The organism is Paraburkholderia sp. MM5477-R1, assembly GCF_050436385.1.
Taxonomy (GTDB): domain Bacteria; phylum Pseudomonadota; class Gammaproteobacteria; order Burkholderiales; family Burkholderiaceae; genus Paraburkholderia; species Paraburkholderia tuberum.
Map to the genome: position 1 here is coordinate 115,344 of NZ_JBNDMC010000005.1, position 57,173 is coordinate 172,516.

Annotated in this window: 51 protein-coding genes and 1 pseudogene (1 of these 52 only partly in view); 37 read left to right on the forward strand and 15 right to left on the reverse strand. The window is 64.4% G+C overall.

Going from position 1 to position 57,173, the window contains the following annotated elements:
• Positions 1-318 precede the first annotated feature (318 nt).
• The 14 genes from OKW35_RS12860 (at position 319) to OKW35_RS12925 (ending at position 18,874) form a co-directional block, all read left to right on the forward strand.
• Positions 319-2,235, forward strand: coding sequence for a potassium transporter Kup (locus OKW35_RS12860; protein WP_187615679.1), 1,917 nt, complete (start codon positions 319-321; stop codon positions 2,233-2,235).
• Positions 2,236-2,511: 276 nt separating this feature from the next.
• A complete protein-coding gene (locus OKW35_RS12865; RefSeq protein ID WP_429487633.1) occupies positions 2,512-4,008 on the forward strand; it encodes an alkaline phosphatase family protein in 1,497 nt (498 codons plus the stop codon).
• Positions 4,009-4,361: 353 nt separating this feature from the next.
• Entirely contained in the window at positions 4,362-6,170 is a 1,809-nt protein-coding gene (gene treA / locus OKW35_RS12870; protein WP_429552213.1) for an alpha,alpha-trehalase TreA, read from the forward strand.
• Between the two features lie 148 nt (positions 6,171-6,318).
• Positions 6,319-7,614, forward strand: coding sequence for an MFS transporter (locus OKW35_RS12875; RefSeq protein ID WP_429552214.1), 1,296 nt, complete (start codon positions 6,319-6,321; stop codon positions 7,612-7,614).
• Positions 7,615-7,875: 261 nt separating this feature from the next.
• Entirely contained in the window at positions 7,876-8,739 is an 864-nt protein-coding gene (locus tag OKW35_RS12880) for an ABC transporter permease (protein WP_429552215.1), read from the forward strand.
• Between the two features lie 2 nt (positions 8,740-8,741).
• On the forward strand, positions 8,742-9,794 hold the full coding sequence (locus tag OKW35_RS12885; protein ID WP_429552216.1) for an ABC transporter ATP-binding protein: 1,053 nt from the start codon (positions 8,742-8,744) through the stop codon (positions 9,792-9,794).
• An 11-nt stretch (positions 9,795-9,805) separates the two neighbouring features.
• Positions 9,806-10,867 carry an extracellular solute-binding protein gene (locus OKW35_RS12890; protein ID WP_429552217.1) on the forward strand — a complete coding sequence of 354 codons (1,062 nt, stop codon included), beginning with the start codon at positions 9,806-9,808 and terminating at the stop codon, positions 10,865-10,867.
• Positions 10,868-10,870: 3 nt separating this feature from the next.
• Complete coding sequence (locus OKW35_RS12895) at positions 10,871-11,758, forward strand: ABC transporter permease (protein WP_090810837.1); 888 nt, start codon at positions 10,871-10,873, stop codon at positions 11,756-11,758.
• Between the two features lie 73 nt (positions 11,759-11,831).
• Positions 11,832-13,022, forward strand: a complete 1,191-nt coding sequence (locus OKW35_RS12900) for a M24 family metallopeptidase (protein WP_429552218.1) — start codon at positions 11,832-11,834, stop codon at positions 13,020-13,022.
• Between the two features lie 66 nt (positions 13,023-13,088).
• Complete coding sequence (locus OKW35_RS12905) at positions 13,089-14,336, forward strand: amidohydrolase family protein (protein WP_429552219.1); 1,248 nt, start codon at positions 13,089-13,091, stop codon at positions 14,334-14,336.
• Positions 14,337-14,410: 74 nt separating this feature from the next.
• Positions 14,411-15,331, forward strand: coding sequence for a LysR substrate-binding domain-containing protein (locus tag OKW35_RS12910; RefSeq protein ID WP_090810843.1), 921 nt, complete (start codon positions 14,411-14,413; stop codon positions 15,329-15,331).
• Positions 15,332-15,457: 126 nt separating this feature from the next.
• A complete protein-coding gene (locus OKW35_RS12915) occupies positions 15,458-16,522 on the forward strand; it encodes an ABC transporter substrate-binding protein (RefSeq protein ID WP_429552220.1) in 1,065 nt (354 codons plus the stop codon).
• A gap of 41 nt (positions 16,523-16,563) precedes the next feature.
• A complete protein-coding gene (locus OKW35_RS12920; protein ID WP_429552221.1) occupies positions 16,564-17,541 on the forward strand; it encodes a N(4)-(beta-N-acetylglucosaminyl)-L-asparaginase in 978 nt (325 codons plus the stop codon).
• Between the two features lie 253 nt (positions 17,542-17,794).
• The gene (locus OKW35_RS12925; RefSeq protein WP_429552222.1) at positions 17,795-18,874 is read left to right on the forward strand and encodes a tartrate dehydrogenase; all 1,080 of its coding nucleotides are present in this window, start codon (positions 17,795-17,797) and stop codon (positions 18,872-18,874) included.
• 139 nt (positions 18,875-19,013) lie between these two features.
• On the opposite strand, the gene OKW35_RS12930 is transcribed toward OKW35_RS12925, so the two are convergent.
• From OKW35_RS12930 to OKW35_RS12945, 4 genes are all read right to left on the reverse strand, one after another.
• Entirely contained in the window at positions 19,014-20,126 is a 1,113-nt protein-coding gene (locus tag OKW35_RS12930) for a PAS domain-containing protein (RefSeq protein WP_429552223.1), read from the reverse strand.
• 231 nt (positions 20,127-20,357) lie between these two features.
• A complete protein-coding gene (locus OKW35_RS12935) occupies positions 20,358-21,320 on the reverse strand; it encodes a PDR/VanB family oxidoreductase (RefSeq protein WP_429354310.1) in 963 nt (320 codons plus the stop codon).
• A gap of 80 nt (positions 21,321-21,400) precedes the next feature.
• A complete protein-coding gene (locus OKW35_RS12940; RefSeq protein ID WP_429552224.1) occupies positions 21,401-22,861 on the reverse strand; it encodes an NAD-dependent succinate-semialdehyde dehydrogenase in 1,461 nt (486 codons plus the stop codon).
• A gap of 10 nt (positions 22,862-22,871) precedes the next feature.
• Entirely contained in the window at positions 22,872-24,020 is a 1,149-nt protein-coding gene (locus OKW35_RS12945) for an aromatic ring-hydroxylating oxygenase subunit alpha (RefSeq protein ID WP_429354311.1), read from the reverse strand.
• 399 nt (positions 24,021-24,419) lie between these two features.
• On the opposite strand from OKW35_RS12945, the gene OKW35_RS12950 reads away from it, so the two are divergent.
• Genes OKW35_RS12950 through OKW35_RS12960 form a run of 3 tightly spaced genes read left to right on the forward strand, consistent with a single transcriptional unit; the run spans position 24,420 to position 28,036 of the window.
• Positions 24,420-25,865 (forward strand): purine-cytosine permease family protein, encoded by a 1,446-nt coding sequence (locus OKW35_RS12950; protein ID WP_429552225.1) that lies wholly within the window; start codon positions 24,420-24,422, stop codon positions 25,863-25,865.
• 24 nt (positions 25,866-25,889) lie between these two features.
• Complete coding sequence (locus tag OKW35_RS12955) at positions 25,890-27,041, forward strand: porin (protein ID WP_429552226.1); 1,152 nt, start codon at positions 25,890-25,892, stop codon at positions 27,039-27,041.
• Complete coding sequence (locus OKW35_RS12960) at positions 27,041-28,036, forward strand: LysR substrate-binding domain-containing protein (protein WP_184067819.1); 996 nt, start codon at positions 27,041-27,043, stop codon at positions 28,034-28,036. The genes OKW35_RS12955 and OKW35_RS12960 overlap by 1 nt, the downstream gene beginning before the upstream one ends.
• Here OKW35_RS12960 and OKW35_RS12965 read toward each other — a convergent pair.
• A complete protein-coding gene (locus OKW35_RS12965; protein ID WP_429552227.1) occupies positions 28,033-28,743 on the reverse strand; it encodes a FadR/GntR family transcriptional regulator in 711 nt (236 codons plus the stop codon). The two genes, OKW35_RS12960 and OKW35_RS12965, sit on opposite strands and share 4 nt — an antisense overlap.
• Before the next feature lie 415 nt (positions 28,744-29,158).
• Between OKW35_RS12965 and OKW35_RS12970 the strand changes: the two genes are divergently transcribed.
• The 3 genes from OKW35_RS12970 (at position 29,159) to OKW35_RS12980 (ending at position 33,602) form a co-directional block, all read left to right on the forward strand.
• Positions 29,159-30,448, forward strand: a complete 1,290-nt coding sequence (locus tag OKW35_RS12970; RefSeq protein ID WP_429552228.1) for an MFS transporter — start codon at positions 29,159-29,161, stop codon at positions 30,446-30,448.
• Between the two features lie 48 nt (positions 30,449-30,496).
• On the forward strand, positions 30,497-32,044 hold the full coding sequence (locus OKW35_RS12975; RefSeq protein ID WP_429552229.1) for a UxaA family hydrolase: 1,548 nt from the start codon (positions 30,497-30,499) through the stop codon (positions 32,042-32,044).
• Between the two features lie 139 nt (positions 32,045-32,183).
• Positions 32,184-33,602 carry an FAD-binding oxidoreductase gene (locus tag OKW35_RS12980; RefSeq protein WP_429552230.1) on the forward strand — a complete coding sequence of 473 codons (1,419 nt, stop codon included), beginning with the start codon at positions 32,184-32,186 and terminating at the stop codon, positions 33,600-33,602.
• Between the two features lie 188 nt (positions 33,603-33,790).
• On the opposite strand, the gene OKW35_RS12985 is transcribed toward OKW35_RS12980, so the two are convergent.
• A complete protein-coding gene (locus tag OKW35_RS12985) occupies positions 33,791-34,165 on the reverse strand; it encodes a DUF3564 domain-containing protein (protein ID WP_429552231.1) in 375 nt (124 codons plus the stop codon).
• A gap of 431 nt (positions 34,166-34,596) precedes the next feature.
• Here OKW35_RS12985 and OKW35_RS12990 point away from each other — a divergent pair, with 431 nt between their 5' ends.
• The 4 genes from OKW35_RS12990 to OKW35_RS13005 all read left to right on the forward strand — a co-directional run bounded on the left by OKW35_RS12990 (position 34,597) and on the right by OKW35_RS13005 (position 37,267).
• Positions 34,597-35,586: a zinc-dependent alcohol dehydrogenase family protein gene (locus tag OKW35_RS12990; protein ID WP_184044913.1), complete on the forward strand. Its 990-nt coding sequence runs from the start codon at positions 34,597-34,599 to the stop codon at positions 35,584-35,586.
• 158 nt (positions 35,587-35,744) lie between these two features.
• On the forward strand, positions 35,745-36,095 hold the full coding sequence (locus OKW35_RS12995; RefSeq protein WP_429552232.1) for a hypothetical protein: 351 nt from the start codon (positions 35,745-35,747) through the stop codon (positions 36,093-36,095).
• Between the two features lie 18 nt (positions 36,096-36,113).
• On the forward strand, positions 36,114-36,746 hold the full coding sequence (locus OKW35_RS13000) for a universal stress protein (RefSeq protein WP_429552233.1): 633 nt from the start codon (positions 36,114-36,116) through the stop codon (positions 36,744-36,746).
• Between the two features lie 50 nt (positions 36,747-36,796).
• On the forward strand, positions 36,797-37,267 hold the full coding sequence (locus OKW35_RS13005; protein ID WP_429552234.1) for a universal stress protein: 471 nt from the start codon (positions 36,797-36,799) through the stop codon (positions 37,265-37,267).
• A 33-nt stretch (positions 37,268-37,300) separates the two neighbouring features.
• Here OKW35_RS13005 and OKW35_RS13010 read toward each other — a convergent pair whose 3' ends face one another.
• From OKW35_RS13010 to OKW35_RS13020, 3 genes are all read right to left on the reverse strand, one after another.
• Positions 37,301-38,401, reverse strand: coding sequence for a PAS domain-containing sensor histidine kinase (locus OKW35_RS13010; protein ID WP_429552235.1), 1,101 nt, complete (start codon positions 38,399-38,401; stop codon positions 37,301-37,303).
• 122 nt (positions 38,402-38,523) lie between these two features.
• On the reverse strand, positions 38,524-39,306 hold the full coding sequence (gene fnr / locus OKW35_RS13015; protein ID WP_429552236.1) for a fumarate/nitrate reduction transcriptional regulator Fnr: 783 nt from the start codon (positions 39,304-39,306) through the stop codon (positions 38,524-38,526).
• A gap of 16 nt (positions 39,307-39,322) precedes the next feature.
• Positions 39,323-39,730, reverse strand: coding sequence for a response regulator (locus tag OKW35_RS13020; RefSeq protein ID WP_184067845.1), 408 nt, complete (start codon positions 39,728-39,730; stop codon positions 39,323-39,325).
• 320 nt (positions 39,731-40,050) lie between these two features.
• Between OKW35_RS13020 and OKW35_RS13025 the strand changes: the two genes are divergently transcribed.
• Complete coding sequence (locus tag OKW35_RS13025) at positions 40,051-40,512, forward strand: universal stress protein (protein ID WP_184044907.1); 462 nt, start codon at positions 40,051-40,053, stop codon at positions 40,510-40,512.
• A 68-nt stretch (positions 40,513-40,580) separates the two neighbouring features.
• Here OKW35_RS13025 and OKW35_RS13030 read toward each other — a convergent pair whose 3' ends face one another.
• Both OKW35_RS13030 and OKW35_RS13035 read right to left on the reverse strand, forming a co-directional pair.
• On the reverse strand, positions 40,581-41,084 hold the full coding sequence (locus OKW35_RS13030; RefSeq protein ID WP_429552237.1) for a universal stress protein: 504 nt from the start codon (positions 41,082-41,084) through the stop codon (positions 40,581-40,583).
• Between the two features lie 23 nt (positions 41,085-41,107).
• Entirely contained in the window at positions 41,108-41,947 is an 840-nt protein-coding gene (locus OKW35_RS13035) for a universal stress protein (protein ID WP_184067848.1), read from the reverse strand.
• Between the two features lie 204 nt (positions 41,948-42,151).
• Here OKW35_RS13035 and OKW35_RS13040 point away from each other — a divergent pair, with 204 nt between their 5' ends.
• From OKW35_RS13040 to OKW35_RS13050, 3 genes are all read left to right on the forward strand, one after another.
• Positions 42,152-42,499: a polyketide synthase gene (locus tag OKW35_RS13040; protein WP_429487590.1), complete on the forward strand. Its 348-nt coding sequence runs from the start codon at positions 42,152-42,154 to the stop codon at positions 42,497-42,499.
• 64 nt (positions 42,500-42,563) lie between these two features.
• A complete protein-coding gene (gene phbB, locus OKW35_RS13045) occupies positions 42,564-43,310 on the forward strand; it encodes an acetoacetyl-CoA reductase (RefSeq protein ID WP_187613367.1) in 747 nt (248 codons plus the stop codon).
• A gap of 137 nt (positions 43,311-43,447) precedes the next feature.
• Positions 43,448-43,762, forward strand: coding sequence for a hypothetical protein (locus OKW35_RS13050; RefSeq protein WP_184067854.1), 315 nt, complete (start codon positions 43,448-43,450; stop codon positions 43,760-43,762).
• 68 nt (positions 43,763-43,830) lie between these two features.
• On the opposite strand, the gene phaZ is transcribed toward OKW35_RS13050, so the two are convergent.
• Positions 43,831-45,129: a polyhydroxyalkanoate depolymerase gene (gene phaZ, locus OKW35_RS13055; RefSeq protein WP_429552238.1), complete on the reverse strand. Its 1,299-nt coding sequence runs from the start codon at positions 45,127-45,129 to the stop codon at positions 43,831-43,833.
• Positions 45,130-45,478: 349 nt separating this feature from the next.
• Between phaZ and OKW35_RS13060 the strand changes: the two genes are divergently transcribed.
• The gene (locus tag OKW35_RS13060) at positions 45,479-45,718 is read left to right on the forward strand and encodes a hypothetical protein (RefSeq protein ID WP_090811852.1); all 240 of its coding nucleotides are present in this window, start codon (positions 45,479-45,481) and stop codon (positions 45,716-45,718) included.
• Positions 45,719-45,798: 80 nt separating this feature from the next.
• On the opposite strand, the gene OKW35_RS13065 is transcribed toward OKW35_RS13060, so the two are convergent.
• Positions 45,799-46,305 carry a PRC-barrel domain-containing protein gene (locus OKW35_RS13065; protein WP_429552239.1) on the reverse strand — a complete coding sequence of 169 codons (507 nt, stop codon included), beginning with the start codon at positions 46,303-46,305 and terminating at the stop codon, positions 45,799-45,801.
• A gap of 129 nt (positions 46,306-46,434) precedes the next feature.
• Between OKW35_RS13065 and OKW35_RS13070 the strand changes: the two genes are divergently transcribed.
• Positions 46,435-46,902, forward strand: coding sequence for a hypothetical protein (locus OKW35_RS13070; RefSeq protein WP_429552240.1), 468 nt, complete (start codon positions 46,435-46,437; stop codon positions 46,900-46,902).
• Between the two features lie 20 nt (positions 46,903-46,922).
• On the opposite strand, the gene OKW35_RS13075 is transcribed toward OKW35_RS13070, so the two are convergent.
• Positions 46,923-47,228, reverse strand: coding sequence for a flavin reductase (locus OKW35_RS13075; RefSeq protein WP_429552241.1), 306 nt, complete (start codon positions 47,226-47,228; stop codon positions 46,923-46,925).
• 558 nt (positions 47,229-47,786) lie between these two features.
• Between OKW35_RS13075 and OKW35_RS13080 the strand changes: the two genes are divergently transcribed.
• The 7 genes and pseudogenes from OKW35_RS13080 (at position 47,787) to OKW35_RS13110 (ending at position 56,785) form a co-directional block, all read left to right on the forward strand.
• Positions 47,787-49,526 (forward strand): methyl-accepting chemotaxis protein, encoded by a 1,740-nt coding sequence (locus tag OKW35_RS13080; protein WP_429552242.1) that lies wholly within the window; start codon positions 47,787-47,789, stop codon positions 49,524-49,526.
• A 441-nt stretch (positions 49,527-49,967) separates the two neighbouring features.
• Positions 49,968-51,683, forward strand: a complete 1,716-nt coding sequence (locus OKW35_RS13085) for a thiamine pyrophosphate-binding protein (protein WP_429355227.1) — start codon at positions 49,968-49,970, stop codon at positions 51,681-51,683.
• Between the two features lie 248 nt (positions 51,684-51,931).
• The gene (gene pstS / locus OKW35_RS13090; protein ID WP_184067872.1) at positions 51,932-52,966 is read left to right on the forward strand and encodes a phosphate ABC transporter substrate-binding protein PstS; all 1,035 of its coding nucleotides are present in this window, start codon (positions 51,932-51,934) and stop codon (positions 52,964-52,966) included.
• A 138-nt stretch (positions 52,967-53,104) separates the two neighbouring features.
• A pseudogene (locus OKW35_RS13095) lies at positions 53,105-53,325 on the forward strand (DUF3562 domain-containing protein).
• 86 nt (positions 53,326-53,411) lie between these two features.
• Entirely contained in the window at positions 53,412-55,838 is a 2,427-nt protein-coding gene (locus OKW35_RS13100) for a filamentous hemagglutinin N-terminal domain-containing protein (RefSeq protein WP_429552243.1), read from the forward strand.
• Positions 55,839-56,094: 256 nt separating this feature from the next.
• The gene (locus OKW35_RS13105) at positions 56,095-56,268 is read left to right on the forward strand and encodes a hypothetical protein (protein WP_013093753.1); all 174 of its coding nucleotides are present in this window, start codon (positions 56,095-56,097) and stop codon (positions 56,266-56,268) included.
• Positions 56,269-56,383: 115 nt separating this feature from the next.
• Positions 56,384-56,785: a hypothetical protein gene (locus tag OKW35_RS13110; protein ID WP_090810890.1), complete on the forward strand. Its 402-nt coding sequence runs from the start codon at positions 56,384-56,386 to the stop codon at positions 56,783-56,785.
• A 91-nt stretch (positions 56,786-56,876) separates the two neighbouring features.
• Here the strand turns inward: OKW35_RS13110 and OKW35_RS13115 are convergent, their stop codons facing one another.
• A protein-coding gene (locus OKW35_RS13115; RefSeq protein WP_429552244.1) for a CHAD domain-containing protein crosses the window boundary here: on the reverse strand, positions 56,877-57,173 show its final stretch. Its footprint extends 1,233 nt past the window's final position; the window shows 297 of its 1,530 coding nt (coding positions 1,234-1,530); the start codon falls outside the window, past its right edge; it ends in the stop codon at positions 56,877-56,879.

The window sequence follows — 57,173 nt, forward strand, 5'->3', positions numbered from 1 at the left end:
TATGGCGAAGGAGGGGAAACCCCTGGCGGCGGGCGGCCTTTATTCTCTCGTTGATCCGCGTCAGGAAACGCGCGACGTCACTGCCTGGGTAGCTTCGCTTTCGCCGTTTCGACTGACGTTAAGCTGACGATGGACGGCAGTTGGCATCCCCGCGCGAAGCGCACTTTCGCCGGAAATTTCTATACTTTCTCTAGCGCACACCCGGCACGATCCAGCCCGTACGACCCAAACGAATTCAAGTCAACGAAACGAAAGAATCGAAGCGAACCCGCGGCGCGGCCATCACGGCTCACGCGCGATTCGTATGAGGAGGCAGACATGGCACATTCCGCATCCGCCGCGCCGGCGAAGGAAGGCCACGGCGAGGCGTCGCCGGCTCTGCCAGCGCTTGCGCTGGCCGCGCTCGGCGTGGTCTATGGCGACATCGGCACGAGCCCGCTCTATACGCTCGCCACCGTGTTCGATCCCAGCAACGGTCTCACGCTCAATGCTTTCAATATCGTCGGCATCGTCTCGCTGATCTTCTGGTCGCTGATGATCGTCGTTTCGCTCAAGTACGTCGTACTGATCCTGCGGGCGAATAATCATGGCGAAGGCGGCATCATGGCGCTGCTCGCGCTCGCGGCGTCGTCGATCGCGTCGCGGCCGCGTTTGCGTCGCGGCCTCCTCGTGGTGGGCGTGATGGGCGCGGCGCTGTTCTTCGGCGATAGCGTGATCACGCCGGCCATTTCCGTGCTGAGCGCCGTGGAAGGGCTCGAAGTCGTCGAGCCCGGGCTCAAGACCTATGTGATTCCAGTGACGCTCGCCGCGCTCATCATCCTGTTCGTCACGCAAAAGCACGGCACGGGCGGCATCGGCGCCGTGTTCGGGCCCGTGATGGTGCTCTGGTTCGTCGTGATCGGCGTGGCGGGCGTCGCGAACATCATGGCCGCGCCGGTCGTGCTGTATGCGCTCAATCCGCTGGAAGGGCTCGGCTTCGTCATGCATCACCGCTGGCTCGCGTTCGTCGCGCTCGGCGCGGTGGTGCTCTCGCTGACGGGCGCCGAGGCGCTCTACGCCGACATGGGCCATTTCGGCAAGCGACCCATCCGCCTTACCTGGTTCGGCGTCGTTTTTCCCGCGCTCGCGCTCAACTATCTGGGCCAGGGCGCGCTGCTGCTGGCGAATCCCGGCGCGGTGCAAAACCCGTTCTACCGCCTGTTCCCGCAGTGGGCCATCGTGCCGATGATCGTGCTGGCGACGATCGCCACCGTGATCGCCTCGCAGGCCGTTATTTCGGGCACCTATTCGATGACGATGCAGGCCATGCAGCTTTCCTTCCTGCCGCGCATGAACGTCGTGCATACGTCGGAGCGCGAGATCGGGCAAATCTACGTGCCCGGCATCAACTGGATCCTGTTGATCGCCGTGGTTGCGGCGGTGTTGGGCTTCCGCTCGTCCACGGCGCTCGGGTCCGCGTATGGCATCGCCGTGACCGGGACGATGCTCATCACCACGTTCCTGACGTTCTTCGTCGTGCATTACGCGTGGCGCTACAACTGGCTGCTGTGCCTGCTGTCCACCGCGTTCTTCTTCGTGATCGACGCGTTGTTCTTCTCGGCTAATCTGCTCAAGATCGTCGATGGCGGCTGGTTCCCGCTCGTGATCGGCGCGATCGTGTTCACGGTGATGGCGACGTGGGGACGCGGCTGGGAAATGATGCTGGCCGAGGCGCGCGTGCGGGCGGGAAAGACGCCGCTCAAGCCGTACCTCGCTGCGCTGCTCGAAAGTTCGCCGACGCGCGTGGGCGGCACGGCGATCTTCCTGACGCCGGACGCCGAAGCGGTGCCGCACGCGCTCGTCAACAACCTGCGGCACAACCGTGTGCTGCATGAGCGCACGGTTTTCCTGAGCGTAATAACGAAGAACGTGCCGTGGGTGGCCGACAGCGAGCGCGTGCAGATCAGGCCGCTGTGCACGGGTTGCTGGCACGCAACGGTGAAGTACGGATTCAAGGACGAAGTGGACTTGCCGCGCACGCTGGCCGCCTACAAATCGCCGGAACTGGCCTTCAACCTGGACGACACATCGTGGTTCCTGAGCCGCGCGGCCGTGGTGCCCAAACGCGGCCATGGCATGGCGCTATGGCGCGAGCGGCTTTTCGCGGTGATGCTGCACAACGTGGGCAATATTGCGGCGTTCTTCAAACTACCGGCCAATCGCGTGATCGAAGTCGGCGCGCGCGTGGAGATCTAGAGCGCGCCGTTCAGCAAGCGCGGAGCAGCGGCCGGGCTGCTTCGATACTCCTCGGCCCCGTAACCGCCGCGCCTACGTAGTCAGCACGCGAGGCGGAGGCGAATCGCCCTTGTCCCACGCTAGCGTTGAGCGCCGCTTCGCAACGGCCCTCGGATACCTCGGGTTCGAAACTTGCTGCCCACGACCAACCCGCCGCTCGAATCGGCGCGCGCGTTTTGCTTCGCGGCAGGCTGGCATGGTCGGACGCCCGCGCCGCATCCAACCAGGAGACGTGTCATGGGCGACGAGACTCACCAGAATCACGGACACGACCGCCGCCGCTTTCTTGCGGGCGTGGCCGCGGTGGCCGGCAGCGTTGCGCTATCGGGTTGCGGAGGCGGCGTTGGATCGGGCGGAGACGAAGAACCGGGCGGAGGGAGCGCCAGCGAACCCGCGTCCTCGATTACCGACATTCCATCGCCCAACGCCGCCGACCGCTACAGCCTGCCGCGCCCGGCGTTGCCCGCGCCGGCCAGTTCGGGCATCGACTTCATCGTGCTGGTCACGATGGAAAATCGTTCCTTCGACCATTTCCTCGGCTGGGTGCCGGGGGCCGAGGGCATGCCCGCGAACCAGCACTTCAAAGACGCGTTCGGCGCGACGCAAACGCCGTTTTCCCTCGCGGCGAATGCCGCGTACGGCTATCAGGCGTGCGCCTACCAGGACCCTAATCACAGCTTCTCGGGGGCGCGCACGCAACTGGCATCGGGTGCGATGAATGGCTGGCTGCTCACGCCGGGCACGAGCCTGATCCCGGGCGACCTGCTGCCTATCGGCTACTACACGTCGGCCGATCTTCAATTTTTCAACGCCGTGGCGAGCAGTTACACGATCGGCGACTTCTACTTCAGCGGCATCCTGACCAGCACCTTTCCCAATCGCCTCTATCTGCATAGCGGCGCAACGGATCGGCTCGACGACAGCACCGACACTTCGTCGCTCGCCACGATCTGGGACAAGCTGAGCGATGGCAATATCGACTGTCGCTACTACTACCACGACGTGCCGTTCACGGCGCTTTATGGCACGCGTTATCTGGGCATTTCGCGCCCGTTTGCGGATTTCCTCGTGAATGCCGCGGCCGGGACGCTGCCGCCATTCTGCATGGTCGATCCGTCCTTCGCGGGCGAGCCGGAAGGCGTTTCCGCCGACGATCATCCGCATGCCGACATCCGCGACGGCGAGGCGTTTCTCGCGCAGGTCTACGAGGCGCTGCGCACGAGCCCGACGTGGAGCCGCACGCTGATGATCGTCGTCTACGACGAATGGGGCGGCTTTCTCGAGCACGTGGTGCCGCCCACCAGGCCGATCAGCAACAACGAGCTCACACTCGGCAACGACGGCAAGCTCGGCTTTCGCGTGCCGCTCGCGCTGCTTGGCCCGCGCGTGCGCGCGAACTCGATCACGCGCTATCCGTTCGACCCCAGCTCGATTCACGCGCTGCTGCAATGGCGCTTCGGCTTACAGCCGCTTGGCGTGCGCGGCAGCGATCCGGCGACGTTCAATCTCGCCTACGCGCTCGATCTCGACGACGCGCCGCGCACCGACGCTCCCGCGTTCACGGTCGCCCAAGGGCCGTTCGGCGGGACGTGTCTGGGGGCGGCGGCACCTTCGCCCTCAAGCTCCGTAGCGGCGATCGATCAGTCGCAAAAGCTGGCGATCAACCCGACGGCGGACCGCTTCGCGGATCTGCGCGCGAAGGCGGCGTCACTAGGATTCCGGACCGGAGGCTAAGCTGGGTTTCCGCTTAAAATGAGCGGGCCGCAAGCCGGCGCCGGACCGGGCCGCGCTGGATTCTGAATGGCAGCGCGCACGGCGGGATGCACGGCCTGATGAAGGCTCATGCCTTGAGCGCAGTTTGGTGAGAAACGCTTGCGCGCGACATCGTTTTGCGAAGCGGGCCCCGCACTTGCTGGCGGGACCGTCTCGAAGCCCCGCGGCAGCGTGCAGCATCTCATCGGCGCGCGCGGCGGGCCGCCTACGTCGACGTCACCGCGTCGTCCTCAACGGGTCCGCCGATGCCATTTCGTTACGATCTTCCCGTTTGGTGTTCCCGCGAGCGGCCATACCGCCGCATTGTGGCCTCCGTGGCCGCCGCGCTGGCGCTCGCCGCAAGCACCAGCGTCATTGCGCAATCCGCGCCGACGGTCGCCCAGACCCCGCCGGCCGCGCCGGCCGTTACGCTGCCCGCATCGGCCGCCGCCGCGAATACCGCCAACAGCGCCGCGGACCGGCACGTCGAAAACACGGATCACGCGCAGCCGTCGCCGGTCGTGCCGACGCCGCCGTCCGAGCTGTACGGCGAGCTGTATCGCGACGTCGAACTCGCGCATCTTTACCCGGACAGCAAGACGTTTGCCGATATGTCGCCAGGCGAGCCGCCGGCCCAGGTCATCGCCGACTACGACAGCCAGCGTGCTCAGCCGCGCTTCGACCTGAAACAATTTGTCGAACAGCGCTTCACGCTGCCCCCGCGCGCGCCGAAGCGCTACGCGTCCGATCCTGACGAGAGCGTCACCGCGCACATCGATACGCTGTGGAACGTGCTGCGTCGCGAACCGGATGCGAGCGCTAGCCCGTACTCGTCGCTGTTGCCGCTGCCGTCGCCGTACATCGTGCCGGGCGACCGCTTCGACGAGATCTACTACTGGGATTCGTACTTCATCCTGCTGGGGCTCGACGCGAGCGGCCAGCACGCGCTCGTCGACGACGAGCTGAACAATTTCTCGACGTTGATCGACCGCTATGGCCACATCCCCAACGGCAATCGCACGTATTACCTGAGCCGTTCGCAGCCGCCGTTCTTCGCGCAGATGGTGCGGCTCGTCGCGCGCAAGGAGGGCGATCAGGTCTACGCCCGCTATCTGCCCGAGCTGCGCCGTGAATACGCGTACTGGATGGCCGGCAGCGACCATCTCGCGCCGGGCAACGCGGCCCACCATCTCGTGCGCCTCGCCGACGGCACGCTGCTCAATCGCTACTGGGACGAGCGCGCGGCGCCGCGCGACGAGTCGTACCGCGAGGATGTGATGACGGCGCAGCGGATGCCGCAACGCGATGCGCGGGATTTGTGGCGCAACCTGCGCGCGGGCGGCGAAACCGGCTGGGACTTCAGCTCGCGCTGGTTCGCCGACGGCAGGACGCTCGCGAGCATCGACGTGACCTCGCTGGTGCCAGTGGACCTGAACTGCCTGATGGTGGACCTCGAACGCACGCTCGCGAAAGCCTACCGTGTGACCGGCGATGCAGGCCACGCCGAGAATCTCGAACTACGTGCCCGGGTGCGCGCCGATGCGATCCGCCGGGTGCTGTGGGACCCGCAACTGCACGCTTTCGGCGACTACGACTTCGTGCACCGCACGCTCACGCACCGGCTTACTGCCGCGACGGTGTACCCGCTTTACGCCGGCGTCGCGACACGCAACGACGCGCGCGAAGTGGCGCAGACGATCCGGCGCGATCTGCTGCGTCCGGGCGGTCTCGCGACGACGCGGACCAACACCGGCCAGCAGTGGGACGAACCGAACGGCTGGGCGCCGCTGCAGTACCTCGCGGTGATCGGGTTGCGCCGCTATAGCGAGCCGGAGCTCGCGCGCGATATCGCGACGCGCTGGATCCGCACCGACGTCGCGTACTACCAGCGCACCGGCAAGCTGGTCGAGAAGTACGACGTCGACGCGAGCGGCAAGTCGGCGGGGGGCGGCGAGTATCCGCTACAGGATGGCTTCGGCTGGACCAATGGCGTGCTGCGCGTGTTGATGCAGCTCTATCCGGATGCGGTGAGTTCGACGCGGCCGGCCGATCTGCCGGGCGGCGCGGTGGGGGTGTCGGATGCGGCGGCATCGGCGGCGGCCGCGCCGCAGACGTCGCACAGCACGTCGCCCGCGGGCCACTAGTTGCAAAGAGGCGCGCAGCCAGGTCCGCGCGTTCCGAAGAGGTAGTAGCGATACCAGGATGATGGGTTGACTGCCTGGCGGCGGCGCAGCCCGTTACGATGCTTTGGATAGCTCGAACAGACCCTCGTCACCCTGGAAAGCCTCGAAGATGAATCGTAAGCTCGACGTACCATCGGCCGAACCGGTGCCGCCGCAGGCGCAGGCCACGGCGACAGCCAAGGCCGCCCCGCCGGCCGGCGATGAAGCCGCCGCGCATTGGCAGCGCAATCTGTGCGTGTGCGTGTTCGGCTCGTTCACGACCATCGTCGCGATGACGCTGCTGCTGCCGTTCCTGCCGCTCTATGTCGAGCAGCTCGGCGTAAAGGATCATGCGGCGATCGTGCAGTGGTCCGGCGCCGCGTTCGGCGCGACCTTCTTCAGCGCCGCGCTCGTCGCGCCCCTGTGGGGCAAGCTCGCGGACCTCTACGGCCGCAAGCTGATGCTGATCCGCTCGAGCCTCGGCATGGCGGTCGCGATGTCGCTGATCGGCATGGCGCACTCGGCGTGGCAGCTGGTCGCGTTGCGGCTGCTCGCCGGGTTGCTCGGCGGCTATGCGTCGGGCTCGATGATCCTCGTCGCGACGCAGACGCCGAAGGCGCGTTCGGGCTGGGCGCTCGGCGTGCTGTCGTCGGGGATCATGGCGGGCAATCTGGTCGGCCCGCTGATCGGCGGCTTCCTGCCGCCGCTGATCGGCATCCGCGCGACCTTTTGGGCCTCGGGCGCGGCGATCTTCGTCGCCTTTCTCGCGACGGCGTTCCTGATTCGCGAAATGCCAGTTCGCAAGCGTGCGGACAGCGCGCCGAAGCAGGGCGCGTGGGCCTCCGTGGACGACAAGCGGCCGGCTATCGCGATGCTTGCCACGGGTCTGCTGCTGATGGTCGCGAATATGTCGATCGAGCCGATCATCACCGTCTACGTCGCCCAGCTCACGAAGCCTCAAAGCGTGACGATGATCGCGGGCTTCGTGATGTCGGGCGCGGCGCTCGGCAGCGTGATCTCGTCGTCGCGTCTGGGCAAGTTCGCCGATCGCGCCGGGCACTGGAATGTGATCGTCGGCTGCCTCGCCGTATCGGCGGTGTTGCTCGTTCCGCAGGCGTTCGTCACCGCGAGCTGGCAACTGATCGTGCTGCGTTTCCTGATGGGCATGGCACTGGGCGGCCTGCTGCCGTGCATCGCGAGCGTGATCCGCCATAGCGTGCCGGCGAGCGTGACGGGCGCGATCCTTGGGTACTCGGTGTCGTCGCAATACGCGGGGCAGGTGGCTGGCCCGTTGCTGGGCGGTTTCGTCGGCGGACACATCGGCATGCGCGCGGTGTTTCTCGGCACCAGCGTGCTGATGGCGCTCGGCGCGCTCGCGAACTGGCGCGTAAAGTCGGGCAGGGCACGGGCAGCGGTGGCGCGCTGATACAAGCCTCCTCGACGGTCAACGCGTTTGCCATTCCGGCGCAAACACCTTTCCCCTGGGCGACCAGCGCCCGCGTAAACCCCAGCGCGCGTCTAGCCAGAACCCGCTTTGCTCCTTTTTTTATTCATGCTACTGTGAATCGCAGTTCGTCAGGCTATGCAAATTTACATTGCGACCAGCCGAGGCGAAGCGGGGGTGGCCTGAGCTCGCCACTCCGCCGGACACACCCCAACGTGTAATCCCGACCAAGGAGAAAGCGCGGTGACGCAGGTTCCGATCGACGGTAGCAGCATCGTTTCCGCGCGCGCTTTGTCCCACCCACGTCTGTCCCCGGCGAAATGGTTCGTCAGGGCGGCCGTCGCGCTCATCTATCTGTTCATGCTGAGCCCGCTGATCTTCGTGATCTGGCTGAGCTTCTTCAAGGACGCGATCATCACGTTCCCGCCGTCCGGCTACACGCTGTCGTGGTACGTCAACGCATGGCGTAACGACGCGTTCGCGAATGGTTTCGTGCTGTCGGTGAAGCTCGCGGCCGGCGCCGCGATCGGCGGCGTGGTGCTCGGTGTCGCCGCCTCGCTCGCGCTTGCGCGCTACCGGTTTGCTGGGCGTCGCCTCGTCAGCAACACGCTGCTGCTGCCACTAGTCGTGCCTGGTATCGTCGCCGGCATTGCGACCTATCTGTTCTATCTGCGCGCCGAGAATGCGCTCGACACCGACATCGTCGGCACGTTCGGCGGCCTGCTGCTCGCGCATATCTGCCTGACGATCCCATGGACGATCCGGCTCGTCACCGCGAGCCTGGGCCAGCTCGACACCACCGTCGAGGAGGCGGCGCGCAATCTCGGCGCCGGTGCGTGGCGCACGCTGTGGCGCGTCACGTTGCCGATGCTGCGGCCGGCGATCGTCGCCTCCACGCTGTTCGGCTTCATCGTCTCGTTCGAGAACCTCGAGATGACCTTGCCGCTCGTCGGCCCCGGCAAGACGACGTTGCCGATCGCAATCATGCAGTACCTCGAATTCAATCTCGACCCAACCATTGCGGCGGTATCGGCCGCGCAGATCGTGCTGCTTGGCATCGTGATGCTGATCACCGATCGTTTCGTGAAGCTCGGCAAGGTGATCTGATCATGGCTCAGGTATCCCTGCGCAATCTGCGCAAGCAGTACGGTGCGACGACCGCGGTCGCCGACGTGTCGTTCGATATCGCCGAGGGCGAGCTGGTCGCGTTCCTCGGCCCGAGCGGCTGCGGCAAGACGACGACGCTGCGCATGGTCGCGGGCTTCGTCGAGCCGAGCGACGGCGAAATCTGGATCGGCAACACCGAGGTCACGCGGCTCGCACCCGACAAGCGCAATACCGGCATGGTGTTTCAGCGCTATGCGTTGTTTCCGCACATGACCGTCGCGCAGAACGTCGCTTTCGGTCTGGAAATGCGGCGTGTACCGAAGGCGGAGCGCGACACGCGCATTCGCGAGGCGCTCGACATGGTGCGGCTGAGCTCGCTCGCCGAACGCTATCCCCGGCAGTTGTCCGGCGGCCAGCAGCAGCGCGTCGCGATTGCGCGCGCGCTCGCGATCCGGCCCGACGTATTTCTGCTCGACGAGCCGTTGTCGAATCTCGACGCGAAGCTGCGCGTCGAGGTCCGCGAAGAAATTCGCGCGCTCCAGCAGCGTCTCGGTCTCACGACGATCTTCGTCACGCACGATCAGGAGGAAGCACTTGCGATGGCGGACCGCGTGGCCGTCATGCACGACGGACGCGTGCAGCAGATCGGCAGCGCGGACGCGTTGTACGAGCGGCCCGCCAACCCGTTCGTCGCGAGCTTCCTGGGCCGCATGAATTTCTTCGCGGGCCACGTCGACAACGGCCAGTTCATCACGGCGAACGGCGAAAAGATCACGGTCAGCGCCGCCGCGCGCAATGCCAACACGCTCGGCATCCGACCCGAGCGCCTGCGTCTCGCCGCGGCGCCGGAGCACAGCGAAGTGTCGATCCCGGTCCGGCTGGCCGACCGGATCTATCTCGGCGCGACCGTCGAATTGCGCCTCACGAGCGAGCGCGGCCAGAGCCTCGTCGCGCTCGTGCCGAACACCGCGCACGCCGGTGCCGGCGCATGGTCGCCGGGCGACACGCTGCACGCGTGCTTCAGAACCGAAGATTGCCTGCTTTTTTCCGCCTGAAGGACCATAAAATGAGTTATCCCATCACGCGCCGCACGTTTCTGAAAGCTGCTTCCGGTCTGCTCGTCGCGCCGTCGCTCGGTTTCGATCCGCGTGCGGCGCTGGCGGCCGACGCTTGCCCCAACGTCGTCGTCGGCACGTGGGGCGGCGATTATCTGAACCTGCTCGAACAGAACATCGGCAAGCCGATCATCGAGGCCGCTGGCGGTCGCGTCACGTACGACTCGGCGGATCAGATCGGCCGCATGACGAAGCTGCGCGCGGAGAAGATGTCGCGTCACGGTTCGCTCGACGTCGCCTGTCTCGCCGACATCGACATGTTCGACGTCAACCGTTCCGGGGTGCTCGAACCGCTCGACACGAAACTGGTGCCGAACTCGGCGCGCACGATCGAAGCGCTGCGCCGCCCGTATTCGATTCCGCACATCTTCAGTGCGATGGTGATCGTCTACAACCCGGAGAAGTTTCAGGCGAAGCCCGATTCGCTCGCGGCCGCGCTCGATCCGAAACTGAAGGGACGGGTGGGTTTTTCCGACATTCTGTACAACTTCAACGTGCTGCAGTCTTCGCTCGCGGCAGGCCAGAACAATGGCGACACGGCGGCCGGCATCCAGTTTCTGCGCGAGGTGCGCAAGCAGCAGCCGAAGGTCTATCCGTCGAACGAAACGGTCGCGGCGGCGCTGAAAAGCGGCGAAATCTGGATGACCTGCATGTGGAAAGCGCGCGCGCTGCAGTGGAAAAAAGGCGGCGTGCCGGTCGACTACGCGTTCCCGAAAGAGGGCGGCGTGCCGGTCACGTTCGAGGCCGCCGTGCCGAAGAACGCGCCGACGCGTGCGTGCGGCTTCAACTATCTGAACGCGATGCTCGATCCGCGCGCGCAGGTCGGCTTCGCCGAGACGATGGGCTATGCGCCGACCGTCACCGATGCGGCCTTGCCGCCGACGCTGCAACAGAGCGTCGGCTTCACGAATGCCGAGCTCGATCGCCTCGTGAAAGTCGACTACGCGCGTTTCACTGCGGAAAAACCGGCGCTGCTCGACTTCTGGAACAAGGAATTCAAGCCGGGACTTTGAACCATGACGACGAGCGCACTGAACGCCGCGCCGCGGCGCCGCGACTTCGCCGGGGGCCTGCTCGCAACGCCTGCCGTGCTGGTCGTGCTATTCGTGATCGTGCTGCCGGGCGTGCAACTGGTGCGCTACAGCTTCAATCATTTCGACTCGGTCCAGATGATGCAGGCGGCGTTCACGCTCGAGAACTACGTCCAGTTTCTGACCGATCCGTACTACCACGCGGTGCTGTGGACCACGATCAAGGTGGCCGCGCTGTGCACGGCGCTGTCGCTCGTACTCGGTTTTCCGGTCGCCTATGTGCTTGCTAAAACGCAGAGCCGCTTCAAGAGCCAGCTGGTGATGCTGCTGGTGTTTCCGCTGCTGGTCGGCAACGTCGTGCGCGCGGCGGGTTGGATGGTCATGCTCGGCAACGCGGGTTTCGTCAATGCGATGCTGATGGCGCTCGGCCTCGTCGATCAACCGGTGCGGCTGCTGTATACGCCGTTCGCGGTGGTGGCCGGCACCACCGCCGTGGTTCTGCCGTACATGATCCTGACCTTGCAGAGCGTGCTCGAAGGCCTCGATTTCTCGATCGAGGAAGCCGCGCGCAATCTCGGCGCGAGCTTCGCTCAGACGCTCGCGCGCGTCGTGCTGCCGATCGCGGCGCCCGGCGTCGCGGCCGGCACGATGCTCGTGTTCATTCTGTGCATGAACGCATACGCGACACCGGTTCTGCTCGGCGGCACCGGCATCACGATGATGACGCCGGCAATCTACGACCAGATCGCCAAGGCGAACAACTGGCCGTTCGGGGCCGTGCTGTCGATCGTATCGATGGTCGTCACGTTTGCGCTGGCGCTGTTGTCGCACTGGATCATCCAGCGGCGCTACGCGAAGACGATGATGACCTGAACTGGCAGGGCGCGCCGCGGGCTGGTGTGTGGGATGCGCCTCTCCTTAATTCTTCTTCCTGAAGGAACAACAGATGCCAATCCTCACCGACAAGACTCGCGCTTACCGTCACGACCTGATGCAAAAACTGATGGAACGTCAGCGAGTCGATGCGCTGATCTTCACGTCCGCCGACTTCTTCCAGTGGGCGACCAATTTCCACGTCGACGTGCAGACCTGGGAGCGGCCGATCGCCGTGTGCGTGCCGCTGTCGGGCGAGCCGTTCGCGATCATGAACGAGCTGTCGACGCATCACGTGATGATGGCGCGCGAGCGCGGACATCTGTGGCTCGACGATATCTCGTTCTACTCCGAGCATCCGCGCGTGGTCGAGCGGCAGCCGCTACTCGCGGAAGTCCCGGAACTGATCGCCGCGCGTTTGCGTGCCGCCGGGCTTGGCGCATCGCGAATCGGCGTCGAAGCCGCCGGCGGTCCGCTCGGCCGCGCGGCGTCACTGCTGCCGGACGCGAAGTTCCTGCCGATGCTCGCCGAGTTGCGCTCGTTGCGCTGGGGCAAGCACCGGGAGGAGATTGCCATCATGCGGGCCGCCGCAAGCCTCGCCGATTGGGTGCAGGACCGCTATCGCGAGAACATTCGCCCCGGACGGCTCGTTCAGGAACTCGACTATCAGATGGCCACCCTGATGGTGACCGAAGGCGCGCGCCGCTTTCCTGGCGAGAACCTCGAAGTGATGCGTTGCTGGACCTTGTCGGGACCGGCATCGGCGTCGCCGCACGGCGACGGTGCGTCGTGCGGCGCCCAGATCAAGGCGGGCGACGGTCTCGTCAATATCGTGATTCCGCGTTTGAACGGTCTCGTGATCGAGAACGAGCGCACCTGGTTCTGCGGCAAACCGAGCGCCGAGCAGGCGCGTTTTCATGAGGTCGCGCGCGCGGCCAACGAGGCGGCCGTCGCGGCGGCCGTCACGGGTCAGCCGGTTTCGGGTATCGACGCGGCCGCGCAGGCGGTGATCGAGCAGGCCGGCTGCGCGAAGTACATCCGTCATCGCACGGGGCATGGCATGGGCATCATCGGTCACGAGTATCCGGACGACATGGCGTTCAATCACCGCGCGCTGCTGGACAACGAGGTGTACTCGGCGGAGCCCGGCATCTATGTGTACGGCCTCGGCGGTTTCCGGCTCGACGATTCGGTCGTGACCGGCCCGACGCCGGAGCTGCTCACGAAGACCCCGCGCACGCTCGCGCACGCGACCATCGATTGAGTCGCGCAGCGCGCTACACCCTTCAACGTTGGAGATGACCCGGATCTTGTACCGGGAGGAGACCTGATGGAGTCGATTCTGTTCTCGCACTGCGCGCTGCTCGATCCGGCTGCCGGCGAATTGCGTGAGGACCACGCGGTGCTGGTGGAAAACGGACGCATCAAGGAGGTCTCGGACCGGCCGATCCGCAGCGGGTCCGCACGCGAAATCGACCTGCGCGGCAAGACGCTGATGCCTGGCCTGATCGATTTGCACGTGCACGTGCATGCGACGCAGCTCAATCTCGCGGCACAGGTGAACTTGCCGAACGTGCTGGTCACGCTGAAGTCGTTGCCGTTGTTGCAAGGCATGCTTCGGCGTGGCTTCACGACAGTGCGCGATGCGGGCGGCGCGGGCTTCGCGCTCAAACAGGCGTTGGAACAGGGGCTCGCCGAAGGTCCGCGCCTGTTCGTCTCGGGCCGCGCGATCAGCCAGACCGGCGGACACGGCGACATGCGCGGCCGTAGCGACTACATCGGCACCGATAGCCCATGCGCCTGTTGCGCGCGGGTCGGCGCGATATCGCGTATCGCCGACGGCGTCGATGCCGTGCGTCGCGCGGTGCGTGAAGAGCTGCAGATGGGTGCCGACCAGATCAAGATCATGGCCTCGGGCGGGGTCGCCTCGCCCACCGATCCGGTCGGCGCATGGGGTTATTCGGAAGACGAGATCAGGGCGATCGTCCACGAGGCGCGGGCGCGCGGCACCTACGTGCTCGCGCATGCGTACACGGCCGAGGCGATCGCGCGCGCGGTACGCTGCGGCGTTCGGACGATCGAGCACGGCAATCTGGTCGACGAAGCGGCTGCGCGGGTGATGGCCGAGCACGGCGCGTTCGCGGTGCCGACGCTCGTCACCTACGACGCGCTCGCGAACGAAGGTGAAGCGCTCGGCCTGCCCGCCGACAGCGTCGCGAAGATCGGGAGCGTGCGCCAGGCGGGCCTGCGTTCGCTCGAAATCTTCCGCGCGGCAGGCGTGCCGATGGGCTTCGGTAGCGATCTGCTCGGCGAATCGCAGCGCCTGCAAAGCGATGAATTCCGCTTGCGCAGCGAAGTGCTGACGCCGCTCGAAATCCTGCGCAGCGCAACGGTGGTCGGCGCGCAGGTGCTCGGCCAGGTCGGGCAGCTCGGGCAGATCACGGCAGGCGCGCACGCCGACATGCTCGTCGTCGACGGCAATCCGCTTGCGTCGCTCGACTGTCTGCTGGGGCAGGGCGAGCGCATTCCGGTCGTGATGAAGGGCGGTAGAATCCATGCCTTTGATTTGCCGGCGTGACATGCGCAGCGCTCCCTTGCGAGCGAGGTTGACAGCGGGGAGCGCCGGCGGCCCATGCAATCCGGAGAGAGCGGATGGACTTTCGGCACATCGACGCATTCAGGGCGCTGATGCTCACGCGCACGACGACCCGCGCCGCGCAGGTCATCGGCACTTCGCAGTCGGGCATCAGCCGCCTGATTACCGATCTGGAGCGCTCGACCAGTCTCACGCTGTTCGATCGCAGCCGCGGCCGGCTCGAACCGACCGTCGAAGCCCTGGCGCTGTTCGAGGAAGTCGAGCGGCGCTATGCCGGCCTGGACAACATCCGCGAGTTCGCGCTGAGCTTGCGCAATCCGTCGACCGCGGTGATTCGCGTGGGCTCGGTCGTATCGTTCGGGCTCGGCTACTTCGCGCGCGTCGTGGCGAACTTTCATCGCCGGCATCCGGCCGTGCAGATTGCGTTGACGACCGGGGCATCGTCGCTGATTCGCGATCAGGTGGTGTCGCGTCAACTCGCGCTCGGTCTCGTCACGAATACGGTCGACGTGACCGGCACCGATTCGACCGCCTTCGCGCAGCTCGACGCGATCTGCGCGTTGCCGGCCGGTCATCCGCTGGGCAAGCGCAAGGTCATCAAGGTGGCGGATCTGCGGAATCAGCCGATCGTGTCGTACGATTTGCCGGACCTCGTGCGCTGGGGCATGGATCAGGTGTTCGCGACCGGTCAGCTGCAATCGCAGGTGGTGGCGACCGCGCCGTATTCGGTCAACATCGCGACGATGGTCAAGGAAGGCCTCGGCATTGGTTTGCTGCATCCGGTGTCGGCGTACGACTTTCTCGACTCGAATCTGATCTTGCGCCGCTTCGAGCACGCAATGCCTTTCTACACGCTGAAGATCACGCCGCATGGCGCCGCGCCGGCTCCGCATCTCGACGAATTGTCGAAGGTGATGGAGGAGACGCTCGAAGAAGTGCTGGCGGCCGTGAATACGCGCTTGACGGCAGCGAGCTGACCGATTGCCGCTTCGCGGCGGCAGCGGCGTTCCCCACCTATCCAATGAAATACCGATCGGGCCACCGAGGCCTGGCGTCGTCTGTTGCGGCTTCTTTTCGAAACGCATTTCTCCTGGAGCGAGTGTATGAACCACATCAACCAGCCACGCCGCCGTTTTCTTCGATCGACGGGGACGCTCGTCGCCGCCTCCGCGCTGGGTCCGTTCGCGTTGAAAGCCAATGCGGCCGGTGCGTGTTCCGGTCAGGTGGTGGTCGGCACGTGGGGAGGCGACTATCAACGCCTGCTGCAACAGAACATCGATTCGCTGGTGACGCCTACCGGTGATGCGATCACCTATGCGGTCGGCAGTGCGCTCGCACGGCAGACCACGATGCGTGCCGAAGCACACGGCCGGCGCAGCACGTTGGATGTCGCGCTGCTGCGCGATAACGACATGTTTCAGATGTACTCCGAAGGCACGACCGCGAAACTCGATGACGCGCTGCTGCCGAACCTTGCCAACGTGATTCCGCAATTTCGTCGCAGCTACGCGGTCCCGCACATCTTCAGCGCGCTCGTGCTCGTCTACGATACCGACAGGGTGCGCACGCGCCCGGACGGTCTCGCCGCGCTGCTGGATCCTCAATTCAAGGGCAAAATCGGCCTGGTCGATGATCAGTATGACTATCTGACGCTCGCGGGCGCGCTTGCCTCGGGTGGGCAAGCGAGCGATCTCGCGCTCGGGCAGAAGTATTTGCGCGCGCTGCGCGAGGCATCGCCGCGAGTGTATCCGTCGGTCGATGCGCTGGCGTCGGCGCTCAAGAGCGGCGAGATCGTCGTGACCGTCACGTGGAAGGCGCGCGCGCTGCAGTGGAAAAAGGCGGGCCTCGCGGTCGATTACGTGTTCCCGAAGGAGGGCGCATTGCCGGCCACGTTCGAGGCCGCGGTCACCGCGGGCAGTAAATCGTCCGCCTGCGCGTTTCCCTATCTGAATGCGATGCTCGATCCGCGTTCCCAGCGCGCGTTCGCCGAATCGATGGGCTACGCGCCGACGATCACGAACGCGAACCTGCCGCCGTCGTTGCAACAGGCGGTGGGCTTCTCGGGCAAGGAGCTGGAGCGGATCGTGCCGGTCGACTTCGCGATGCTGATGAAACACAAGACGGAAATGCTCGACTTCTGGAACAAGGATTTCCGCGCTGGACTTTGACCCTGAGGCCCCGCACATTTCTGCCTGCAAGACCCAAACACATGATTATTCTGACCAACAACGAAGGTAAATCCGGCATCGGCTTGACCGCGGAACTGCTGCGCAATGGCGGTGCCGGGCTCGACGCGGTCGAGGCAGGCATCCGGCTCGTCGAAGATGACGAAGAGGTGCGCACGGTCGGGCGTGGCGGCTGGCCGAATCTGCTCGGCGAAGTCGAGCTCGATGCGTCGGTGATGGATGGCTCGACGCTGCGCACTGGCGCGGTGGGCGGTCTGAAGGGCTTCAGGCATCCGGTCAGCGTCGCGCGTGCCGTGATGGAACGGCTGCCGCACGAGCTGCTGATCGGCGAGGGCGCCGCGCGCTATGCGGCCGAAACGGGTGCGGAGCGCTGCGAGCTGCTCGCCGATCATTCGCGCAAGGCCTACGCGCGCTGGTTCGACGGCGAAGTCAGCGCGACCGACAGGGCCGCGTGGCCGAACGTGCCGCTCGAACGCTATTGCCACGACGCGGTCGATCCGGAGATCGGCAAGGACACGACCGTGTTTCTCGCAATGGACAGCGCCCGCAATGTCGTGAGCGGCACGAGTACATCGGGGTGGGGCTGGAAATATCCGGGCCGTCTCGGCGACAGCCCCGTGATCGGCGCGGGCTCCTATGCCGATAGCCGTTACGGCGCCTGCGCATGCACGGGCGCGGGCGAGATGACGATCCGCGCCGGCACGGCGCGCGCGGTGGTGCTCTACATGAAAATGGGCATGAGCGTCGAGCGCGCGGTCAGCGAAGCGGTCGACGATATGCGTGCGCTCAAGGGCGGCTTGATCAGCCGCGTGACGATCCATGCGATCGATGCCGCGGGCAATCACCGCGTGGTGGCGGTCAATGGCTTGCCGGGCAATCACTACTGGGTGTGGACGCCAGTCATGGCGCAGCCGGAGCGCCGTGCTTGCGAGCTGATCCAGATCTCGGCGGGCGCGCCGCAGAGCAAGCGGATTGCGATGCAGGTTTATACCGACGTTTGAGGGCGACGCGTAGTGGCGATGTGGCCGTCCACGCATTGCGCGGACGGATAAGTTCGATCCGACGGTTCGTGCAGGTCGAATCAGTCGGGCAAAGACCTCGTAGCGATGCAGGCCCGGGCCTCGCGGACGATTATTCATGCATCGTGTTCAATGTTTCAACGCTACAGCGGCTAATTTCCGGCGCCCTTTGAGGCATGCTTGCACTCATCGAGCGCGCACCCATTGAGGCGCGCCGTGCAACGGAGAACGAGACATGAGCAAGACATTCAGAATCGCCGCGATTCCCGGCGACGGCATCGGCCATGAAGTGATGCCGGAGGGCGTGCGTGTGATGGAGGCGGCAGCCGCGAAGTTCGATCTGAACCTGGAATTTACGCATTTCGACTGGGCGAGCTGTGACTACTACCTGGAGCACGGCAAAATGATGCCGGACGACTGGTTCGCCACGCTCAAGGAGTTCGACGCGATCTATTTCGGAGCGGTGGGCTGGCCCGACAAGGTGCCCGATCACATTTCGCTGTGGGGTTCGCTGCTGAAGTTCCGCCGCGAGTTCGATCAGTACGTGAACCTTCGGCCGGTACGTCTGTTGCCCGGCGTGCCGTGCCCGCTCGCGAATCGCAAGCCCGGGGATATCGACTTTTTCGTCGTGCGCGAGAACACCGAAGGCGAGTACAGCGCCGTGGGCGGCAAGATGTTCGAAGGCACGGAGCGCGAGTTCGTGCTCCAGGAGTCGGTGTTCACGCGCCAGGGCGTGGACCGCATCCTTCAGTACGCGTTCGAGCTCGCGAACACGCGCGAACGCAAGAAACTTACGGCGGCCACGAAGTCCAACGGCATCTCGATCAGCATGCCGTACTGGGATGAGCGCGTGGCTGCGATGGCCGAGGCGTATCCCGACGTGAAGTGGGACAAGCAGCACATCGACATCCTGTGTGCGCGTTTCGTACTGCAGCCGGATCGCTTCGACGTGGTCGTGGCGTCGAACCTCTTTGGCGACATTCTTTCGGATCTCGGCCCCGCGTGTACGGGCACGATCGGTCTCGCGGCTTCGGCCAACCTGAACCCCGAGCGCAAGTTCCCGTCGTTGTTCGAGCCGGTGCACGGTTCGGCTCCGGACATCTTTGGGAAGAAGATTGCCAATCCGATCGCGATGATCTGGTCGGGTGCGATGATGCTCGACTTCCTCGGCAACGGCGACGCGCAATACAAAGCGGCGCACGACGCGATCATGCGGGCCATCGAGAACGTGCTGGTGGAAGGGCCGCGTACCCCGGACATGGGCGGCGCGGCGAACACGGCGGACGTCGGCAAGGCTGTCGCCGCCGCGCTTTGAGCGGAAAGCGCGCGGGGTGTTCCTGCGGGACACCCCGTTATCTTTGACGAATGCTCGTCACCCGGATTCAGCGAACGTTCATCGCCCGGATTCAGCGAACGTTCATCGCCCGGATTTAGCGAACGTTCATCGCCCGGATTTAGCGCGCGCCGATGCCGAACGGCGCGCTTCCCGTGGCCGCGGCTTCTTCGGCGGGCGGCTGCGCACCCGTGGTCGCGGCCGCCGTCATGTCGGCGGGCTGCGCCGCGCGGCACAGTGCCGTGAGCCACACATCCTCGCCGTGCGGCGCGACACGCGCGTAGCCTTGCTCCACCACCAGCCGCCACGTATCGTCGGGCAACAACGCACGATACAGCACGCGATAGTCCGCGCGATGCGTGAGCGCGTCATTCACACTCGCTTCGCGCGCCGCGCGGTCGTCGGAATGAATGTGCTGCGAAAGTTCGACGAAATGACGCGGCGCCCCGGCCGGATCGACGCCGAACAGGCGGCACCACTCGTCCGACACGATCAACTCGTCCTGCGCGCGCAGCCAGCGCCATGCACCGAAACCCGCGATGCGCGCAGCGTCGTTGAGCAACTGCAGGCGGCTTTCCAACGCGCGCTCCGCTTGCTTGCGCGCGCTGACGTCGATGGTGGTGCCCACCACACGCACGGGACGCCCGGCATCGTCCAGCAGCATGGCGACGCGTGACTCGATCCAGCGGATCTGCCCGTCGGGAAGAATGATGCGGAAGTCCCACACGCGCGGCGCCGTGCTCGCAACGAGTTCCTTCAAGGACCCTTCGTTCAGCCAGATCGCGTCCTCGGGGTGCAGGATCTCCCAGAATTCGGCGTTGCTGTGGATCTCGCGGCCATAAAGCTTCGCGCAATTGCTCGAATAGATGAGCTCGTCGGTGACCAGATTCCATTCCCACGTCACGATGCCGGCCGACTCCTGCGCCTGCTTCATGCGCGCTTCGTTCGACATGATCTCGGCGGTGTACCGGCGGCGCAGGTCGGTCATGGGCAGTTCCGTATTGCCTGCGATGCCGAGGTCCTTCACGGCTTCGTCGCCGTAGCGCAGCCAGACCCAGTTCACGTCGAGGAACGCCGCGAGGCGGCGCAGGTTCGAATAGTCGATCTCGCCGCCGCGGGTCCACTTGTGCACGGCGGGTCGTGAAATGCCGACGGCGTCGGCCACTTGCTGCAAGCTCAGCTTCTTGTGCTCGAGCAGTACTTTCAGACGGAACGCGAACGTATCCTCGGACATCCATTTCCCTCTATGACGTATCGCGCGGTCGAACGGATCAGGCGAAAAGGGCGGCATAGGCCCTGGGCCCGAAAGAAGGGCTCGGGGCCTATGCCGCCGATGATGAATGGGGCGCGCGGCCGGGACAATGCGTGCGAGCGCCTATCTTTCGGTAGTTTAACGGATCGGCGCGAGGGCCGTTCCGTCAGGCGCTGCAGCGCTCACCCGGGAATCCGTGCCGTGGAGGCCGGCCTACAGGTCGATCACGAGGCGTCGCGTGCGCGAGCGTGACACGCATAGCAGAATGGTCTTCTGCGCGGCTTTTTCGTCGTCGTCGAGATACTGGTCGCGATGATCGGCCTCGCCTTCGAGGATCGCCACTTCGCAGGTGCCGCACACGCCTTCGCGGCACAGCGACTCCACCGTCACGCCCGCGCGCTCGATGGCCTTGAGGATGGTCTCGTCCTCGCCCACTTCGAGCTCGATGCCCGACTTCGCGAGTAGCACGGTGAACGCCTTGCCGCCGGTGTCGGTAGCGGCGAACTGCTCCGAGTGCAGCTGTGACTTCGGCCATCCCAGCAACGCGGCGTTCGCGTAGACGGCGTCGTTCAAGCCCTGCGGGCCGCACACGTAAACATGCGCATCGGTCGGCAGGCTCTTGAAGAGCTTGAGCAGGTCGAGACGCTGGCCCTCGCTTTCCACATAGCAGTGCACGTTGGCCGCGTGCGGGCCAGCCTTCAGTTCGTCGACGAATGCGCCGTGCTCGGGACTGCGGAATGCATAGTGCAGATCGAGCTCGAGATCTTCAGGCCGATGCTCGGCGAGCTGCGCGAGAAAAGGCGTGATGCCGATGCCGCCCGCGATGAACACGTGCCGCTTCGCGCCCCTCGCAAGCTCGAACAGGTTGGCGGGCGAGCCGATAGCGAGGCGCGTGCCCGCTTCGACCTTTTCGTGCATGAAGGCAGACCCGCCGCGCGAGGCCTCTTCGCGGCGCACGGCGATCTGATACCGGCGCGTGTCGTGCGGCGAACTCAGCAGCGAGTACGCGTTGTGGCGCCACGCTTCGCCGTCCTGCATGGAGACCAGCACATGGGCGCCGCCGTTGAAGGCGGGCAGTGGCGCGCCGTCGGGCAGTGCGAGCGTGAAGCGCTTGATGAGTGGAGTGAGTTGCTCGACGGCGACGACGTCGACAGCGATCGATTCGCGGGCGTTCATGTTGACTTCCTTGCCTTCTGAGTCCGGAGAAAAGAGCGGATGCGGCGCGGCCCGCATCCGCTCGAAGGTGAGCGCGTCGATTAACGCGAAACCCCCGCCATACAGAGGTACTTGATCGACAGGTAATCCTCGATGCCGTACTTCGAGCCTTCGCGGCCGATGCCCGACTGCTTGACGCCGCCGAACGGTGCGACTTCGTTGGAGATCAGGCCCGTGTTGATGCCGACGATGCCGTATTCGAGCTGATCGGCCACGCGCCAGACGCGGCCGATGTCGCGGCTGTAGAAGTACGCGGCAAGCCCGTAGATCGAATCGTTCGCGAGCTGCACGACTTCGGCGTCGCTCGAAAAACGCACGATGGGCGCGACCGGTCCGAAGATTTCCTCGGAGAGCACCGCCATGCCGGGCTTCGCGTCGGCGAGCACGGTGGGTGCGTAGAAGTTGCCGCCGCGCTCGTGCGGCGCACCACCCGTGACCGCGCGCGCGCCTTGCGCCACGGCGTCGCGCACGAGGCTGTCGACCTTGTTGCGCGCCGCTTCGGTGATGAGCGGTCCGATGTTCACGCCCTCGGCGAAACCGTCGTCCACCTTGAAGGCGGCCACCCGCGCGGCAAAGCGCCGGCAGAACTCGTCGTACACCGAATCGTGTACATAGAAGCGGTTCGCGCAGACGCAGGTTTGCCCCGCGTTGCGATACTTCGAAAGCAGTGCGCCTTCGATCGCGGCGTCGAGGTCCGCGTCGTCGAACACGATGAACGGTGCGTTGCCGCCGAGTTCGAGCGACACTTTCTTGACGGTATCCGAGCACTGACGCATCAGCAGACGGCCTACTTCGGTCGAGCCTGTGAACGTGAGCTTCTTGACGAGCGGGCTCGAAGTCATCTCGAGGCCGATCTCGCGCGACTTGCCCGTGACGATGTTGATCACGCCGGCGGGAATGCCGGCCTTTTCGGCCAGCGCCGCAAGCGCGAACGCGGAGAGCGGTGTTTCGTTGGCGGGCTTGATGACGATCGTGCAGCCGGCGGCCAGCGCGGGAGCGGCTTTGCGCGTAATCATCGCGGCCGGAAAATTCCACGGGGTGATCGCGGCGCACACACCCACCGGCTCCTTCGTCACGACCAGACGCTGGTCCGGGTTCGGGCTCGGGATCACATCGCCGTCGATGCGCTTGGCCTGCTCGCCGAACCACTCGATGAACGAGGCCGCGTAGCCGATCTCGCCACGTGCCTCCGCGAGCGGCTTGCCTTGCTCGCGGGTCATGATCTCGGCCAGCGCCTGCTGGTTCGCCATGATGAGCTCGAACCAGTTGCGCAGAAGGCGCGCGCGCTCCTTCGCCGTAGTGGCGCGCCACGCAGGGAAGGCGCGGTGCGCGGCCGCGATGGCCGCGCGCGCTTCGGCGGCGCCCATGTTCGGCACGTTCGCGATCAGCTCGCCCGTGGAGGGGTTGTAGACGTCGAGCGTGGCGCCGTCGTCGGCGTTGCGCCACTGGCCGTCGATATAGGCCTGCTCACGCAGCAGGCCGGGATGTTGCAGCGAATTCATGCGTGGCCCCTTAGTCCTGGTACTGCTGGGCAAGCAGGTTGTGGAAGTGCGCAATGCCGTGCTCGCTGACGCCGCTGCGCTGACTGTCGACCATGATGCGTCCCTGGCCGCGATAGCCGCGCGACTTCAGGCCCTTCTGCACGCTCTCCACGAGGCGCAGGTCTTCCGGGCGGAACACGGTGCGATACCACTCGATCAGCTTCTTCTGCTCTTCGGTCGGCTCGTCGTTCAGGAAGTAGATGTCATAGTGCTGCAGCGTGACTTCGGCGCTCATCGGAAATTCGTAGATGACCGTCATGAAGTCGCCGCCCGGCGGCACGTTGAACATCGTGCAGGGCCACGCCCAGTAACCGCTGAAGCTCGGGTCCTTCACGGACGGATCGAGCTTGAACGAACGCTCCGACGATTGCGCGTGACCGAACTGCAGCGTCCAGTTGCCGTGCAGCGTGTGCGTGTACTGGTCGATCTTCACGGAATCCGAGAAGCCGGGGTGCGCCGGGCCGCAGTGGTAGCACTCGAGGTAGTTATCGACGATCGACTTCCAGTTGGCCGGCGTCTCGGTCACGAAGCGAGCGGCGAGCTTGAGGTCGTCGATCACGGGGCAGGCCTTGCGAAGGCTGGCTTCGAGGCCCGGCAGTTGCGCTTCCACGCCCTCGGCGTCCGGGTTCAGGTTGATGAACACGAAGCCCGCGTACTCCTCTACGCGTACCGGCACGAGCGTCGAGTTTTCCTTGTCGAACGACTCCACGTGATCGCAGTTGTTGGCGTGCGCGAGCGCGCCGTCGAGCTTGAACGCCCAGGCGTGGTACGGGCAGGTGATAACGTTCTTCGCCTTGCCGCTGCCTTCGAGCAGCTGGTGGCCACGGTGCGGACAGACGTTATAGAAGGCGCGCAGCACCTTGTCTTTGCCGCGCACGAGCAGGATGCTCTCGCCCACCACTTCACGGGTCACGTAGGCATTCGCTTCGGCCAGTTCGCTGCGGTGCGCGACGCAGATCCAGGTGTTCTCGAAGATCCTTCTTTCTTCGGCCTTGTACACCGATTCAGAGGTGTAGTAGCTCGCCGGGATGGTCCAGGCGAGTTCGGGGTTGGCGCAGAAGTCGGCCGGCAACTTGGGGAGGTCGGGTTTTTTGTGGAATTCGATCGGGAGGTAGGTCATGGGGTCCGCCGTACTGGGAGTTAATTAACTGACGGTTACTATAAAACTATTGGTTAACGGAAATATAGGAGAAAACCGTCCGGCGGAGGATCGGGGTTATCCCGCACTGACCGCCCGGGTGGCGTGCGGGTTCGATGCAAGACGCCCATTCTTTCTGTTAAGAATCAATGGAAATTGACGTTCGACGAACCAAATCGATTTCCGCATAGACGTCAATAGGAGGATGCGATAGTGCGACGAAACACTCCAGGTGGGTACCATCGTTAACTGACGGTTTGTAGTTAACTGAAAGATAACCGTGTCGTGTCAGGAAACTGGAACTCCAGGTATCGGGACCGGCGCGGAAGGCGGGACCGTGCCATTCGCGGCCGCTTTCGCCACCCCACAACTGGAGGAGACATGTCCCACGAGGCAATTGCCGAAACCTTGGCCAACAAACCTTCGCGCGCAAAATCGCGAATCGAATCACGCTCGATCGACTACGTGCCGCTTGCCGAACGCAAAGGCAAGGCCTGGCATCTATGGCCCGTGTGGTTCACGGGCGACGCCAATCTCGCGACCGTCGCGGCCGGTGCGATTGGCATCAGCATGGGCGGCAACCTGCTGTGGAGTGCGATCGCCATCGTGCTCGGCAACGTGCTGGGCACCTTCTTCATGGCGTTCCATTCAAGCCAGGGGCCGCAGCTCGGGCTGCCGCAGATGATCCAGTCGCGCCCGCAGTTCGGCTACATGGGAGCGCTGCTCGTGTGGGTGGTCGCGCTCGTCACCTATATCGGCTACAACTCGTTCAACCAGCTGATGGCGGGACAGACCGCGCATCACCTGCTGGGCACCGAGCCGCATCTGAGCTACATCGTGTTCACGGTGATCGCGGTTGCGCTCGCGGTGTTCGGCTATGACCTGATCCATAAGGCACAACGTTGGCTCGCGCTTGCGCTGCTCGCCGCGCTCACGATCTTCAGCATCGGCATGTGCCTGAAGGTGCCGTTCCCCACAGGCCAGTTGAGCCTCGCGGGCTTCAAGACCACGCCGTTCCTCGTGCAGCTTTTTTCGGCAGCGGCATATCAGCTCTCGTGGTCGATCTACGTTTCCGACTACTCGCGGTATCTGCCGCCCAATACCGGCGTGCGCGCCACCTTCTGGTGGACCTTCCTTGGCGCGCTCATTGGCGGCGTCTGGATGATGCTGGTGGGCACGGCGGCCGCGGCGCTCAACTCGCAGATCGAGATCTCCGACGCGGTCCAGCGCGCGGGCGACATGATCTTCCCGGGATTCGGTACGGTTACGCTGCTGCTCTCGCTGCTCGGATTGCTCGCCATCACGGGCCTGAACTTCTACGGTGCCTCGCTCACGCTGCTGAGCATCACGGACTCGTTCAAGCCGCTCAAGTCGAACGCGACCAAGCGCATCGTGAGCCTCGTCGTGGTGGCACTCGTTGCGACCTCGCTCGCGTTTTCGGCGTCGGATAACTTCATGGGCAAGTTCGGCGACTTCCTCGGCATTCTCGGCTATCTGTTCACGCCGTGGACCGCGATCAACCTCGTCGATTTCTTCATCGTGCGCCACTCGCATTACTCGGTGCGTGAGATCTTCAACCCGCGCGGCATTTACGGACGCTGGAACTGGCGTGGCCTGACCGCATACGGGGTGGGCTTTGCCGCGATGATCCCGTTCTTCAGGACAGAGCTCTATTCCGGACCGGTCGCGAATGCGCTGGGCGGCATCGACATCGCGATGCTCGTGGGCCTGCCCGTCGCGGCACTGGTCTATCTGTGGGCCTGTCGCTCGATCGACATCGAAAAAGAACGCCAGCTCGTGCGCGAAGCCGACCGTGGCCTGAACTGAACCTGACTCAACAACGACTACAACATGAATCAGACGAAGAAATTGCGGCCCGCCGTATTCGTTACGGCGGTGCTCGCACTCGCCTTGCTCCCGGTGGTCGCGCGCGCGCAAAGCAGTGTCACGCTTTACGGCGTGCTCGACGCGGGCATCACCTACGTCTCTAACGCGGGTGGCTCGCATCTGGTCAAGTTCGACGACGGCGTGACTTACGCGAACCGCTGGGGCCTGATGGGTACCGAAGACCTGGGCGGCGGGATGAAGGCCGTGTTCAAGCTGGAGAGCGGCTTTCACCTGGGTAACGGGCAAATCTCGAACGGCGGCTCGCTTTTTGGCCGAGCCGCTTATGTGGGTTTGCAGAACGACTGGGGCACACTCACGTTCGGCAATCAGTTCGACATGACGCGGGAAATGGTCTACCAGTACAACGCGTCCGCGTGGGCAAGCGGCTACGCCATCAACCAGGGTGACTTCGACCGCATGAACGGCGACCATCTGCCGAACGCCGTAAAGTTCATGTCGAGCACGTACGGCGGGTTTCAGTTCGGCGGCATGTACTCGTTCAGCAATGCGCCTGGCGATTTTCACAAGGGCAGCGCGTGGAGCGTCGGCGCGCAGTATCAGCACGGCCAGTTCTCGATGGGCACCGCCTATACGCAGCTGAACAACCCGTCGGGCATTTATGCGTTCGACCCGTACAACATGATCGGCGTGCGCACGTTCTTCGGCAGGCCGACCGTGAGCGTCGATCCTGCCACGGGCGCCGTCGCGTCGCTGTATGCGGATACGCCTTTTCCGGTCGACAGGCAAGGTGCCTTCGGCGTGGGCGCGAGCTATGTCATCAACAAGGTCACGCTGATGGGTGCTTTCACGTACACGCAGATCAAGGCGTTTGGCGAGAGCGAGCACATGCTGGTGGCCGAGGGCGGTGCGAACTGGCAGATCACGCCGGCGGCAAGTTTCGCGGGCGGCTATCAATACACGCACTTCGACGGCCACCACTGGAATCAGCTGTCTGCGGGTCTGCATTACCTGCTTTCGAAGCGCACGGACGTGTACATCTCGGGCGACTGGCTGCAGGCGTCGAACGGTGTGGATGCGGTGATCGGCTACAGCTTCACGCCTTCTTCGACAACGACGCAGGCCGACGTGCGCATCGGCATGCGCCACTCGTTCTGATGAAACTTCCTGCTTCCCCTGAGCTCAACGACCTGCGGGTGTTCTGCATGGTCGCCCGCAAGTCCAGCTTTAGCGCGGCTGCCGATGCGCTCGACGCCTCGGCGGCGTATGTGAGCAAGCGCGTGGGGATACTCGAAGCGAGCCTCGGCACGCGTTTGCTGCACCGCTCGACGCGCCGCGTGGCGATGACGGCCGCGGGCGAGCGCGTGTTCGCGTGGGCCGAGAAAATCCTCGACGACATGGAACAGCTCGTCGAAGACGTCTCCAGCACGCGGCGCGTTGCGCGCGGCACGCTGCGCGTGTCGAGCAGCTTCGGCTTCGGCCGCAAGTTCGTCGCACCGGCGCTGGCAGCCTTGTCGGATCGCTACCCGCAACTGGGTGTGCGGCTCGACCTGTTCGATCGCGTCGTGGACGTGGCGGGCGAAGGCTTCGATCTGGACGTGCGCATCGGCGACGAGATCGCTGGCCACCTGATTGCCAGGCGCCTTGCAACCAACTATCGCGTGCTTTGCGCCTCGCCGGCATACCTCGCGCAGCACGGCGAGCCGCGAACCGTCGCGGATCTGGAGGCGCACGCGTGCCTCGCGATCAAGGAGCGCGATCACCCATTCGGCGTCTGGCGTCTCGATGCGGGCGGCAAGACGGTCGCGGTGAAAGTGACGGGTCCGCTCTCGACGAATCACGGCGAGGCCGCTGTGCAATGGGCGCTGGCAGGGCGCGGCATCGTGCTGCGCTCGATCTGGGACGTGCAGCCCTTGCTCGACGAAGGGAGGCTGCGGCGCGTGCTGCCCGAGCTCACGCAGCCCGCCAGCGTGTGGGCCGTATTTCCCGAACGTCTTGCGCAGTCGGCGAAGGTGAAGGTGTGCGTGGACTTTCTCGCCGAAGCGTTCGCGCAGGCTGGGGTGGGCTGCGCCGCGCAGGCGCCATCACAGGGCACTTCGAAGCCGCGGAGCAGAACAACGCCGACGCTGGTTCACAGTCACACCACCGCCTAAGGCGTCTTCTGCCCCCCCGCAATCACCCGCTCCAACGACAGCTTCAAGTGACGCTGCATCGCCGCTTGCGCCTGAATCGCATCATGCGCCTCCAGCGCTTCGAGAATCACGAGATGTTCGTCGGGCACGGCGCCCCACGTCGTCTCGTTCTCGAAGTGGCCGCGCAGCTTTTCCGACAGCGGACTATGCCGCGCATCGAATAGCGAGCTGACGGTGCGCACCAGCACCTCATTGCCGGACATTTGCGCGATCGCGAGATGGAACGCGCGATCGGCCGCGACCGGAATTCTGCCGGCCTTTACTTCGCGCTCCATCTCGTTGTAGATGGCGCGCAGCATCTTCAGATCTTTCGGTTTGCAGAACGGTGCGACGCTCGCGATGATCGAGCCTTCGATCAGGCAGCGCGCGCCGAGGATGTCGAGCAGGCTATCGCCGAGTTCGGCCTGCGACAGCGACGCATCACACTGCGCGGACGGCGTCGCGCACAGGTAGACGCCCGAGCCCATGCGAATCTCGACGAGCCCTTCCAGTTCCAGCGCGACCAGCGCCTCGCGCACCGACGGCCGCGACACGCCGAGCGTCTCCGCCAGCGCGCGCTCGGGCGGCAGGCGGCCGTTCGGCGCGAACTCCGGCTGAGCGATCAGCGCGCGCAATTTTTCCGCGATCTGAAGATAGAGGCGGCGAGTGTCGGCAGGTCTGGTGGTCACGAAACGATTCCCGGCGATGTAGCTTGTGCAAGCCCCATAAGGCGAGCGCCGATTGTAGATCGAAGCGCCCGGCGCGCAAATCGTGCGCGCTCGGCGGCGCGGCGACAGCGTTCGGGCTTTCCCCAACTCCGTGCGAATTGGCTTGACCAGTATCGCACTCGCCGTTATTTTTGCAAATTGGTAAGGCCAGATTGACGCCGCGGAGACGCCAGCCGTGCAGCCCTGCTGGTCGCTCCGCATCCCGACACCCGATCAATTTCTCCATGACGATGAAGACTGTGCGCGCACGACGGCTAACGACGCGGGCCGCAAATCCGCAGTAGATCTGTAGCACACCCCGGCAGCACACCGGCGGCCACGAGGCCGCATGGTTCATCCAAATAGAGTAGATGCCAGCCCAGGAGGAGACGGTTTCATGAAGAAGAAGATGCGTTGGGTAGTGATTTTTCTGTGCTTTCTCGCGATCGCGGTGAACTACATCGATCGTGCGAATCTCGCGGTCGCCGCGCCGCAAATCGAAAAGGCGCTCGGCATCGGCCCCGCCGAGATGGGCTTCATCCTGAGCGGATTCTTCTGGACCTACGCGTTGATGCAGATGCCGTTCGGCTGGTTCGTCGATCGTGTCGGCGCGCGCATCGCGTTGCCGCTCGCGGTCGGGTGGTGGTCGGTGTTTACCGCGGCCACCGCGGTCACGACCAGCGTCGCGGGCATGTTCGGCTGCCGCCTGTTGCTCGGCGTCGGCGAGGCGGGCGCATATCCGTCCTGCGCGAAGCTCGTCAGCCAATGGTTCGAGCCCAAGGAGCGCGCGATCGCGACCAGCATCTTCGATAGCGGCTCGCGGGTCGGCTCCGCGCTGTCGATTCCCGTGGTCGCGCTGATCATCGGCACGCTCGGCTGGAAGGCGGCTTTTGTCCTCACCGGCTTGCTCGGCGCGGTGTGGATCGTCGGCTGGTTCGTGATTTATCGGAATCCCGTGCAGGACGCGATGGAGAGCGCACGCAACGCTGCGCGGGCGGCTCAAGCGAGAGGCGGCCAGGACAACGTGACCTGGGCATCGCTGTTTCGCCATCGCACGCTGTGGGGCATGATGCTCGGCTTCTTCTGCCTGAACTTCGTGATCTACTTCTTCATTACGTGGTTTCCGAGCTATCTCGTGCAGACGCGCGGCTTCTCGCTGAAATCGCTCGGCACGCTCGGCATGATTCCGGCGCTGATCGCGATTCCGGGCGGCTGGCTCGGCGGCTATGTGTCCGACGCGCTGTTCCGGCGCGGCTGGAGCCTGACGGCTGCGCGCAAGACCTGCATGGTCGGCGGCATGCTGGTGTCGTCCGTGATCACGCTGTCGGCGTTCACGGAGAACACGTATCTGATGCTCGCGTTCTTCGGTATCGCCTATGGCAGCCTCGCGTTCGCCGCGGCGAGCATCTGGTCGCTGCCCTGCGACGTCGCGCCGACACCGCGCCATGTCGCGTCGATCGGCGGCATCCAGAACTTTGCGTCGAATCTGGCGGGGATCGTGATCACGACGTTCACCGGCGTGATGGTCGCAATGACGAAGGGCTCGTTCACGATCCCGCTCGTCGTCGCGGGCGGCTTCTGCTTTCTCGGCGCGTTCAGCTATCTTTTCATCGTGGGACGCATCGAGCCGCTGTCGCTGGAATCGGAAGGCCGCGATCTGCCGAAGGGCGCGGGCTCCACGATCTGACGTATTCTGTGTCAACGCATACGGATAACCCTGTTTTCGAGGCTTCTCATGTCGACTCAAGCTAGCGTCGCGTCCGCGATCATCCGCCTGCATCCGGGCGACGACGTCATCATCGCGACCCGGCAGTTGCTGCCGGGCACGCGCATCGAGGCGGAACAACTGGTCGTCGCCGGACTGATTCCACCGGGGCACAAGATCGCGACGCGCAACATCGCGCAAGGCGAGCCGGTCAAGCGCTACAACCAGATCATCGGCGTCGCGCGTGAGGCGATCGCGCGCGGCCAGCATGTCCACACGCACAATCTCGGCATGTCGGAGTTCGCGCGCGAGCACACGTTCGGCGTCGATGCGCAGCCGACCGTCTACGTCGACGAACCCGCGCATTTCATGGGCATTCGCCGCGACGACGGCCGCATCGCGACGCGCAATTACATCGGCATTCTGACCAGTGTGAACTGCTCGGCGACGGTCGCGCGCGCGATTGCCGATCATTTCCGGCGCGACGTGCGTCCCGACGCGCTCGCCGACTATCCGAACGTCGACGGCGTGATCGCCTTGACGCACGGGCTCGGCTGCGGCATCGACATGCAAGGCGAGGGCATTGCGATCCTGCGTCGCACGCTGGCCGGTTACGCGGTGCATCCGAACTTCGCGTCGGCGCTGTTCGTCGGGCTAGGCTGCGAGACGAATCAGATCGACGGCGTGCTCGCCGCGGGCGGTCTCGACGCCAGCACGACGAAGCTGCGCAGCTTCACGATCCAGGACAGCGGCGGTACGCGCAAGACGATCGAACTCGGTATTGCGATGGTGCGCGAGATGCTCGCCGACGCGAACCGCGTGCAGCGCGTGCCGGTGCCGGCTTCGCATCTATGCGTCGGTCTGCAGTGCGGCGGTTCGGACGGCTACTCTGGCATCTCCGCGAATCCGGCGCTCGGCGCCGCGGTCGATCGGCTCGTGCGGCACGGCGGCACCGCGATCCTGTCGGAGACGCCGGAAATCTACGGCGCCGAGCATCTGCTGACGCGGCGTGCGGTGAGCGCCGCGGTCGGCGACAAGCTGCTCGCGCGCATCGCATGGTGGCAGGACTATTGCGCGCGCAATGGCGGCGCGATGGACAACAACCCATCGGCGGGCAACAAGGCGGGCGGCCTGACGACGATCCTCGAAAAATCGCTCGGCGCGGTCGCGAAGGGCGGCACGACGAATCTGGTCGACGTCTACGAATACGCGCAGCCGATCGCCGCGAAGGGCTTCGTATTCATGGATTCGCCCGGCTACGATCCGGTGTCGGCGACGGGACAGGTCGCCTCGGGCGCGAACCTGATCTGCTTCACGACCGGGCGCGGCTCCGCCTATGGCTGCGCGCCGTCGCCGTCGTTGAAGCTGGCGACCAACACCGCGTTGTGGGAGCGCCAGCAGGACGACATCGATATCAATTGCGGCGGTGTGGTCGACGGCAGCGCGAGCATCGACGAACTCGGCGAAGCGATCTTTCGCATGATGCTCGACTGCGCGTCCGGCACGCGCACGAAGAGCGAGCTGCACGGCTATGGGCAAAGCGAGTTCGTGCCGTGGCAGGTCGGCGTGGTGACCTGAGCGGGTGCATTGCAGCGACACAGCCGAAAAGCCGAATGGATCACGCATTGGAAGATGCAATTGGAACGCCGCCTTTATTCAGGCCGCGACGTGCAGCGCGCGCAGCGGCTCTGCCCGTCTGACGAACTGGAGATATCCGATGCAGCACGAACCGATCTCCGCGACCCGCGGTAACGAAGCCGTCGCCGCGCTGCGCGCGGCGCTCGGCGCTGACATCGTGAGCCTGCCGGCCGAATTTGGCGGGCGGCAGTTCGCGGACTGGAGCGGCACGCCATCGACCGATCCGATCGCGCTGATCCGCCCGCGCACGACCGAAGAGGTCGCCACCGCGCTCAGGATCTGCCATCAATTCCGGCAGCCGGTCGTCACGCAAGGCGGCATGACCGGGCACGCGGGCGGCGCCTGCGTGCTTGGCGGGGAGGTCGCGCTGAGCGTCGAGCGGATGAACGGCGTCATCGACATCGATCCGGTCAGCGCGACGATGACCGTGTTCGCGGGCACACCGCTGCAGGTCGTGCAGGAAGCGGCCGATCACGCCGGCTTCATGTTCGCGCTCGACCTCGGCGCGCGTGGCAGTTGCACGATCGGCGGCAACATCGCGACCAATGCGGGCGGCAATCGCGTGATCCGCTACGGGATGATGCGCGACCAGGTGCTCGACGTCGAAGCGGTGCTCGCCGACGGCAGCGTGATCGGCGGCGAGCGCAAGATGATCAAGAACAATACCGGCTACGACCTGCGCAACCTGCTGACGGGCAGCGAGGGCACGCTCGCGGTCATCACGCGCGCGGTGCTGCGCCTGCGGGCCAAGCCGCGCGCGATCTCGACCGCATGGTGCGGCATGCCGGACTACGCGGCGGTGACCACGCTGCTCGGCCGCACGCAGGAGCGGCTGCCGGCCGGGGTGTCCGCGTTCGAGGTCATGTGGCCGAGCTATTGCGACTTCGTGCGGCAACGCCTGCCCGAACTGCGCGTGCCGCTCGCGAGCGATCACGCCTACTACGTATTGATCGAGACTTGCGGCGCGGACCCGGAACGGCAGTCGGCGGCTTTCGAGGAATTCCTCGCCGACATGTTGAACGTCGGCGTGATCGCCGACGCCGCAATCGCGCAATCGGACGCGGACGCCGCGGCGTTCTGGGCGATTCGCGACGCGCCAGCCGAATATCCGCGCCTGATCCCGGGACGCATCTCGTTCGACATCAGCTTCGCGGTCGCGCAGGCGGGCGACGCGGCGCAGCGCTGCGACGAGCGGTTGCGCGCGCGCTGGCCGCAAGCGACGATCCTCGTCTATGGGCATCTCGGCGACGGCAATCTGCACGTGGTGGTGCAAGAACCTGGCTGGACCGACGAGGCCATCGACGACGTCAAGCGCGTCGTCTATGAACTGACGGGGGAAATGCGCGGCTCGGTATCGGCCGAGCATGGGATCGGCGAGGAGAAGCTGGGCGTGCTCGGCCTGTCACGCTCGCCGGCCGAACTCGCCGCGATGAAGGCGATCAAGCTCGCGCTCGATCCGCACAATCTCCTGAACCCGGGCAAGGTGATCGCGATGTAGTGTGCGCGGCGCGAGTCTGCGTGCGCAGCATGTTCCCGAGTCGCTTGCTCAGGCACTCGATCTCGCCGAGCGCGACGTGTTCGAATTCGGCGGGGCGCAGTGCGATCGCATCGTTGCGAGCGTACTCACGGAAATATCCGGCGGCGCGTCATGGCATCGGCGACGCGGTACGCCGGAGCTGTGCCGATTCAGGCGTCTTCGCCGGTTGCGAATACGCCGTTTTCCGGTGCCGTCCGTTCGACGTCGATGCATTGCACGCGCCAGTGGCCGCTCGCGAGGATGCGGCCGTGCTCGGCGCACCACTGCACGCGGCCGACCTCGCCTTCGAACGGCCCGTCGAGCTGATCCAGATCAAGCCCCTCGAGCACGCAGACCGGCGCGGAGCTATGCGGCGCGCACACGAGCGTATTGCCGCAATCCGTCTGCAACGCGCCCCATTCGGGCAACTCGAGCCCGAAATGACCTTCGCGCGACCATTGCCGCGTGTCCTTGTCGAGCCAGAGAATGGCGAAGGCCATCGGGTTGACACGATCGAACGTGTCGAGATGAACAGTCAAACGCATGACATGTCTCCGCAATGTACACGACTGATTCGCATTGCCGGCGCCATCGCGCGTCGGCAGCGGGCTCGCTGCGTGCGCATCGAGTCCTTATTGGCTAAGTACCCATTGCACGAGCGTGTGCGCGTCCTGCGCCGATAACGGCCCACCGCGCTCGGCTCGGGCTCGCCATAGGCAACGCCGGCCGTCAGCGCGGACGCCGAGCACACGAGCAGACAGTTTCGGATTCGTGCAATCACGGCACGTACTCCCGTATCAGGAATAAGATCAGTGTACGGGCGGCGAAACCGCCCTCATTGACTTCGATCAAACGGTCTACGGCGCGGGCCGATCGCGCGACACAATGGCGCGCCTATGCTGATGAGAACGGCGCGCGCCTCGCTGTCTGCCATGACGGCAGCTTGTCGCCGCCGAAGCATCTGAAGGAGAACCCGATGCGAGCGATGGTGTTCGACGGCAGCTCGGCGACGCTGACCGAGCGGGAAGTGCCTGATCCGCGGCCCGGTGCCGGGGAGATCCTGATCGACGTTCATGCGTGCGGCGTGTGCCGCACGGACCTGCATCTGGTCGACCGCGAGCTCGAGCATCCAAAGCGGCCGGTGATTCCCGGCCACGAAATCGTCGGCGTGGTGGCCGAATTGGGCGCGGGCGTCAGCGGTTTCACGGTGGGCGAGCGGGTCGGCGTGCCGTGGGTCGGGCGCACCTGCGGCCACTGCCGCTACTGTCTGTCCGCCCGCGAAAATCTCTGCGACGACGCTGGCTTCACCGGCTACACGATCGACGGCGGCTACGCCGAGCGCACGGTCGCCGACAGCCGCTACTGCTTCCATCTGCCGCCGCACTACAGCGATATCGAGGCCGCGCCGCTACTGTGCGCGGGTCTGATCGGCTATCGCACGTTGAGCATGGCGGGCGACGCCGAACGGATCGGCATCTACGGTTTCGGCGCGGCCGCGCATCTCGTCGCGCAGGTGGCGCGTCACCAGCAGCGCACCGTCTATGCGTTCACGCGTCCCGGCGACCACGCGGCCCAGCAACTCGCGCTGCGCCTCGGCGCGGCATGGGCCGGCGGCAGCGACGAGGCACCGCCCGGCGAACTCGACGCCGCGCTGCTGTTCGCGCCGGTCGGCGCACTGGTGCCGCTGGCGTTGCAGGCGGTCGCGAAAGGCGGCGTGGTGGTGTGCGGCGGCATTCATATGAGCGACATTCCGTCGTTCCCGTACGCGTTTCTGTGGGGCGAGCGGCGGGTGGTGTCGGTCGCGAATCTGACCCGCGACGATGGGCTTCAATTCATGCGCAGCGCCGCCGAGATGCAGCTCGCGATCGAGACGACGACTTACGCGTTGCGCGACGCGAACCGCGCGCTCGACGATCTGCGCAACGGCAACCTGACCGGCGCGGCCGTGCTCGCGGTCCGCCCGTGATCCGCTAGCGAGCCGTTGGCGCTTGATACAGATCAAGCCGCGCGCCGCGTCGGCGTTCATCATGTAAGCGCGAACCGTTGGCGTCCCCGTCACGGGCCGAGGTGTGAAGCGACGCGCTTGACGCGCCGCCTCGCGGTGCGACGATCCGAGGAGAGCCGATGAACACTGCTGCCGGGCGCAACACCTTCCACCGCGTGATGATCGCGTCCGCGGGCGGCAGTGGACTGCCGCTCGGCACGCGCGTCGCCCGGCAGTTGGTCGCGGCGGATGCGCGCTTTCGTCTCGTCGATATCGTTTGCAATCCAGCCGCGCTTTATCCGACGCTGATGCTCAGCTATCCGGACTGGTGCGAGGCGCATCGCGCGATGCTGCACGGCGCGCAGGCCGCGCTGCGCGACGCGGTGATCGCGTTGCACGGCGTCGTCGCGGCGACCGACGCCGAGATCGTCGATCTCACCGCGCTGCATCAGGGCGCGGCCGAAGCGCTCGCCCACACGGCGACGCAATAGGACGCGGATCTGGTCGCGGTGGCCGCGCATCCGCGTGAACATCGCCGGGACAGCCGTATCGATCCCGAGGAACTGGTCGCGTCGATCGGGCGTCCGGTGCTGTACATGCCGGCGAGGTCGACCGACGCGAGCGATGCCTCGGCGCTGAGCCGCGTGCTGGTCGCGATCGATGGCAGCGACACCGCGCTCGACGCGCTGCGCACCGCGCTCGCGGTAGCGCCGCCCGACGCGCGCATCAAGGTCGTCTACGCGGCCGACGACCGCTTCGCGTGGTGCGAATGGCTGCCGTTCGAAGTCGTGTCGCAGCATCGAATCGATGTCTTGCGGCGCGGCGCGGCGATGCTCGAACAAAGCCGGCGCGCGGCCGAAACCGCGTTGCTCGAGTTCGACGATGATTCCGGCGATGCGTCGAGCGCGATTCTGGACGAAGCGCAACGCTGGCACGCGGACCTGATCGTGATGGGTTCGCACGGCATGCGCGGCGCGCCGCACCCGTTGCCGGGGCACGTGACGTCGCGCACGCTGCGCGACGCGGCGTGTCCCGTGCTCGTGTGTCCGCGCGGCGCGTCGTCACTGCGGGCGGACGACGTGCCGCACGGCGAGTGGCGGGAGCCGTATCCGGGCAGTCCGGGCGGGCCCTTTTATCTGTAGCAGGAGCGCGCCACGCGCGTTGACAAATCCAACCTCAGTGGAGAATTGGCATGTACCAACATATCCTCGTCGCGCTAGACGGCAGTACTTTCTCGAAACGCGCGCTGAAAGAAGCGGTGAATCTCGCCGCGTTGACGAAGGGCGTCGTGCATCCGGTTTATGTGGTCGACAAGACGCCGCTCTTTTCCTATGCCGGCTATTACGACCCGCTCACGCTCGTCGAAGCCTTGCGCCAGGACGGCCAATTGGTGCTGCAGGAGGCCGAACAGGCCTGCGCCGCCGCCGATGTGCCTTGCCGCCCTGAAATGATCGAGTCGGAGAGCCTGTCCGACGACGTCGCCGCGATCGTGCTGCGCCACGGCGAGCAGATCCACGCCGATCTGCTTGTGCTAGGCACGCATGGGCGACGCGGCGTGCGGCGCCTCGTGATCGGCAGCGTGGCGGAGCGGGTGCTGCGTTTCTCGACCTGTCCGGTGCTGCTCATGCGCGAGCCAAGCACCGAGGATGCGCCCGCAGAGTAACCCGCGACAGCGGGGCGCGGCAGCGCGTGAACATTACGCGAGCGCGTCGGCCGGTATCTGGATCGAGATCCCGAAGCCATGGCCCGGCGAGCTGGTGAACGACACGTTGCCGCGCAACTGCCGCACGCGTTCGCGAATGCCGAGCAAACCGAATGAATCTGTTCCCTGCGACCGATCCAGCGCGACACCCACGCCGTCATCCTCGATATCGAGCGATACGATGGGGCCCGCGCAGGTCATGTCGATGCGTACGCGGCTGGCCTTGGCGTGCCGCGCGACGTTCGTCAACGCCTCCTGAACGATGCGAAACAGCGCCGTCGCCGCGAATTCGCCGCACACCGGCTCGGCCGGTTCGAGATGCACGCTCGAGCGCACGTCGTAGCGTTTCGTGAAGTCTTCGGCCAGCCAGTCGAGCGCGGCGGCGAGCCCGAGGTCGTCGAGCAGCGGGGGCCGCAGATCGGCGGCGATACGCCGCAGCGAAGCGGCCATCCAGTCGATCTGCTTTTGCAGTTCATGCGTCTGCGCGGCCAGCGGCTCGGTGTCGGCCTGGCTTTTCAGCTTCGCTTCGAGCAGCGCGACGCTCATTTTCAGCGCGGTCAGCCGTTGGCCGAGATCGTCGTGCAGTTCGCGCGCCATACGTTTCTGCTCGTTTTCGCGGGCGATCTGCACGTGCGTGGATACCTGATCCGCGCGTTCGAGTTCCGCGAGGCGCATACGCTCGGTCAGGTCGCGCGTGATCTTGGCGAAGCCGAGCAGCGCGCCCGACGCGTCGTGCACGGCGGAAACGACCACGTTGGCCCAGAAACGCGAGCCGTCGCGACGTACGCGCCAACCCTCGTCCTCGGTGCGGCCTACGGCTGCGGCGATTTCCAGTTCGCGGGCGGGCTTGCCGGCCGCGATGTCTTCCGGGGTATAGAACTTGGAGAAATGCTGGCCGATGATTTCTTCGGGCGTGTAGCCCTTGATGCGCTGTGCGCCGGGATTCCAGCTGGTCACGCGGCCGGACACGTCGAGCATGAAGATCGCATAGTCCTGAACCGCATCGATCAACATGAAATAGCGATCCTCGACGGGCACATCCGACACGGACGCCGCACCGGTGAAGCAGGAAGACTCGCCGCTCGACAGATCCATCGCTCCTCCGGGTGGTCACGCAAGGTCGCGCACCGCAACGCACCGAGTTATATCAGTTCGGGAGCGCTTGTTCCACCCCGCATGTCCCGCGAACGAACGTGAGGCGAGCGACGCGTCGGCGTTCAAACCCGAGCCAGTCCTTCCGCGTCTTCGATGCGGATCGTTTTGCCGTTCGCCTTGACGAGGCGCTCGCGCTGGAACTTCGAGAACATCCGGCTCACCGTTTCGAGCTTCATGCCCAGAAAGCAGCCGATTTCCTCGCGGGTCATGCGCAAATGAAACTCCGCCGCGGAGAAGCCGCGCGCCTTCAAGCGCTTCGACAGATTCAGCAGAAACGTCGCGACGCGCTGTTCGGCGGTCATCGTGCCGAGCAGCATCATCTGGCTCGATTCGCGCACGATCTCGCTGCTCATCATCTGGTAGATGTGATGCTGCATCGGCTTCATCTCGCGACAGATCGCCTCGAGCTGCGCGAACGGAATGATGCACACGACGCTGTCTTCGAGCGCGAGCGCATCGCAATTCTGCTTGCCCTCGCCGATGCCGTCGAGGCCGAGCGAGTCGCCGGCGATCTGGAAGCCGGTCACGTGCTCGCGGCCGTCGCGATGCATGACCACGGTCTTGAACGATCCGGCGCGGATCGCGTAGATGCTTTGAAACGCATCGCCCGCGCGATACAGCGTATCACCGCGTTTGATCGAGCGCGTCGAGCAGATCAACGTGTCGAGTCGGCTCAGTTCGTCGGATGTCAGCTCGGGCGGCATGCAGATCGCGCGCATCGCGCAGGTGGAGCAGCGCGGCACGGCGTAGCGTGTGGCCGCGGTGCGTGGCACGACGTGGATCGGTACGACGTGCGAAGTGCGGGGCGCGTCGTGGCGGGGTTCACAGACTGTGGCAACTTGCATGCTCGGCTCCTGGCGGTCAGACCGGATGCGCACGACGCGCATAGGCAATCGCTTCGATGGCACGGCAGGCGAGTTCGAACTCCGAGGTCTTGTCGAAGCAGAAGTCGGCGCCCGCCGCTTCGCACGCTCGGCGAAACGCCGTCGTGCAATGATTGGTCAACACGATGCTGACGATGGACGGCCGCACCCGCGACAGCGCCGCGAGCAGCAGCAGATTGGTCTTGCCCGAGAAGCACGGGTCCAGCACCGCGACATCGGCGCGACTCGCGACGATGTCGTCGAACGTGTGCTCGACGCCGGCGGACTCGCCGACGATTTCGATGCCGGGAATCAGCGCGATCAGGCAAGCAAGCCGGCGTCGGACCTCGGTCGCATCGTCGACGAGGAAGACTCTCGATAAGGTGGCTGGCGGAGCGGTGTCCATACTGACCAGTATTGGCGACCTCATCTCAGAAATATATCGGCGGGGATTTAAGCGGCGCTAGGAGTTCGGGTAGTGTTGTAGGAATATTCCTAGTGCATGGCTGGTGATGGGGTATGTAGCCGAGTGCGAGTACATGGCTACTTTCGACGTGACGGCTTCGAAGGTCGCAGGCATGCAGTTGATCAAGTAATCACTGAACAAGCCGATAAAGACCCATTGACCTGCGTCAAGCCGCGCGGCGGCCCGCGCTTCACACTGTCGGCGCGGACACGCGACGGCACCGCTTCGGTTCATGCCAGCGCTTTCACAGGGAGTCCAACATGTATGCACGAATTCTGGTTGCACTCGACGACAGTCCCAGCGCGCAGCGCGCCTTTGCCGAGGCGCTGAAGCTCGCGAAGCTGACGGGCGCCACACTCGAAGCCTGCTGCGTGGTAGGGCACGGCAAGTGGTCGGACAATGCCGATGTGGCTTTCGAGCCGGAACCGGCGGCCGCGGCGCAAGAATTCGCCAGCCGCGCGCTCGATGCGCCGCGCGAGCTGATGCGCGAGGCGCAGGTGCCCGGCGGCGTGCGGGTGATCGACGCGTACGCCGAAAGCGTGTCCGCGGTGCTCGCGCGCGTCGCCGACGAAATCGAAGCCGATCTGATCGTGATGGGAACGCACGGCCGCCACGGCGTGCAGCGCTTTCTGCTCGGCAGCGTCGCCGAGTCGCTCGTGCGTGCGACCGACAAGCCGGTGCTGATCGTGCGGCATGACGAACACGGGCACGCGCGGCCCTGAAGCGCCGCGTCGCGCAGCCGTGGCGCGATCGCGTGGGAGCGGCCGCGCAGCAGCCTGGTTTTCGCGGCTCAGGTGAGTTCGTGTTCGGCGCAGGCCGGGATTGACTGATCGCGCGTCGCGCCGTTCGCGTGCGCGGGAACCATCAGCACCGGGCAGCTGGCGCTGCGCAGCACGCACTCGGCGACGCTGCCGAGCATCAGTCGTTGAACACCACGGCGGCCGTGCGTGCCCATCACGATCGCGTCGGCGTGCCATTCGAGCGCCGCCTCGACGATGCGATGCGCGACGTCTTCGCCGGTGATCGCGGCTTCGACGGTGCGGGCCGTGCCCTTGATCCCGCGCGCGGTCATCCGGCTCTGGGCATCGGCCGCGATCCGCTTGCCTTCCTCGATGAAGGCGTCCTGGATCACGCAAGGGTCGAAGCCGGGCGCGTCGTAGGCGATGACGGGCACGTCGATCACGTACAGCGGCTGCAGCTCGGCGCCTGATTCGGCGGCAAGGGTCAGCGCGGCGTCGAACGCACGGGAGGCGGTGTCGCTGCCATCGAGCGCGACGAGTAGGCGGTGAAACATGGCGGACTCCTTAAGCGCGCACTTCAGTGCGACAACAGCACCGGCACGGTCATCGACTCGAGCATCGTGCGCGTCGCGCCGCCCAGTACGACTTCGTGCAGACGCGAATGCGCGTAAGCGCCCATCACGATCATGTCGCAGCCGAGGTCGGCCGCCTGCGACAGCAGCGCGTCGCCGACCGGCGTGCCGTCCGCGACGCTCAGTTCGCGCACGTCGATCTTGACGCCGTGACGCGCGACGGTGAGTGCGATGTCGTCGCCCGGAACCGTGTCGCGCGGCGGACGATCGCCCGACGAATGAACCGTCAGCAGCGTCACTGTGGACGCGTGCGCGAGGAACGGCAGCGCGTCGTGGATCGCGCGGGTGGCTTCGCGGCTGCCGTCCCACGCGATCAGCACGTGGCGGCCGGGTGCCGCGAAGGTGCCGCCCGACGGCACCAGCAGCACCGGCCGCCCGGCCGACAGCACGACGTGCTCGACGAACTGTTCGGCGACGAACGCCTCGGGATCGGTCGGATCGGTCTGCCCGAGCACGATCAGATCGGCGAGACGCGCATAGGGCGGCACGACGTCGTTCGCGTAGCCGTTCGCGGCGATCCAATGACCGTCGACGTTCGCGCGCGCGAGTTCGGCACGAAACAGCCGCTCGAGCGCGCTGGCGCGCTCGTGCCGCAGACGCTCGTGCTCCGCGTAGTAGTCGGCGGTGCCGGCCATCACGAAGAACGCGTGCCGCGGTGGCACGTACGTCGAAAACAGGCCGGTCAGCGTCGCATGAAAGCGGTGTGCGAGCTGCAATGCGATTTCGAGGCGCGGATGTGCACGAACGCTCGTATCGAGGTGAACGAGAATGCTTTTGTAGCTCATCGCCAAAGCTCCGTGACAGAAACGTGGGGAAACGGGCGCAAGCAGACTCGAGCCCGTCGTCAAATGGAGTCTATGAGCCCGGCGGCCGCGGCTGTTGATGCAGATCAAGCGCGGGCCGCCGCGCGCTCAGTACAGTGACGGGCACGCTCGACGGTTTGCAAGCGCGCCTGGCAATCCTATGCTGTGCTCTGGAGGGCAGCGATCATGGTTTCCGAATCCGATGCGCCGCCCGGGCGCCCCGCTTCACCATGGACCTCGACGGCATCCGGACCGCCCGAAGGCTGGCTCGACTACGCGGCGGCGTATCAGACCGCACAGGGCGCGGCCCACGGGTACGCCGAGCGGTGCTTCGCCGACTGGAGCAAGTCGATCGCTTTCGTCGCGCAGCGCGAGGCGGACTGGTTCGGCGAGGCCAACCGCGCTTGCGCCGCCTGGTATGCGTGGTGGCAGGCGGGGTACGGCATCGCGCCAGGCGTCGCGCCGCTCGCGGGCGGCCTGAGCGCATGGTGGTGGAGCTCGCAGAACGCGCTGCCGTTCGCGGGCGTCGTTTAGCCGCGCGAGCCGGCAAGGCCGGCGCGCGCACCGTCAATGGCAGACACGGCAAGGAGGAGTTCAGATGGGAACGGATCGCGTGGCATTGGTCACAGGCGGGATGGGCGGTTTGGGCACGGCGGTCAGCCGGGCGCTTCATGACGCGGGCATGACGGTCGCGGTGACGCACTCGACGCACAACGATCACGTGTCGACATGGCTGCAGCACGAGCGCGACACGGGGCGCGACTTTCACGCGTACGAAGCCGACATCGCCGACTTCGATTCATGCGCGCGCTGCGCGCAACGCGTGCTGACCGAACTGGGCGCGGTAGACGTGCTGATCAACAACGCGGGCATCACGCACGACACGAGCTTCGCGAAGATGAGCAAGGAGCACTGGGACGCCGTGCTGCGCACCGATCTCGATGGCCTGTTCAACATGAGCAAGCCGCTGTTGCCCGGCATGCTCGAGCGGCGCCACGGCCGCATCGTCAACGTGGGGTCGGTCAACGGTTCGCGCGGCGCCTACGGGCAAACCAATTATTCAGCTGCCAAAGCGGGCGTGCACGGCTTCACGAAGGCACTTGCGCTCGAAACCGCGAAGCACGGCGTCACGGTGAACACGGTGTCGCCCGGTTATCTCGCGACCGCGATGGTCGAAGCGGTGCCGCGCGAGATCCTCGACACGAAGATCCTGCCGCAGATTCCGCTCGGCCGGCTGGGACGTCCGGACGAGGTGGCGGCGTTGATCGCGTTTCTATGCTCAGAGGAGGCGGCTTTTATCACCGGTGCGGACATTGCGATTAACGGGGGTATGCATATGCAGTGAGGGTGCTCGCCTTCACCGCGCTTGACCCACGTCAGTGACCGTCTTTCTGGCAAGAACAGGATAAGCCCCATAGCAGGCGCCTGGACCCTGAGTCTGCGCGGAACAGGTTCGATCGATACTCGCAAGGGGAGGCGAAGATGGGCATCGACATGCAGATCGTCTACCTTGGCTTTGCGGGTGCCGCTCCGCTCGAAGCGGAAGCAGGTGCGCAACTGGTGCGTCTCGCGCGGTTTGGCGCGCTCGTGTCGCACTGCCATCTCGCCATCGAGGCGTTGCGTCCGGGATCGGCGCATCCGCTGTATGACGTGAGGCTGGATCTGGTCACGCCCGCGCACGAGTTCAAGCCCGTCGCGCACTGCACTGACGACGACGCCAAAGCGGCGATCCGTCGCGCGTTCGATGTGGCGGAAATGACCCTCGAAACAGCGATCGGCACCGAGCGTGGGAACTGACGAACTTGCGTCGTGACGTGACGCTCGGCGTTCGTCAGATGCGGACTGCCGACGTTTTCCCGGTCACCTCACGCCGATTCGCGGTTTGCCGAACCCCTGGCCGCGCGGCGCGGCCGGCAAACCTTCAACGCGGCGTGCTCGACATCGCGCCAGAATTCGCAGAGCCCCGGATGAACCGCATCGCGCCAACGCGGCCCGATGAAGAGGTCGTAGTGATTGCACTGCTCGATGGTGAGCTGCCGCGCGGCTCGCATCGGCGATGCATCGCACAGCGCATGCGCGCAATGCGTTTGCCCCGCGCCCGTGATCTCGTCGCTGTCACCCTCGATCGTGCACAGCGGGGTATCGCGCAGCGCGGCGATTCGTACCCGGCGCCCGGCGACCGACCACAGATCGCGCGGCAACAGATGTTCGTGAAACACCACACGAAGCATGTCGAAGAAGTAGCACTCCGCCATGTCGAGCACCGCGGCATATTCGTTTGCCGAGCGCAGCGCCCGCTGCGCACCGGGCATGTCGCCGGCGAGCCATCGGGACCAGTAATCCGCTTCGAGTCGCAACTGCCGCTCCGGATGCGCGGCAAAAATCGCGGTCTGCTGGATGAAGCCCGGATACACGAGACGCCCCGCGCCGCAATAGGGCGGTGGAACGATATCGATCGCATGGTCGTGAAACCACTCGAGCGAATGGGAACTGGCGAAGCGGTCGGTGATGGTCGGGTTCAAACGGGTATCGATCGGGCCGCCGAGTAGCGAGAGGCTCGCGATCGGCGCCGCCTCGTCCATGGCGAGCAGCGCCGCGGCGCCGAGCGCAGGCACGCTCGCCTGACAGATCGCGATCACATGAACCGGCGAACCGAACGCGCGGGCGGCGCCGACGAAGCTTTCGAGCGCGTGCACGTAGTCGTCGAGCGATAGCGGGCCCGCTTCGCGCGGCACGTCGCGCGCGTCGGCCCAATCGGTCACGAACACGTCACGTTCCTCGAGCAGCGTTTCGACGGTCTCGCGCAGCATGACTGAATGATGTCCGGCGAGGGGCGCGCACAACAGCACCGGCAGTTTTGCGTCGGTAGGGGGTGTAGAGGGGTTGCGCTTGAACCTGAGCAGCGCGCCGAGCGGCAAGGAGGCGACGACGCTTTCGTCGACGGTAACGCGGCTACCGTTGGCGGCAACGGAGTGGATCGCGAATGTCGGCGTTCGTTCGAAAGCGCAGGCGGATCTCAGCAGCCAGTAGCTGAACGCGTCGGCCGCCTGTTCCGGGCCGAGCCAGCCCGCTTGCGGGCGCGGCCCCGACTCCGGTTCGGACAGAACTCCCCCGACCATCGCGCGCGCGAGGCGTTGCTGTGCATCGATGAAGGCGTACCACATGATGAACCCCGACGTTCGTCGATCATGAGGGCAGCGTTGCCGCACCGGCACGAACTCGTGACGCGGATACCGTCGCAAAGCTTACCGCGAAACGTCGCGGCGAGGGGCGCGAAATCGGTGCGCGCGGCGCGCCAAGCACGCCGCGTGCAAGAGGCATTGCGCGTTTTCCCGGCAGGGTTTTCACGCGATGGCGGGCGTCTGAAACGGAGCTGAAAGTATCGGGGAAAGCGAACGACGTCGAGCGTGACTCATGGTTCGTGTTGACGGTTGACGTGGATCAACGAGAGAGGCGTTGCGGGCCATTACGCTGACGATGGCAGTCGCTCGCGACAACCCCGAGGAGCATCCAATGGCCATATCAGCAAACGCGCAGGAAGGAACCTGGTCCGTGAGCGTCGAGACGCGGGAGGCGCAGGAAGGCGGGTTTCTGTCGACGATCCATGTCAAACATGTGTCGCCCGAGGGTGACTTCGAACGCACCTTTCATCAGTCGCAGGTGTTCGCCGTGGAAAGAGAAGCGGTACTCGAAGGCTTGCGCGAAGGCATGACGTGGATCGCGCTGAAGACGACGCGGACCATCGGGGTGTAACAGCGCACCGCGCCTCGCGTGCTCGCCGCAACAGGCAACGCGTGCGAGGTAGCGGTGCTCGAGCGTCGCGATGCGTGTCTTCAGATTCCGCTCGTCGGATCGACACGTGTCGCGGGATCGCTTTCGACGACACTGCGCGTCGCTTCCCAGTACGGTTCGCGATGATAGAACTGATGGACCGACGTCCCCCATGCGCGATCGGCCATCGCCGGCCAATGGTCCTTGTCGAAGCCCGGCGACCTTTTCACCTGCTCGGCCGTGGCGTCCAGCTGGAAGCACTTGCGGTCCGTGTCGAGCGTCAGCGAACGCCACGGGATCGCGTGCAAGGTCCCGCCGATGCCGAGAAAAGCGCCCTCCGTCAGCACCGCATACGCGATGCGGCCGCTGCGCACGTCGAGCATGATGTCGGAGATTTTGCCGAGGTCCTGGCCATCGGAAGAGATCACCTTGTTGCCGTCGAGCGTCGCGGCGGCCATGACCTCGGGTCCGGGACCGTCGCCGACGCCGGCGCCGGCGATACGTGCGCCGGCGCTGGGCTGTACGGGAGTCGCGGAGGCGTTCGGGTCGAGAGGATCGAGCGGGTTCATGTCGAAACTCCTGATTTCCACGGAATACCTGCCGTTCGCAAGACCCGTACCCGAGACCGGATTCGAAGACTAGAATAAAAACACGCCGTGTCGAGACGGCTGCGCTGCGCCCGGATAGGGGGAGCGATCATGCGTTGTGGAATCGTTGGTCTATGCACTGGCGTGGCGGGCGTATGTGTGTTGTCTGGCTGCGTCTATTACGGTCCTTATTCGTACTATCCGGGAGCCGGTGGCTATTACGCCTGCACCAGCGCCACTGCCACTGGCCCCGCGCAAGCATCGTCTGGCAACGCGCCTGTGCCGGCGAGCGGTACGGCGGCCGCGAATCCGGCGCCAAACGACTTGCCGTTGTCGGGACAGAATTGCACGTACGTCGCGGTACCTGCGCCTGCTTATTACGGCTATCCCGGGTATTACGGTTATCCGGGCTATTACGGTTATCCCGGCTATTACGGCTATCCCTATGGCTATTCATGGCCGGGCTACTACGGATGGTGGGGACCGTCAGTGGTGATCGGAGGCTACTGGGGCGGTGGCTATGGCCGTGGCGGCTATTACGGCCGCTGGCACGGAGGACATGGCGGGCACTGGCATTGAGCAGCCATCACGCCAGCCAACTACGAAAACGTCTCCGGATAAAGATCCTCGCTCATGTCGAGATTGCCAGTCTGCGCGTAGATCAACGGGTCGCCGTCCGCGCCGGCTAGCGCGCCATCGACGACGCGCCCAACTATCAGCCGATGATCTCCCGCCTCGATGTCGCCGGTCACCCGGCAGTCGAAATGCGCGAGCGCATCGAGCAGCAGCGGCGCGCCGGTCACGCCGGTACGCCAGCTTGCGGTGAACGCATTGCGGCGCTCGCCGTCCGCGACGCCGATCACATACACACCCGCAGTCAAATGCCGGAAAAGCTGCCGATCCAATTGCTCATAGGGCCTCCTGGATAAAATTTCGTCGCGTGTTGCATGCCTGTGCGGCTGCTCCGGAAGATGCAAAACTTAAATATTGAATCGATATAAACATATCGAAATAGAATGAATCTCAGCGCGGTTGTTCGTCGCTAAGGCGCTCTTCGGTCCAGACCCGCGCAAGCAGACGTGACGCGGTGCACGCCTGTGGGACGAATTCAGGCTATCACCGGGCTATGCAAACGATAAATATTATATTTAGCTAAAGACATAGAGCGTGCATGTTCGGGCGACCAAAAGCTTTGCACCAAGCGAGTGCGGCCGGCACGAGTGCGTGCACCGATTGGCACTTTCATCGGCTCAAAATAGAGCACTCCTGTTTCTCTTATAGGGACGTAAAAAAATCTTCGCGATAATCCCGCTATTCACCTGAAGAATGAGAGCGTATTGCCGATAACCAGTCATGTCCGGTACTGCGTTTCGCGTCGGTATGGCCTTGTGTTATAGCGGGCGCCAAAGCGGTGATGTACCTGCTTATCCGTTCGGGTTCTTACATTCTCAACAAAGCGAACTATGAATTTCGGCAATATGAAACTCGGCGCCAAGCTGATCAGCGCTTTCATCCTGGTTTCGATCATCAGCGCTGTTGTCAGCGGGATCGGCCTGCACAACATGGCGGAGATCAGTGCGAACGCAGACAAGACGTATCGGCAGGACCTTGTCGGGCTCAACCTGATACAGCAGGCTAACGCCGACGTACTGCGAGTCGGCACCTATCTGCGCAACGCGGTTCTGGCCACGACGGCCGCACAGCGGGCTGGCTCGCTCGATCAAGCTGACAAGGCCTTTGCCTCGTCACGTGAGCACCTCAATCAGGCGGAGCCGCTCATCTATACCGACAAAGGCAAGGCTACGTTCGCCGACCTCGATCAAGGTTGGCAGGACTACATCCAGGCCTTCAATGAAATGAAAGGCAAGATCAACGCGGCGGCGTTAGGGGACCGGGACAGCCTGACCGAATACATGCTGGGCGAGTACCACGACAAAGGCTTCAAGACCCTCGTGCTGATGGGCAATCTGGTTGCCCTGAAACAAGCCGACGCGCAACGGACAGCTGAAGCCAACGATGCCGTGTACGAGGAAGGTCGAACTTTGATGCTGGTCTTCGTGGCGATGTCCGTGTCGATCGGCGTGGGAATCGGCATATGGATGATGCGTAGCGTAACGCGGCAACTGGGTACGGAGCCGGCGACGGCTGCCGCTGTGGCCAGAAGCGTGGCGGCCGGCGACCTGAACATCAGTATCGCCCTGCGGCCCGGCGACACGAACAGCCTGATGGCGTCGCTCAAAGCCATGTGCGACGCCCTGGTGCGGGTCGTATCAGAGGTGCGCGAGAACGCCGAAGGTGTCGCGACTGCGAGTGCACAGATCGCACAAGGCAACCTGGATCTGTCGAGTCGCACGGAGCAACAGGCGGCGTCGCTCGAAGAAACGGCTTCCAGCATGGAGGAACTGACTGCGGCGGTCCGCCACAACACGGACAATGCAACCCAGGCTGCCACGCTCGCGGGTACCGCCTCGAGCGTCGCGCAACATGGCGGCGAGATCGTCGGGCGCGTGGTCGACACAATGCGTGACATCTCCACCAGCTCGGCCACGATGTCCGAGATTATCGGCGTCATCGAAGGCATCGCCTTCCAGACCAACATCCTCGCGCTGAACGCAGCGGTCGAAGCGGCCCGCGCGGGAGAACAGGGGCGGGGCTTCGCTGTCGTTGCGGGCGAAGTCCGCACGCTCGCGCAGCGCAGTGCGACTGCCGCGAAGGAAATCAAGGAGTTGATCTCGGACTCTGTCAGCCGGGTGGAGGCAGGCTCGATGCTCGTCGAAGAAGCGGGCGGTGCGATCAAGGAAATCGTGCAGTCAGTGAAGCGCGTGACCGACATCGTGGGCGAAATCTCGTCGGCATCGAGCGAGCAAAGCACCGGTATCGAACAGGTCAATCAGGCAGTCAACCAGATGGACCAGGTCACACAGCAAAACGCTGCGCTTGTCGAAGAGGCGTCGGCGGCAGCCCAGACAATGGCCCGGCAAGCGGAAAGCCTGCGCAAGACGGTCGCTTTTTTCAAGGTCGATGGCGAGAAGGCTGCTTCATCGCGAGCGACGACGCAAGCGGCAGTACCGCAACGGACGGTCCTGAACCGCGCCCCGTCCTCTGCTGTAACACCGGCAAAGCTTGCGAGGAGACCAGTCCCCTCTTCAGAACGTCCGGTAGTCGTCGCCGCCGCGACTGAGACGGACTGGCAGAAATTCTGAGCGATTCCGACCGGTTCCGGGTGCTGGATGACGTCGATTCATACCGTCGGCGCGTGCCAGCCCCGCGGGAGTCGAGCGGGCGAAGATCCGCGATACACGTGCGCCGGATGGCTATCAATGCGGCGCGGCGACTGCCTCAGGCACGCAGGCAGCGTGGATGATCAACAGTGCAGCCAGGGCGTGTGATTGTGGACGGAGACACCCGGGCCCGCCGGTCAAGCGGGTTCGAGGAAATAGCGCGATGCGCGACTGCACTCGACGTGCAGCGCCTTGAATGTCGTCTCGCCGTCTCCGCGCACTGGCCATCGCCGATCTCGTCTCGCGCCGCTCCGACAGGCAGCGCTTGACGGGCAGATGCGCAGCGGTGAGATTCGATTAACGGTAACTCGTGAGATCGTAATCAAAACTATGGGATCAAACGCTCCGCTCAATGTCTCGACAATGGTTGTGAACTCGTTGGAGTCCGCCGGAATAGACCACGTGTTCCTGGTCCCGGGAAAACTGATCTATCCGCTGCTGGACGCAATCGACAACTCCCCTTTGATTCGCGGAATCGTAGGCGCTCATGAGACTGGCAGTGCTTTCATGGCCGATGGCTATGCCCGCGCCAGCCGGAAATTCGGCGTTTGCGCAGGGATTTCCGGCCCAGGCACGATGAATTTCGTTCCCGGCATGGCAGCCGCTCACGCAGACCGGATTCCGATGCTCTATATTGCCGGCGGGATCTCGTCGCACGCGGAAGGCAAAGGGGCGTTCCAGGATGCCACGCCCGGAGGCATTTTTGAAAGCGGCGTGGTCAGAAGTCTGGTGACGGATATCGTCGAGCTAAAGAACAAGGAAAATACTCAGGCCGAGATGCGTCGTGCGATCGAAGGGTTGAACTGGATGCGTCGAGCGCAGTCATTCATCAGTATCCCCGTAGACGTTCAAAAGCAGGATGTCCTGCCCGGTCAGGACGTGGCACGGCAACCCTACGCTCACCGCGAATTTAACGCATGCGAAGTGCCCGCGAACCGCGCCGCTCTCGATGCCCTGTGCGATCAGTATCTGTTTCAGTCGAAGAGAGTCGCGTTTCTGGTCGGAAGTCGCGGCAATGATGCGGAAACTGCAAAGCTTCTTCTCGAGGTTGCCGAAGGCTTTCACATTCCAGTCGCAACGACACTATCGGGAAAAGGTGCATTTCCTGAGCAACATGCCCTTGCACTGGGTGTGTACGGATTTTCAAGTCATTCGCGCGCTGCACGGGTGATCAACTCCGACGAACTTGATGTACTAGTCGTGTTTGGTAGCGACCTGAACCAGCGAGACAGCATGAACTGGAGCAGGAGGCTGACAGGGGGGAAGGAGCTATTCATCTTTGACGACAGCTTCGATTCACCGGCGATGGGGCACATTTCGCGTCAAGGAATCTTCTCCGGAATTTCCGCGAGCTTCCGGTTGCTGGCTCAGAAAGCCGCGGACAACCCTCCCGGGCTGCCGCAAGCACTGCAAAGAAGAAAGGGGTGGATTGCCGAGATCAACGAGACCCCCCTGTACGACCACCGGTTCGAGCAGTTAGGAGACCGAGTTTCCAGCGGTGACGAAGCGCTATATCCTGGAGACGTAGTTAAGCACTTGTGCCGGATTCTGCCGAAGGACAGCAACGTCGTGGTGGATTCCGGAGCCCACCGCATCTTCATGGCCCATTACTGGCTGTCGTCAGGTAAGGGCAACTACTTTTCGTCGAGCTCGCTCGCCCCGATGGGCTGGGCCATCGCAGCCGGAATCGGCGTCAAGCTTGCGGCCCCAGAACGCCCGTGTGTCGTGGTGACCGGCGACGGGTGCATGATGATGCACGGCATGGAGATTCAGACCGCGGCTCGATACCGAGTCAAGGTGATCTATGTGGTTCTGAACAACGCCGCACATGGCGCAATCCATATCGACGCTATCAGGAGTGGTTCGATTTCAGAGCAGTTCACCAAATTGCCCTGTCATAGCTGGTCGGCTTTTGCATCGTCGATCGGTGTGGCCGCGCGCGCGGTTGAGCGCATCGACGAGCTTGATGGTGTACTGAGTGAAGCTTGTCAATATGACGGCCCCTTTCTGATCGAAGTCATCACCGGAGTTTTTCCCGCGCCGAACCGGTACTATGCAGAAGCCGAAGCCTGTCCGTGAGATTCCATCCTTCAACGCGGCAAAGCCAACCGCATTGCTGAACGACGCCGCAATCAGACTGTCTGAACGCCGCGCCGCAGTTGTCAACGAAATGTCATTCGAACCGCCTAAGTTTAGACGTTCGAGCCGATGGCAAGGCTCGACGCGGCGATGGGCACGCCGGGCCTGCGGAATGCGCAAGAGAGGGATCGCGGCGCGTAGCTTGCTGCAACCATTGAACCGGTCAGTCAATCTCGTGGAGGCAAACCATGCTGTTCAAACGAGGAATTGCAGTTCTTGCCGTTGCTCTACCGCTTGCGGCCGCGCAAGCGCAAACCGTCAACATCACCGGCGCGGGCAGCACTTTTGCGGCCCCGATCTATAACAAGTGGGCTGACGCCTACCAAAAGGCGGGAGGCGGCAAGGTCAACTACCAAGGCATCGGTTCAGCGGGCGGCATCAAGCAGATCATCGCGAAGACCGTTGATTTCGCAGGTTCCGATGCGCCGATGAAGGACGACGAACTGGCGAAGACTGGCCTGTTCCAATTCCCGACCGTGGTCGGCGGCGTCGTGCCGGTCGTGAACCTGCCCGGCGTGAAGCCGGGTCAACTCATTCTGTCGGGCGCCGTGCTTGGCGACATCTATCTGAACAAGATCAAGAAATGGAACGATCCGGCGATCGCCGCGCTGAATCCGGGTATGAAGCTGCCAGATACGGACATCGCCGTGGTGCGCCGCGCCGACGGTTCGGGCACGAGCTTCATCTGGACGAACTTTCTGTCGAAGGTGAACCCGGAGTGGAAGTCGAAGATCGGCGAAGGCACGACGGTGAACTGGCCGACCGGTACGGGCGGCAAGGGCAATGACGGCGTTGCCGCGTTCGTGCAACGCCTGCCGGGCGCGGTCGGTTACGTCGAGTGGGCATATGCGAAGCAAAACAACATGATCTACACCAGCCTGAAGAATTCGGCCGGTATCGTGGTTGCGCCGAAGACCGAAACCTTCAAGGCGGCCGCCTCGGGCGCGGACTGGAAGACGACCTTCTACCAGATCCTGACGAACGAGCCCGGCAAGGACGCTTGGCCAGTCGTCGGCGCGACCTTCGTGCTGCTGCATGCGACGCAGGACAAGCCGGCGCAAGGCGCGGCAACGCTGAAGTTCTTCGACTGGGCGTTCAAGAACGGCGGGCAGGCTGCCAGCGATCTCGACTACATTTCGCTGCCGGATTCGGTCGTGTCGGAAATCCGCGCGCAATGGAAGACCAAGGTCAAGGACGCGTCGGGAAAACCGGTGTTTCAGTGAAGGCCTCGATGCCACCCGCCTCAAACAGCTTGTAATCGATCATGGACGAAGTCAATTGACGCAGGTCAATTGACTGACGCATCGAGGCGGGTAACGTGTGTGTGACGGTCCTTTATCACCGCACGCTCGGAGCAAGCCGTGGTCACGCGCAACGTCGAGGATGTCATCAGGCAGATTGCCGCCGCTACCGACACTCCTGAGGAAACGGTCTCGCAGATGTACGCGCAGACGTGGATTGAATACAGCGAAGGTGCACGAATCACGGACTACCGACGGTGCTGGTCGCTCGTCGTGTGCGGGACGACCTGCGTAGGCGGCAAGTGCGGGATTCGCTGGTATCTCTCGGACAAGCTGACTAATATTCTGCGTGTGGGCTCACCACGGTTCACGCGACTCCGGTCGGATTGCGGGCCGATGGCGTCCAACTTCCGCGGAAGGGGGACATATGACACCATTGTCATTAAGTCGTCCGATACTGCGCGCACTCTATCGCCTACATCCGTCTCAACACATCTCACCCTTCATCGCTGGATTGTCGTTGGCGCACGCGGCCTTTGCCGGTGGCGTGCTTCCGCAGGGCGGGCACTATGTTGCCGGGGCGGGAACCATCGCCGGTCAGGGCAACGTGATCACCGTCACGCAGCCGAACTCGACTCGCGGCGTGATCGACTGGAGCAGCTTCTCGATCGGCAAAGGCAGCGCCGTCAACTTCGACAACGGTTCGGGCGCAACGCTCAATCGCGTGACGGCCTGCGCGCCTTCCGCGATTCTCGGCAGCCTGAAGGCAACTGGCAGCGTGTATCTGATCAACCCGCAAGGCATCGTGGTGGGTCGTAGCGGGACTATCACTACCGGCGGACGATTCGTTGCTTCAACGCTCGATCTGCCGAATACACCCTTCGTGAATGGCGGGACGCTCACGCTCACGGGCACATCGAATGGCAATGTAGTGAATCTCGGCAACATCAGTTCCAGCGGAGGCGATGTTTTCCTGATTGCACGCGGTGTCGTGGTCAATGCGGGCTCGGTCAGCGCACCGAACGGCACCGCGGAATTCGTCACGGGGCAGCAAGTGGCGTTGCTCGAATCGTCGGGCAGCAGGCAGGTATTCGTGCAGATAGGCAGCACAGGGACCGTGATAGATCGCGGTGCCACGCAAGCCGCGCAGATCAATCTGGAAGCGGCCGACGGGAATATCTATGCCCTTGCAGGTGGTGGCTCGCGTATCCGCGCGACGGGCACGGCGATGCGTGGCGGCCACATCTGGCTGGTCGCCGACAACGGGCACGTTACGCAGCAAGGCACGATCGCCGCAACGAATGCCGACGGCAGCGGCGGCACCGTCGATACGCTTGCCGACACACTCACGCTGGCGCATGGCGCCCGCGTCCGAGCAGGGCTTTGGAACGCGTCGACGCCAAACTTCACGATCGATCGCGGCACAGCCGACGCCTTCATGCGCAGTCTGAAGGCCGGCACATCCGTCGATGCAACCGCGACCGGCACGAACGGCGCAAGCGGCGACATGACGGTTGCGTCGAATCTCAACTGGCGAGGACCGGCGTCGTTATCGCTCGCCGCTTTTGGCAACGTGACGATCGCACCTGCGACGACGCTCAGGAGCACCGGCAGTGGCAACCTGAGTTTGCGGGCCGACGTGACGGGCATCGACAACGCAGCCAGCGTGACCAACCGCGGCACGATCGACTGGTCGGTAAGTACCGGTTCGGTGAGTTCGTTCTATGACATGAACGGCAGCTACAGCCCAGGAATCATCCGCTCGAATACCGCGTGGACTGCCGCGCCCTATAGCGGTCTTCTCACGCAAGTGACCGGCTACAAGCTCGTCAATTCGCTTTCCGACCTGCAGAACATATCGCTCGATCTGACCGGCAACTATGCGCTCGGCAAGGATATTGACGCGAGTGCGACGAATCTCTCTTCCACCCCCTCCGGCGGCGTCGACTTCATCTCGCTCGGCAGCGCGGCAACACCTTTTTCAGGCCAGTTCGACGGCATGGGACATGTGATCGACCACTTCAGTCAGCAGGAGTATTACTCGCCGTCGGGTACCCGGTCGCTTGGCCTGTTCGGCGAAATCGGGAGCACGGGCGTCGTACGCAACGTCGGCATGACGAACAGCGAGCTTACGGCCTTCTTCGACATTTCGTTCAACGATCCCATCTCTGTCACGTACGGCATACTGGCCGGCCGGAACCAGGGGTTGATCACCTACGCGTATACGACCGGCCTGCGTACGTCGCCCCACTATGGGAACGTTCCGATCGGCGGTTTGGTGGGCACCAATGATGGTCTCATCGAGCGCTCGTGGAGCAGCGCTTCAGTGAATGATGCCGGCGAGGCAGGGGGGCTCGTCGGCGTCAACACCGGCCGGATCGTTCAATCATTTACTACCGCGGATGTTAGCGGAGATGTGCGGATGGAACCGGGCGGACTCGTCGGCATCAACAGTGGCACGGTGTCACAGTCTTATGCCGCCGGCAGGGTGTTAGGGCTTTTTGCGGCTGGCGGATTGGCGTTCGCGAATAGCGGCGTGATCGAGCAGTCGTTCGCGGTTGGTCCGGTGCTAGGACCTTCCTACCAAGGCCCGGGCTACGGCACTTACGGGGGAATCGTGGCATACGGCGCCAGCGGAACGATTGCAGGCAATGTCTACTGGGACAAAGAGACGACGACACGTACGGTGAGCACTGGAGACGTGTCGCAACTGCCCGCGTCAAACGGGTTCACGACTGCTCAAATGAGCAACCCGGCGAGCTTCGACGCATCGTGGGATTTCAGTCCAACCGGCGCGTGGGTCATGCCTGCCGGCGCGACCCACCCCATCCTGCGCTGGCAACTCGGCCAGTAAGCGCTGCTGTGAGGCCGCGGCAGCAGTACCGGCGCGCGCCCGTGAACGTGCCCTGATAGCTCGGCTCGTCCTTGCGTCTGACGATCAGGCGTGCAATGTGCTCGGAGAGAGACCCGTTGATCGCTTTTGCGGCGAGGGCGTCGTGTGCACCGCGCCATGCGCCGCTAGGAGTGCTGTCAGCGGATCATCGGAGCGCACGGTAAATCTAGCAGCGCGGGCAACCGGCGCCATTGGCCGGAACCACAAGGAGAAATCGATGACCCTGCTCATCTATCTGGTCGGATGGATCATTTTCATTGGCGGCGTCGCGTGGGGATTGATGGCGCTGCATGTCGCGCAGCACATCATCGCAATCGTGGCCGTGATCCTGCTCGGCATTGCGGTGATTACGGGCGCCACGCGTGCGCGTAATCGCGATCGGTCGTCATAGCCTTTGGCGTTTGCCTGTCGGATCCATCAGGTGGGAACGCTCATCACACGCCACGCCACGCTCGCGATGTACCATGTCTGCGTGAAATCTCGCGCTGGATATCGTGGAGTACATCATGGGAAGCGCATGGAAACGCCGCTTCAAACTGTTTATCCAGCGTTTCTGGCAGCCAACCAGCGCGTGCATGACCTGTATGCCGGGGAGCTGGGGCAACATCATGAGCCTCACGCACTGGGCGATCGCATTCAAAACCGGGCTGCTCACCGGTGTGCTCGCCCTGCTGCTCACCTTCACCCCGGCGGCGAAGTGGTACGGGAATCGCTATAGCAACGCGCTGCTCGTCGGTTGCCTGACCGCTATCGGCGATGCCTACTCTCATTTGAGCCAGTACCGCTTTCATGTTCTCGAACACGTCGCGACGGGGGTCATGTCAGGCCTGTTCGCGCTCGCTGCGTCGTACCTGTTCGAGGACCGCGCGCGCCGCATACGCGCGGCGTGGTCGCGTTTGTTCGGATAATAAGACTTCGATCTCGAACATCGTGAGACCTCACGATGAGTGTTGCGCGTGACAGGTTCGTGCCCGGATACATCGCGGTGAATTGTTCGCGTCAGTGCGGTGACGAAAGCAGTTTGAAGCGCTTCCACAGCTTCTTCAATGTCTGATGATCGGCAGCGACGCGTGACGCGAGGAAGCCGCGTGCGAAGGCCGCGCCCGAGGCTGCTTCCGGCGACGTTTTCAACAACGACTTCAGAAGCTGATCGGCGACGACGGCATCGTTGCGCCAGCCGAGATCATCCTGAAGCGCGGTGAGCGCGTCGACATAATGGCGAACGGCCTGCTTCGGGCATAGCGACGCAAAGAACTCGGTGGCGTATCGAACTTTTTTCGCCGCGATGCGGGCGCG

Bases quoted from the DNA above. Each gene is read 5' to 3' on its own strand.
- OKW35_RS12860 (WP_187615679.1), top strand. From the start codon at position 319: ATGGCACATTCCGCATCCGCCGCGCCGGCGAAGGAAGGCCACGGCGAG.
- OKW35_RS12865 (WP_429487633.1), top strand. From the start codon at position 2,512: ATGGGCGACGAGACTCACCAGAATCACGGACACGACCGCCGCCGCTTT.
- OKW35_RS12875 (WP_429552214.1), top strand. From the start codon at position 6,319: ATGAATCGTAAGCTCGACGTACCATCGGCCGAACCGGTGCCGCCGCAG.
- OKW35_RS12885 (WP_429552216.1), top strand. From the start codon at position 8,742: ATGGCTCAGGTATCCCTGCGCAATCTGCGCAAGCAGTACGGTGCGACG.
- OKW35_RS12890 (WP_429552217.1), top strand. From the start codon at position 9,806: ATGAGTTATCCCATCACGCGCCGCACGTTTCTGAAAGCTGCTTCCGGT.
- OKW35_RS12895 (WP_090810837.1), top strand. From the start codon at position 10,871: ATGACGACGAGCGCACTGAACGCCGCGCCGCGGCGCCGCGACTTCGCC.
- OKW35_RS12900 (WP_429552218.1), top strand. From the start codon at position 11,832: ATGCCAATCCTCACCGACAAGACTCGCGCTTACCGTCACGACCTGATG.
- OKW35_RS12905 (WP_429552219.1), top strand. From the start codon at position 13,089: ATGGAGTCGATTCTGTTCTCGCACTGCGCGCTGCTCGATCCGGCTGCC.
- OKW35_RS12910 (WP_090810843.1), top strand. From the start codon at position 14,411: ATGGACTTTCGGCACATCGACGCATTCAGGGCGCTGATGCTCACGCGC.
- OKW35_RS12915 (WP_429552220.1), top strand. From the start codon at position 15,458: ATGAACCACATCAACCAGCCACGCCGCCGTTTTCTTCGATCGACGGGG.
- OKW35_RS12920 (WP_429552221.1), top strand. From the start codon at position 16,564: ATGATTATTCTGACCAACAACGAAGGTAAATCCGGCATCGGCTTGACC.
- OKW35_RS12925 (WP_429552222.1), top strand. From the start codon at position 17,795: ATGAGCAAGACATTCAGAATCGCCGCGATTCCCGGCGACGGCATCGGC.
- OKW35_RS12930 (WP_429552223.1), bottom strand. From the start codon at position 20,126: ATGTCCGAGGATACGTTCGCGTTCCGTCTGAAAGTACTGCTCGAGCAC.
- OKW35_RS12935 (WP_429354310.1), bottom strand. From the start codon at position 21,320: ATGAACGCCCGCGAATCGATCGCTGTCGACGTCGTCGCCGTCGAGCAA.
- OKW35_RS12940 (WP_429552224.1), bottom strand. From the start codon at position 22,861: ATGAATTCGCTGCAACATCCCGGCCTGCTGCGTGAGCAGGCCTATATC.
- OKW35_RS12945 (WP_429354311.1), bottom strand. From the start codon at position 24,020: ATGACCTACCTCCCGATCGAATTCCACAAAAAACCCGACCTCCCCAAG.
- OKW35_RS12950 (WP_429552225.1), top strand. From the start codon at position 24,420: ATGTCCCACGAGGCAATTGCCGAAACCTTGGCCAACAAACCTTCGCGC.
- OKW35_RS12955 (WP_429552226.1), top strand. From the start codon at position 25,890: ATGAATCAGACGAAGAAATTGCGGCCCGCCGTATTCGTTACGGCGGTG.
- OKW35_RS12960 (WP_184067819.1), top strand. From the start codon at position 27,041: ATGAAACTTCCTGCTTCCCCTGAGCTCAACGACCTGCGGGTGTTCTGC.
- OKW35_RS12970 (WP_429552228.1), top strand. From the start codon at position 29,159: ATGAAGAAGAAGATGCGTTGGGTAGTGATTTTTCTGTGCTTTCTCGCG.
- OKW35_RS12975 (WP_429552229.1), top strand. From the start codon at position 30,497: ATGTCGACTCAAGCTAGCGTCGCGTCCGCGATCATCCGCCTGCATCCG.
- OKW35_RS12980 (WP_429552230.1), top strand. From the start codon at position 32,184: ATGCAGCACGAACCGATCTCCGCGACCCGCGGTAACGAAGCCGTCGCC.
- OKW35_RS12985 (WP_429552231.1), bottom strand. From the start codon at position 34,165: ATGCGTTTGACTGTTCATCTCGACACGTTCGATCGTGTCAACCCGATG.
- OKW35_RS12990 (WP_184044913.1), top strand. From the start codon at position 34,597: ATGCGAGCGATGGTGTTCGACGGCAGCTCGGCGACGCTGACCGAGCGG.
- OKW35_RS12995 (WP_429552232.1), top strand. From the start codon at position 35,745: ATGAACACTGCTGCCGGGCGCAACACCTTCCACCGCGTGATGATCGCG.
- OKW35_RS13005 (WP_429552234.1), top strand. From the start codon at position 36,797: ATGTACCAACATATCCTCGTCGCGCTAGACGGCAGTACTTTCTCGAAA.
- OKW35_RS13010 (WP_429552235.1), bottom strand. From the start codon at position 38,401: ATGGATCTGTCGAGCGGCGAGTCTTCCTGCTTCACCGGTGCGGCGTCC.
- fnr (WP_429552236.1), bottom strand. From the start codon at position 39,306: ATGCAAGTTGCCACAGTCTGTGAACCCCGCCACGACGCGCCCCGCACT.
- OKW35_RS13020 (WP_184067845.1), bottom strand. From the start codon at position 39,730: ATGGACACCGCTCCGCCAGCCACCTTATCGAGAGTCTTCCTCGTCGAC.
- OKW35_RS13025 (WP_184044907.1), top strand. From the start codon at position 40,051: ATGTATGCACGAATTCTGGTTGCACTCGACGACAGTCCCAGCGCGCAG.
- OKW35_RS13030 (WP_429552237.1), bottom strand. From the start codon at position 41,084: ATGTTTCACCGCCTACTCGTCGCGCTCGATGGCAGCGACACCGCCTCC.
- OKW35_RS13035 (WP_184067848.1), bottom strand. From the start codon at position 41,947: ATGAGCTACAAAAGCATTCTCGTTCACCTCGATACGAGCGTTCGTGCA.
- OKW35_RS13040 (WP_429487590.1), top strand. From the start codon at position 42,152: ATGGTTTCCGAATCCGATGCGCCGCCCGGGCGCCCCGCTTCACCATGG.
- phbB (WP_187613367.1), top strand. From the start codon at position 42,564: ATGGGAACGGATCGCGTGGCATTGGTCACAGGCGGGATGGGCGGTTTG.
- OKW35_RS13050 (WP_184067854.1), top strand. From the start codon at position 43,448: ATGGGCATCGACATGCAGATCGTCTACCTTGGCTTTGCGGGTGCCGCT.
- phaZ (WP_429552238.1), bottom strand. From the start codon at position 45,129: ATGTGGTACGCCTTCATCGATGCACAGCAACGCCTCGCGCGCGCGATG.
- OKW35_RS13060 (WP_090811852.1), top strand. From the start codon at position 45,479: ATGGCCATATCAGCAAACGCGCAGGAAGGAACCTGGTCCGTGAGCGTC.
- OKW35_RS13065 (WP_429552239.1), bottom strand. From the start codon at position 46,305: ATGAACCCGCTCGATCCTCTCGACCCGAACGCCTCCGCGACTCCCGTA.
- OKW35_RS13070 (WP_429552240.1), top strand. From the start codon at position 46,435: ATGCGTTGTGGAATCGTTGGTCTATGCACTGGCGTGGCGGGCGTATGT.
- OKW35_RS13080 (WP_429552242.1), top strand. From the start codon at position 47,787: ATGAATTTCGGCAATATGAAACTCGGCGCCAAGCTGATCAGCGCTTTC.
- OKW35_RS13085 (WP_429355227.1), top strand. From the start codon at position 49,968: ATGGTTGTGAACTCGTTGGAGTCCGCCGGAATAGACCACGTGTTCCTG.
- pstS (WP_184067872.1), top strand. From the start codon at position 51,932: ATGCTGTTCAAACGAGGAATTGCAGTTCTTGCCGTTGCTCTACCGCTT.
- OKW35_RS13100 (WP_429552243.1), top strand. From the start codon at position 53,412: ATGACACCATTGTCATTAAGTCGTCCGATACTGCGCGCACTCTATCGC.
- OKW35_RS13105 (WP_013093753.1), top strand. From the start codon at position 56,095: ATGACCCTGCTCATCTATCTGGTCGGATGGATCATTTTCATTGGCGGC.
- OKW35_RS13110 (WP_090810890.1), top strand. From the start codon at position 56,384: ATGGGAAGCGCATGGAAACGCCGCTTCAAACTGTTTATCCAGCGTTTC.